The following is a 56,358-nucleotide window of genomic DNA, read 5'->3' as shown; positions in this document are numbered from 1 at the left end:
GCACGGTCACCAGCGCGATTCCAAGATCGCGCAGCGTCGACATGATCAACGCGCGATCGGCAAACGCCCACCACGCCTCGAGCTTGATGTCCCGATCAACGCCTGAGGCGACGATTGTCGCAGTCTCGGGGATGCGAAAGCGCTCGGCGAGCTCAGCGCGGGTGCGAACATGCGGCTGACCAGTTCGCATGTGGAAGAGCTCATACAAGGGAACGGCGACAACCGATTCATTCAGGACCGCTTTGCGGCTGTATTTATGGCCGATGAGCGGGATGACGGACGGCAACTCTGGCACCGCGAGAGCGTCAACTCGGGGCGTCGTCCCTAGCTCGAAGCCGCCGATCTCAAGGTAACGTTCGAAGAACTCGTCGGGCTTGTTGCGGCAAATGGAATCACAGGCGGCACGATCCTCGCACGAGCAAAAATCGTTGCAATCGAACACGCCAGCATCGGTGTGAAGGCCTCCGCAGGTCTTGAAGTCCGGACAGCCGCCGCAGCCAAGCGACGGCGCATAGAGCGCGGCGTCGTCGCGCAACCGATGGGAGGGCTTGAAGTCGCGTGTGGGTTCCTGCGGGGCGCGGCGGGTCATTTGAGTTTGATCTCCGCAGTCGCTTCTAGGATCCCGACGCGCTCGACGACGGCTGAAGCCATGCCCTGTCGCGCATCAACGGCGGCCCGCACGGAGGGCGGTGCATTGGTGATACTGGCGACCTGCCGGAGCCCGTCGAACACGACCAGATCGGCCCCCTTCGACTGGATCAGCACCGTGGCGCCCTGACATGCCGCTCCCTTCGCGATGAGCCTCGCCGTGAGCGTGCGGCTCTCCTCCGACATGCTGACATCCATCAAGGTTGGCGCCCTGATGCGGTCGATGCCTCTCGCCCAACGCTTGGTGTAGGGCTTGCCGCTGGCATTGCGGATGAAGTCGATTCCCATCACGCGACCTCCAAGACAGGTGCAAAGGTTTTGGTTTTCCCCGACCGGCGTTCGATCAGAAGACCGCGCGCGGCCAGATTGGATAGGCGGTTGTTCCAAGCCGTCGGCGCCAGGCTCTCTTGGCTCTGCGCCGCAAGGCTCGGCGCGCTCGCCGTACCCAGGCGCGCGACGAGATCGAAAGTCGAGCGGTGTGCCTTGTCGAGCTCGCCCAGAATCTTGGGATCGCGCACCTCGCCCGTCGCCGTCAGGTGGCAGATCCACATCGCATCCTTGCGATGCCGCAGAAAAAATTCGAGCTCTTCGGTCACTTCCGGAGAGGCGTTGGCGATGACCGGGTAGAGTCCGGGCAAGGTGGCGCGGGCATGATCGCGGAAAGCGACCACGCCCTCGCGCAGGAAGGAGGCGGTCGCAACGGTGACGCCATCGAAGTCCAAATAGGCAGGCTCCGGCTCGGCAGGCGGACGCGCAGCGGCGACCAGCTTTCCGAGAAGCTGACGGCCGGCTTGCACGCCGCTGAGCACCGGCTGGCCACCGGCCAGATCAAGGATCGACAACTTCACTTTTCCATCCTCATTGAATTCAGTGAGGATGGAGAGGGTGCCGTTTGTTGTCAAGGGTCGCCGATTTTATCCCCCAATTTCCGCAATGCCGGGCGAGGGGGAGCTGGATGGGCCGAATTAGGATATTGTGAATCCCGCGACCCCTCTAGAAAATTGTAAGCTTCGTGCTACATAATCGACCAATCTGTAGCACGAAGGTGGCAAATGCCAACCCCGCACAATCCTCCCGCCGCCGTTCGGCGGGCCCTGCGCAAGCTCGGCGCCGACATCCACGACGCCCGCCGGCGTAGGCGGCTGCCGATGGCGGTTGTGGCCGAGCGCGCGTTCACGTCCCGCTCGACCCTGCAAAGAATCGAGGCCGGCGACACCAACGTCAGCATTGGCATCTATGCCGGCGTCCTTCAGGCGCTCGGTCTTCTCGACGGTCTGGGCAAGATCGCCGACATCAGCAACGACAGCGTCGGCCAGGCGCTGTCCACCGCCGAACTGCCCAAGCATGTCCACCTCAAACGCAAGACCGGAGCCTCACGCGATGGCTGACTTCGAGGTCCATATCGATCTGGGCGGCCGCACGCGTCCTATTGGTCTGGCGAGGAGCAATCGGGTTCGCGGCGCGGAGACCATCCTTTTCGAGTATGACAGCTCCTGGCTTGAGGACGCTGACCGGTTCTCGCTGGAGCCTGCCCTTGCCCTGACGCGCGGCACCTTCGCTCCCCCTGCCGGACTGACGACCTTCGGCTCCATCGGCGACTCCGCGCCTGATACCTGGGGCCGCCGCCTCATGCAGCGCGCCGAACGCCGCCTCGCCGACCGCGAAGGTCGCGCCGTTCGCACACTTGCGGAAAGCGATTATCTTCTCGGCGTCGCCGACGAGACACGGCTTGGGGCACTCAGATTCCGTTGGGTCGGCGAAAAAAACTTCCAGGCGCCGATCCGCGCCGGCCTGCCGGCCCTGATCGAACTCGGCCGGCTGCTCCAGATCACCGAGCGCATTCTCCGGGACGAGGAAACGGACGAAGACCTTCAGCTCATCTTCGCGCCCGGCTCCTCGCTCGGCGGCGCGCGGCCGAAGGCGTCGGTCATCGACCAGCATGGCAACCTCTCCATCGCCAAGTTTCCGAAGGAAACGGACGACTACAGCATGGAGACCTGGGAGGAGATTGCGCTGCGGCTGGCGGGGCAGGCCGGCATCGCCACTCCGCAACACGAACTCGTCGAAGTGGCGGGGAAGGCGGTCATGCTATCGCGTCGCTTCGATCGCGACGGTGCGACCCGCATCCCCTTTCTATCGGCGATGGCGATGATGGGCGCCAAGGACGGCGACCGTGGCAGCTATCCTGAGATTGTCGACGCTCTCGCGCAGCATGGCGCGCAGGGAAAAACCGACGCCCATGCCCTCTATCGGCGCGTCGTCTTCAACGTGCTGATTTCCAATGTCGACGACCATCTGCGCAATCACGGCTTCTTCTGGCTGGGAAAGGCCGGATGGTCGCTCTCTCCGGCCTATGACCTCAATCCCGTGCCGACTGACGTGAAGGCGCGCGTGCTGACCACGAACATCGATCTGGACGAAGGGACCTGCTCGCTCGACCTGCTTGAGGCCGCGTCGGAGTATTTCGGGCTTTCTCTGCCGCAGGCCCGCACGATAATAAAAGAGGTCGCAGCAGTCACCAACACATGGCGCAATGTCGCCAAGGCCGTCGGCGCCCGGACCGCCGAGATCAACCGCATGGCTAGCGCCTTCGAGCACGACGATCTCAAGCGAGCGCTGGCGCTTTGACGCGGACATTCCTCCATAGCTTCGATCCTGCGGCGGCAAGCCCCATCGCCGGCCCGACCGTCAATCTTGAAGTCTCGGAAATCGAGGATGCCGGCATTCGGAGGTGCTGCAGACGCCAGGCGCCGCCTATGGCGCGTGGTCCATTCTCGATGCCCTGCTGGCGCCCACCGGCGCGGGAACGCCTTTCGTCTTCAGGGAACCGCTCGGACAAGCACGGGAGGTCAAAGTAGCTCTTTCCGGTCTGTTTGGACGCTTCGTCGCACGCGCTTACCTGGAGCGTTACTTCAACCTCTCGATCTTCGCTCATCTCGGCAGTCGGATCATCGACCTAGATCGCCGCCGAAGGATCAAGGTCAAGCGCCTTTCCCGCGGCGATTTGCCCGACTGGATCGCTTGCGCCTCCGACCTGTCCTCCCTGTCGGTCGCCGAAGCGAAAGGCTGTCATGATGTTGGGGGGCCGGCAAAAGCGCTCGCCCGCGCTTGGACGCAAGCTGGGCGAATAGACGTTACCGCACAAGACCGCAAAGTGACCGTGAAGCGCATCGCGATCGCGACACGCTGGGGAATGGCTGCGGCCGGACCTGCCGACGCCTATCTCTCAGTCCGCGATCCCGTCGACGAAGGCGATCCCATCGACCCAACCGAAAAGGACACGCTCTTTGTCAGGCTCCTTCGTCTGCATATCGCCAACCTCATCAAGCCACTCGGCCACGCCGAACTAGCAGGCGCTCTCCAGCGCCTCACTCATCAGCCATTTGCGCGAAGGCTCCCGGACGACCTCAACCGCGCCCGGGCACTGCTGGATGCAGCCCCCGTAGGAGAGCTGGAGAAAGCGGGATCCGTGGGCGGGCTGATCGGCGGGATCGTCACCCGCGCAGGCCCAGTCGACGCAGATGTCGCTCCCACGGACCAGGAGGCACTTGCTCGCCTCGACCTCCGGCCGGTCTTCGTCGGGATCGACCGTGATCTCATTCGCGCAGCGATCGATGCCGAGCCGCAAGCCGTGCGCAGCCGCATCGCCGATACAGTGAGCCCGGACGAGTTTGCCAGATCTGACCGTGCCGGCGGCTGGATCATTCCGCTCGGCGAAGAACGACGCATCATTCGCAGCACATGAAGCAGCAGCAGTCCGCTGAATCCAATTTAGGCCGCGTCATGTCCATCGACCGGGTTGCAGCACATTGCCCAGCCTATAGAGTTTGAAAGCAAGTCAGCATGATATATGACCTGTTCCTTCACCGTTATCCGCAGCAAATCTATTGGGCTGACCGCCCTACCCCTGCGATCCACCAGCTTTTCGTTCAAGCTGCTCACATCATCTTCGACGACCTTGTGAAGCCGCTACACCTGGACGGGGACTTCTTCAGGCGCGTGCACGATGCGCTCGCGCGGGAGACCGGCCGCGGGCGTCTCTACGACGCGCAATCCTGGGACGCGGTCTGTGGGGAATTCCTGACCGAGACCTATGATCTCTGGAAGGATCGTCACGGGACCGCCGACACATTCTTGAAGACGCGTCTCAGCTTGATCGAATTGCTGTTTCGTTCGGCAGAGGAGCGCGCTCGCGAAATCAATTCGACCGTGCCCGAGGCGTTGCGCGTTGTCGCACGCGCCGTTGACGAGTTGAATAGCCGCCTCCGCCATGCCCGCATGGAGCTGCACTATCACAACGGGCTACTGCAATCCGCGCGAGACGAGCTCACAGAAACGCGCACTGCGGAACCCTGCTGGGCGGTACTGCACGACGCGAAATGGGCGAATGTCGATCAAGAGTTAAAGGAAGCAATCGAGCACGCCGACGACCAGCGCAAAGATGCAGCTTTCCACGCGGCCAAGGCGCTCGAAAGCACAATTAAGATCATATCTGACGACAAAGGCTCGTCGACCGGCCGCGAGCGCGGCGCCGCCAACTATATCGACAATCTCGTCAGCCAACAGAACTGACGGTTCATCGCTCCGTGGGAGGGCGACATGCTCAAGGCGTTCTTCATCCATGTGCGCAATCCACACGGTCATGGCGCGGGCAGCCAACCGCCGCCCGCCTTGACGTCGCACCAAACGGAATGGGCCATCGAGACGGCAATGGCATGGATCAAGAATCTGGTTCGTCGTTCCTGACAACAGCACACACGACACATAGTAATCAGAGATGCCCCCGCAACGAAGGAGCCCTAGAATAACCTAGAAGATTTTCTCGCCCAATTTAGAGTCTTTATCTTCATCCAACGTCCGATTTGTATCCGAATGCCGCCGATTGTCTCATCGACCAGGATATGGCGCTTCTCGAAAAACAGATTTCACGTACGCTGGACGTCGCGGCCAGTCCAAAGGCCTTCCCTATTCGCAAGTGCCCATTCCCCATGCCGAAGCGTAGAATCGACAAGTCCGCCCGCGCGAAAGCACGCCCCGATCCCGCTCAATGGAACGAGGATGAAGTGATGACCCTCGTCGAGGCTGCTATCGTATTCTTTCCGACCGGCCCTTTGACTTTATCTTCACTACGCAGAGCCGCGGCCGCCGGGACTCTTGAAATTGCCAAAGTGGCAGGTAAGGATTTGACCACACCTCGCGCCATCCGCAAATTGGTCAAGCCATCATGCCGGGCCGCAAAGCCAAGCCCCCACGCCTCTGGTTCAGAGAGGGCGATGAAACCTGGATCATCCTCGATCGTGGCCGGCAAATCCGCACAGGTTGCGGCCGCGACGACATTGACGGCGCTGCGAAGGCGCTCGAAGCCTACATCGGCGGGAAGCACACAACGACCGTCGGCGCGACCGACCCCAGCGTCCTCGCCATTGCCGACGTGCTGACTGCCTATGAGATTTCTAAGAGGCCGAAGGACAAGAGCGACGATCGCGCCTGGGCGCAGCATGACCTTCTGCTGATCCGGCTGCTCGACCTCAACAATTTCTTCGGTGACAAGACCGTGAGCGCGCTCAAGGCGCAGCTCTGTCGCGACTTCGTCGACTGGTCGACAGGCGCACCTAGCGACAACAACAAGACCGCTGGCGTTGCGCCGCGCGAGTGCATGGTGTCCGACCAGACCGCGCGCCGGCGCCTGGAAGATCTCCGCGCCGCGATCAATGCCTATCACGCCGAGCATACGCTGAGCTTCGTGCCCAAGGTGACGTTGCCGTTCAAGACCGAGGGCCGGCAGCGCTGGCTCACGCGTAACGAAGCCGCGCGGCTGCTCGGGGCCGCGCTCGGCTATCTCTGGGATGGAGAGAAGAAGACATGGAAGCGTACGAACGGCCGACTGGTCCGCCGCGAGCGCTGGATTATCAATCGCCGCCGGCCGGCCGCGCGCTTCATCCTAGTCGGCCTCTACTCGGCCAGGCGCGAGGAGACGATCCGCCGGACGCAATGGCTGGCGACTACGACGCATCCGTGGATGAACCTGGACGCGATGATCTATCAGGGCCGCGGCACCGAGGAGCGCAAGACCAAGAAGCGCCGACCTCCCGCGAAGATCGCAAACCGGCTGCGGCCGCACCTGGTGCGCTGGCGCAAGATCGATGCACACCGATCAGCCGAGCTGCGTGCCGCCGGCATCATGAAGACAGGCGAAGAGATCCGCTTCGTCGTTACGCGCATGAACGACGGGCGTCCGCTCGCCGGGAAGATCCGTTCAGCCTGGGAAGGCATTCTCGAGGATGCCGGGCTCGGTGAGGACGTCGTGCGTCACTCGCTGCGCCACACGGCCGCGACCTGGCTGATGCAGCAGGGCACCGACCGCTGGCAGGCCGCCGGCTGGCTTGGGATGACGCTGGAGCAGCTCGAGAACGGCTACGGGCATCACCACCCGGACTTCCAGGAAGAGGCGGCGGAGGCGTTTGGTGGGCGGCGGTGAAATCGACGCGCACTGTGTGGTGGCGGGCGAAAACACCACTCGCTGATCGCGTCCCACGGAACGGGGGGCGCGCGGAGGCCGTTTAGTGCAAGGCGGTAGCAGGTTAGATCTCGTTTGAGATCTCATTGTAATCTGCTAACGCCGCATTATAGCGCTCGACAGCGGCTTGCTCGGCTGGCGTGCCTCTTGCCCGCTTCAGCGCTTCCTTAGCCTCGATGAGTTTTTCAAGGCAACTTTTCCACCGTGACCAGAGCGGATGATCTTCGACCGCCATCAACCACCCTTCCGGTTAGCCACGTCAGTCAGGAAGTAGAGCGACCAAAGAACCGTAACCGACAGGAACGACATCGAAAGAGCTAGCGCGAGAGAACCCGCAGCACGCAGGGCGAACTGCACATGAGGGACGGCCGCCGTCCAAGCAAGCACAGCGTCGCGCAGTAGCCCGGCGGCCACAACGCTGATCAAGACGACGAGACCGAGGAAGCTCAGATAGCCGAGCAAGAAGCACAGGAACTGACGCATCGTCAGCGGATCGTTGTCGAGCCAAAGCTCTGCACCGATCGGGCGCCGATCGAGGTTCGGTCCAGGCGCCCCCATCGAAACAGCAGCTAGCGCGCCGATCATAAACGGCACCGCCATCACCAGAAGATCGCGAGTGAAGCGCAACAATCCATTGTCGCCGAACAGTGCCGGCCGCGGATCGATCGCGAGATAGATGGCCCAGCCGACAACGCCGACCACAATCGGGATTATCAGGTCATCCGTCCGCTTTTCGGGGTGACGAATCTGGAGGTAGCGCAAAGGCGCGGGCAGACGCAGGCGGGACTGATGCCCGCCGTGGTCCACTTCCAGTATCTTTATTTGCCGCGCTGCCATAGCTGATCCTTGTCAAGGAATGTGGCCATTTGGTCGGCGATTTCATCGTCAATTTCAGAATACCACTCTCGCGGCTCATGCTCCAAGGACATGAGTTCCTTTTGGCACATTACCAGATCCGTCGCTCCCGCGAGAGCCTGGTGGATCTTGCCAGTTACTGCCGTTCCGCCATTGACCTGCCGATAGGTCAGAAGTCATATGGGCCAGCTCTCGACCACCGGCTGTCGCAAAGGAAAGCGATCTGCCAACGTCAGCAAGAAGCTCGAGGCGTGGGCTGTACTTGTACACCTTGATGCTTGCTTTGCCTTTGCGATCGGGCAGATGAACCTCGTAAGTCAGCTCGTCGTTATGGGCCCAACGACGAAGCTGCCTGCACAAAAAGGTCTCGATCATTCCGCGATTGATGGTGTGCGCGACCTCGATCGCGCACCGATAGTCGCCATCGTCATGCTGCTTGATGGGGAGCCGCACAACGACGTGGCAAGACACCCCTCCACGCTCGTTCTTCCCACCAGAGATGTTGCGGCCCTTCAAGCTGCTGGTGTCGACGACAGAGAAGCTCTTTTTGCTCTGGTCGACAAATTCCAACAGCAGCTTGGCGTACCTATGCGCGCCGCTGGTCGCGATCTTGATCTGACGCAACCAGATGAAGTTGTGGCCGACGCAGCGAGCTATCCTCTCGTCTTCTGTCTCCTCGTCATCCTTCTCGGTGTCGCCGGCGCCAAAGAACTCGATGGCGGATCCTGCCTCGTTCCGCTCCTGCAGCACGTTGAACAGCTCGACGCCAGCCACCGTTGGTGGCTTAAATGCAACAGGGGCTCTGGAAATCGAGATACTCGCCAACCGGTTCAAAATAACGAAGCGCTGAAATTCTTCCGCCAATGTCTGCCTCCCGGACGGGCACCGTTGTGCCGGAGCCCCGACTGGATGACACAACTTATCGGGTGCTCAAATGTCCGAAACACGCAATTCACGAGAAGTACATCGAGACAAAAGGCGCAATTCATTGCGCCTTTCATTGCGCAAAACGGTGCCCGAACCTATAAGTGCTTGAAATTATGGTCGGAGTGGCAGGATTCGAACCTGCGACCCCTGCGTCCCGAACGCAGTGCTCTACCGGGCTGAGCCACACTCCGACAAGAAGGCGGCTTATAGCGTCGGGTTTGGCGCACTGCAAGCGGCCGAGATGAGGAATTTTGTCCCTGTGAAAACGGGTCTTGAAACGCTGATTTTACCGGCTGGCGAGGCCGCCGCCGAGGCCGCCGCCCGGACGCTCGCGGCCGGCGGGCTGGTCGCGTTTCCGACCGAGACGGTCTACGGGCTCGGCGCGGACGCCGCCAATGCCACGGCTGTCGCCCATATCTACAGCGCCAAGGGGCGGCCCGCCTTCAATCCGCTGATCGCGCATGTCGCGGACATCGCCGCTGCACGCCGGATCGGCCGGTTCGACGCGCGCGCCTTGAAGCTTGCGGAGGCGTTCTGGCCGGGGCCGCTGACCCTGGTGGTGCCGAAGACGGACGACTGCCCGGTGGCGGAGCTCGCCACCGCGGGCCTCGACACCGTCGCGATCCGCATTCCTGCCCACCCGGTGGCGCAGGCGATCCTGCGCGCCTTTGGCGGGGCGGTGGTGGCGCCGTCCGCCAACATCTCCGGCCATGTCTCGCCGACGCTGGCGGCCCATGTCGAGAGCGATCTTGCGGGGCGGATCGATTTGATCGTCGATGGTGGTCCGGTCGACGTCGGCGTCGAATCGACGATCGTCGGCTGCTTCGAGACGCCGATGCTGCTTCGCCCCGGCGGGCTGTCGCGCGAGCGAATCGAGGCGGTGCTCGGTGCTCCCCTGACGCGGCCGCCCGTGGAGGCTGGCAGCGACGACGGCCAGCCGCTGGCGCCGGGCATGCTGGCCTCGCACTACGCGCCGCGCGCCAATGTGCGGCTCAACGCGCGCGACGTGGTGCCGGGCGAAGCGCTGCTAGCGTTCGGCCCCGAGCGCCTGCCCGGCCTTGACGCTGCGTCGGCCGTCATGAATTTGTCGCCCGCCGGTGATCTCGATGAAGCGGCCGCCAATCTGTTCGGCTATCTTCGTAGCCTGGATGCGAGAGGGCCGCGGGCGATCGCGGTAATGCCGATTCCCGAAGTGGATCTGGGCGAGGCAATCAATGACCGGCTGCGCCGGGCGGCCGTGGCGCGCTAGCGCATGATCCGGAAAAGTGTGAAGCGGTTTTCCGATAAGATCATGCGCAAAAGATAAGAAGCGGAATGAAAGAAGACGAGATGAACATCAACAAATCTGCCACGCCTCCGCTTGCGCCCGAGCTGATCGAACAATTCCGCAAGATCGTCGGCGAACGCCACGCGATCACCGATGCCGCCGACATCGAGGCCTACGTCACCGAGGAGCGCAACCTGTTCCACGGCCGCTCGCCGCTGGTGCTGCGCCCGGGCTCGACCGCGGAAGTCGCGGCGATCTGCAAGCTCGCCTCGGAGCACAGAATCGCGCTGGTGCCGCAGGGCGGCAACACCGGCCTCGTCGGCGGGCAGACGCCGCACAATGGCGAGGTGGTGGTGTCGCTGCGGCGGCTCGACAAGATCCGCGAGGTCGACACCGCCTCCAACACCATGACCTGCGAGGCTGGCGTGGTGCTGCAGATCGCGCAGCAGAAGGCCTCAGACGTGGACCGGCTGTTTCCGCTGTCGCTGGGCGCCGAAGGCAGCTGCACCATCGGCGGCAATCTCTCCACCAATGCCGGCGGCACCGCCGCGCTCGCCTATGGCGTCGCGCGCGAGATGGCGCTGGGGCTCGAGGTCGTGCTCGCCGACGGGCGCGTGCTCAACGTGCTGTCCAAGCTGAAGAAGGACAACACCGGCTACAATCTGCACAACCTCTTCATCGGCGCGGAAGGCACGCTCGGCATCATCACGGCAGCGACACTCAAACTGTTTCCGAAGCCGCGGGCGGTCGAGACTGCCTTCGTCGGGCTGAAGTCGCCCGAAGCGGCCTTGAAGCTGCTGACGATCGCGCAGGGCGAAGCCGCCAATGCGCTGACGAGCTTTGAATTGCTGTCGGAGATGGCGGTCGATTTCTCGGTGCGCCACGGCATCGACGTGCGCGATCCGCTTAGCGAGAAGCATCCCTGGTACGTGCTGATGGAATTATCCACGGCCAGCGACGACGCCCGCACGCCGCTGGAGACGATCCTGACCCGCGCCATGGAGGAGATCGTCGACGACGCCGTGATCGCGGCCAGCCTCGCCCAGCGCAACAATTTCTGGAAGCTGCGCGAGGAAATGTCGGCGGCGCAGAAGCCGGAGGGCGGCTCGATCAAGCACGACATCTCCGTGCCCGTCGCCGCCGTGCCCGCCTTTATCGAGGAAGCCAACGCCGCGGTGGTGAAGCTGATCCCGGGCGCGCGGCCGGTGCCGTTCGGCCATCTCGGCGACGGCAATCTGCACTACAATGTCAGCCAGCCGATAGGCGCCAATACGGCCGACTACCTGGCGCGCTGGCACGAGATGAACGCCGTGGTGTTCGAGATCGTGCTGCGCATGGGCGGCTCGATCTCGGCCGAGCACGGCATCGGCGTGCTCAAGCGCGACGAACTGCCCGAGGTGAAGGACAAGACCGCGATCGAGCTGATGCGACAGATCAAGGCGATGCTCGATCCGCTCGGCATCATGAATCCCGGGAAGGTGCTGTGAGCGTATCCATCTCCCCTGCTCTCACGATCGACGCGATCGGGGATGCCGATGTTGAGCCCGTTGTCGCGCTGTGGCAGCGCTGCGGCCTGACGCGGCCCTGGAACGATCCGCATGCCGACATCGCGCTGGCGCGGCGGCGGGAGAATTCGACGGTGCTGATCGGCCGCGACAATGGCGCGATCGTCGCGTCCGTCATGGTCGGCCATGACGGCCATCGCGGCTGGGTCTATTACGTCGCTGTCGATCCTGACAGCCGGAAGCGCGGTTACGGCCGCGTCATCATGGCCGCGGCCGAGGACTGGCTGCGGAGCGCCGGCATCGCAAAGCTCCAGCTGCTGGTCCGCCGCGAGAACGCGCAGGCCAATGCGTTTTATGACTCGCTGGGCTTCGAGCTATCGACCTCGGTGATGTTCCAGAAGTGGCTCGACGGCCGCGCTTCGACTCCCTAGCTCCCGGAAAACAGCCATGACCATTTCCGACCGCGTCCGCATCAAGGACGTCCGCGTGCTCTCGGACAATTGGACGCCCCTGAAGACCACCACGTTCGAGTACCGCCGCGCCAATGGCGCGTGGCAGACGCAGCACCGCGAGACCTATGAGCGCGACAACGCCGCCGCCGTACTGCCTTACAACCTTGCCCGGCGCACCGTGATCCTGGTGCGCCAGTTCCGCCTGCCCGCGTTCATCCGCGGCTACGACGACCTCCGGATCGAGGCCGCCGCCGGCGTGCTGGACGATGCGTCTCCCGAGGTGCGCATCCGCGCCGAAGCGGAGGAGGAGACCGGCTATCGCCTGCATCACGTCCACAAGGTGTTCGAGGCCTTCATGAGCCCCGGCGCGGTGACGGAGAAGCTGCATTTCTTCGTCGCCGAATACGAGCCGGAAATGCGGGTGAGCGACGGCGGCGGCCTCGAGCACGAGGGCGAGGATATCGAGGTGCTGGAGCTCGGCATCGACGAGGCCCTGGCGATGATCGCCGACGGCCGCATCATCGACGCCAAGGCGATCATGCTGCTGCAATACGTGGCGCTGCATATTTTCATGTGAGCTGTCTTCCTTCTCCCCTTGCGGGAGAAGGTGGCGCGAAGCGCCGGATGAGGGGTATGCTTCCGCGAACTCCCGAGGGAGTTGGACTCGCGGAGAGATACCCCTCACCCGTCTCGCCGCTTCGCGGCGAGCCACCCTCTCCCGCAGGGGGGAGAGGGGGGAAGAGAGCGCCCGCTCTATCAGCGTTGCAATTCTGTCCTGCGCCGCCGCTCTCCCCGTTGAGCAACCCCAAAACTATCTCTAGTCTGGCCCCAACCAAGAACCAGGAGACGCGCCCCATGTCCGCTCCGCGCGACGACGAATTCGGCTTTGCGCCCGACTACGATTCTCCCGTCCCCTACATGCAGCGCACGCGCGATTATTACGCGGCGATCGGCTACACCACGCCATACCGCTGGGCGCATTACACCGAGGCGCCGTTCCAGCCGCTGAAGAAGCCGCTGGCGAAGTCGCGCGTCACCATCATCACGACCGCGGCGCCCTACGATCCCGCCAAGGGCGATCAGGGGCCGGGCGCGGCGTATAACGGCAGCGCGAAGTTCTACCAGGTCTATGACGGCGACACCTCGCAGCAGCACGACCTGCGCATCTCCCACATCGGCTACGACCGCAAGCACACCTCGGCCACCGACAGCGGCACCTGGTTTCCGCTGCCGCAGCTGTTGAAGGCGTCCGCCGCCGGGCGCATCGGTGACGTGGCGCCGCGCTTCTTCGGCGCACCGACCAACCGCAGCCATCGCGTCACGCTCGACACCGACGCGCCGGAGATTCTGTCGCGTTGCCTCGCCGACAAGGTCGATGTCGCCGTGCTGGTGCCCAACTGCCCGGTGTGCCACCAGACCACGGCGCTGGTGGCGCGGCACCTCGAGCGGAACGGCATTCCGACCGTGATCATGGGCTGCGCCAAGGACATCATCGAGCATGCCGCCGTGCCGCGCTTTCTGTTCTCGGACTTCCCGCTCGGCAATTCCGCGGGTAAGCCGCATGACGTCGCTTCGCAGGCGCAGACGCTGGAGCTCGCGCTGAAGCTTCTGGAGACCGCGAGCGGCCCGCAGACGACGATGCAGTCGCCGCTGCGCTGGAGCGAGGACGCCTCCTGGAAGCTCGACTACAACAACGTCGCCCAGCTCTCCCCTGAAGAGCTGGCGCGACGCCGCGCCGAATTCGACAAGCAGAAGGAGATCGCGCGCGGCAACCGCGCCGCCTGACGTCCTCCGATAACAACAATCAAGGGAGAGCGACGTGACGCGACCGTTCGAGGGCGTGAAGATCCTGGATTTCACGCAAGTGCTGGCCGGCCCCTATGCGAGCTATCAGCTTGCGCTGCTCGGCGCGGACGTCATCAAGGTCGAGCGGCGCGAGGGCGAGGACATGCGCCGCACCCCGCTTTCTCGCGAATGGGCCGAGCGCGGGCTGGCGCCGGCGTTCCAGGCCATCAACGGCAACAAGCGCAGCCTGACGCTGGATTTGCAGAAGCCCGATGCCATCGCGATCGTGAAGAAGCTTGTTAGCCAGGTCGACGTCGTGATGGAGAATTTCCGCCCGGGCGTGATGGACAAGCTCGGCATCGGCTATGAGGCGCTCTCCGCGATCAATCCAAAACTGATCTATTGCGCGGTCTCCGGCTTCGGCCAGACCGGCCCGGATCGCCTGCGCCCTGGCTATGACGGCAAGATGCAGGCGCTCTCGGGCATCATGGCGATCACCGGCCATCCCGAGACCGGGCCGACGCGCGCGGGCTTTGCGGTGTGCGACGTGCTCTCGGGCGCCACCGCCGCCTTCGGCGTGTCGAGCGCGCTGTACCAGCGCGACCGCACCGGCAAGGGGCAGCTCATCGACGTCTCCATGCTGGAGGCAACGCTGGCGTTTCTCTCAGGGCAGATCGCGGACTGGTCGGTCGCCGGCCATCGCCAGCAGCTTTCCGGCAACCAGGCGGTGAGCCGCAGGACCACGGCGAATTTGTTCAAGTGCGGTGACGGCCACATCCTGCTTGCCGTCAACAACGAGAAGCAGTACCGCGCGCTGATGTCCACGCTCGGACGCGAGGATACGCTGAGCGATCCGCGCTTTGCCGACTGGTTCTCCCGCAACGAGAACGAGGGTGCCCTGCGCGCCATCATCGAGGAGGCGCTGGCGAAACGGCCGGCCCGTGAATGGGAGACGATTTTGGAAGACGCCGGCGCGCCCTGCGCCAGCATCTGGAAGGTCGAGGAGGTGATCGACCATCCCCAAGTGAAGGCCCGCGGTGCGATCCAGGAGCTGGATACACCCTACGGCCGTCTGCGCTTTGCCGGCAGCGGCTTCAAGCTCGCCCATGGCGGCGGACGGCTGGACCGGATGGCACCGGAGCTGGGGGCTGATACGGATGCAGTGCTGGGTGAACTCGGGTTCGATGCGGCGGAGATCGCGGCGCTGAGGGCAAGGGAGGTTGTCTGAACCTCCGCTGCTGTAGACTGGGCAAAGGCGCAACGCGCCGTGCCCACCAATCTATCCGTTTCCTCGGTGAGCGATCGTGGGCACGCTTCGCTTTGCCCACCTACGGCAGCGCGCCTAGAACAACGAGCCCTGCCCGTCATCGGACGACGCAGCAGCGACCTTCCTCGTGACCTTCTTCGGCTTCGGCGCCTCCGCCTCCATCTCCTCTGCACTGATCGGCAACAACAACTGCTCGTCGTCATTGGCGACGCGGTTGACGCGGGTGGAGACCGCGTGCCAGGCGAATTCGCCGATGCGCGGGGGCCTCATCAGCGGCAGGATCGCGTCGACCTCGTCGCCGCGGCTATCGAGCCAGCGCTCGAAATCGCGCGGGCTGATGGTGACGGGCACACGGTCGTGCAGCGCGGCGAGATCCTCGCTGGCCGCCGCCGTGACGATCGCGACCGTGTCGAGTTCCTCGCCGTTCGGCCCGACCCAGGTCTCGAACACCGCGGCAAAGCCAAGCGGTTCGCCGTCGGCGCGGTGGATGAAGAACGGCTGCTTGCGGCCGCCTTCCGACTTCCATTCATAGTAGCCGTCGGCGGGGATCAGGCCGCGCCGCCGGCGAATCGCTTTTTTGAACGCGGGCTTCTCCAGCACCGTCTCGGAGCGGGCATTGATCAGCAGCGTAAATCCGCGGGGGTCCTTGACCCAGGACGGCAGCAGCCCCCAGCGCATCAGGCGGAAATGGCGGGCACCATTCTCGACCAATACGACCGGAATCGGCTGCGTCGGAGCGACATTGTACCGGGGCGGAAAATTCGGCTGCTCGACATAGCCGAACAGTTGCCGCAAAGCCGCGGGGGCCGAAGTTATGACGAAGCGTCCACACATCCTTGGGGGCCTATATAGGGTCCGTTCAGGTCCTTTTAACCCCGAACGTTAACACTGCGGCAGATGAGCTCAACGGCCACCCAACCCGCGCGGACGCATGTACAGACGGGCCCCGAGGCTGCGGCCTGGGCCGAACGGCTGCGCGTGGCCAACATCAACCCGCGGACCGGGCTTGCCACTGACTATCTCAACCATTTCAATGAAGCCGTGATGCTGCTTGAAATGGTCCCTGACATGCCGGAATGCGCCGAAGATTTTTTGACCTGGTCGCCGCTGTCCTATGCCGAGCATTTCACCGCGTCCAATTTCAAGGCACGGGATCTGGCCATCGAGGCCTATGAGAAGGCCGATCCCAACGTGCGCGCCCAGTTCGACCACATCACGGACACCATGACCTCGATTCTGACCGCGGTCGGCTCGGCCATGCGCGAGGTCGACAAGGATACGACCCGGGTCCGCCTCGCCGAGCAGGCCACCCTCTGGGTCAAGCCGCTGATCGCCGCCTGCGGCGGCATCATCAATGGCGGCGCGGAGGCCGACGTCGACACCATCATGGCGAACTAGCGCCGTGCCGGCGGTCGTCCAGCCCAGCCATCCCCAGATCGCCGTCAGTGCCGCGATTTTCCGCGACGGCAAGGTGCTTCTGACCCGCCGCGCGCGCTCGCCCGCAAAAGGGTTCTATTCGCTGCCGGGCGGCCGGGTCGAGTTCGGCGAATCGCTGCACCAGGCGCTCAAGCGCGAGGTCGACGAGGAGACCGGGCTCGAGATCGAGATCATCGGGCTAGCCGGCTGGCGCGAGGTGCTGCCGGCTGCCCCCGGCGCCGGCCACTATCTGATCATGTCGTTTGCCGCCCGCTGGGCGGCCCGGGAGCCGGTCCTGAACGACGAGCTCGACGACTACCGCTGGATCGCCCCGGACGCCCTGGCGAGCCTCAGCGACCTCAAGCTGACCGGGGGGCTGGAGGAGGTCATCCAGTCCGCCCACCGGCTGCTTGGAGCCTGACGCCCGCCTTGCGCCGGCCGTCCCGAGGGGGCATACAGCCGCCGATGTCGACGCGATTTCTGGCCATTTTCGCCCTGATTGTCGCCTTCACGTCCGTGCCCGCGAGGGCCCAGGACGTGGCGGCGCCGTTCGACGGCGAATTGCAGCGGCTGGCCGAGATCCTGGGCGGGCTGCACTATCTGCGCGGCATCTGCGGGTCCAACGAGGGCAACAAATGGCGCAGCGAGATGCAGGCGCTGATCGACGCCGAAACCCCCTCCGGCGAGCGCCGCACCCGCATGATCGCCGGCTTCAACCGCGGCTATAACGGCTTCCAGCAGACCTACCGCAGTTGCACGCCGGCCGCGACGGTGGCGATCCGCCGCTATATCGAGGAAGGCTCGAAGATCTCGCGCGATCTCACCGCGCGCTACGCGAACTAGCTTCCCCCGTCATTCCGGGGCGCGCGCAGCGCGAACCCGGAATCCATTGTGCGGCAGTCTCTGCGGCCCGATGGATTCCGGGCTCGCGACTTCGTCGCGCCCCGGAATGACGAGTCGCGGCTGGAACCCTGTCATCGAGTTTGTTCACAGCCGTTAACCGTTCCTAAAGATGTGGCCTAGCGGGCGTTAATACGCGTGCTACACCTCTCGTGCAGCGCATCGCCGTGGACGCGCCTCCAGCCTTGTCGAGTTTCATGAGCCAGCCGATTTCCTACGCCCCCGCCCGCGCGCCGCTGCCCGATCACGAGCAGAAGCAGGCCGCACTGAGCTATCTCAACGAGGCCTGGGCCGAAGCGCGCCATGACGGCGTCGACGGCGATTGCCTGGCGCAGGCGAGCCTGTTTGCGGCCTTCGCCGAGCTCGTCGGCACCTATGGCGAGGACGCGGTGGCAAAATTCGTCGAGGGTTTTCCGGGCCGCATTCGCAACGGCGAATTCTCCGTCGACATCTCCAGGCAGTAAGCCCTGCCAGGACGCTTCGCCTAGTCCGTCTCGATCGGCAGCGACGGGTCTCGCGCCCACTCGCCCATCGAGCCGTCGTACAGCGTCAGCTTGTCGTAGCCGAGCTGCGTCAGCAGCAAGAGGTCGATCGTCGCCGAGATGCCGCCGCCGCAATACGCGATCACATTCTTGTCGCGCGTGACGCCCTGGGCGACGAACTTCGCTTCCGCATCCGCAAGGCTCGTCAGCGTCTTGTCGGCATTGACGAGCGTTGCGGCTGATACGTTGACGCTGCCGGGCACGCGGCCCGGCCGGCCGTAACGGCTCGGCTCAAGGCCGCGATGAAACTGCGGCCCGAGTGCGTTGACGATGACCGTTGAGGGATCCCCGATCATTGCCTTCACGATGTCCTTGTCGACGAAAAAGCCCGCGCGCGGCGCGGCCTTGAAGGTCGTCGCAGGATAGCCCTTCGGTGCACCGGTTTCAATCGACCGCCCCTCGTCCTTCCATTTGTCGAACCCGCCGTCGAGCACCTGCGCGTCGACGCCGAGGGAGCGCAGCATCCACCAGAACCGCGTCGACCACATCGTGGTGCCGATGCTGTAGAGACCGATGGTCTTGCCCGCATCGAGGCCGTGGCGGCCGAAGGCGGCCTCCAGCTGCGCAACATCAGGCATCATGAAGAGCGGTCGCGCGGTGTTGTCGGAGAACTCGCCTTGCAGGTCGAGGAAATCGGCACCGGGAATGTGGCCGGCCGCGAACGTCTTGTCGCCGGGCACCGCGCGATACGGCACGTCGCTGCCGGGCGGGACAGGCTCGTTGTAGGTCGTGCAGTCGTAGAGGCGGAGGTTGGGGTCGCCGAGGATGGCGGCGAGTTGCTCGGTGGTGATGAGGGGTGTCGATTCGGACATTGTCACCTCGCGCTGCAAAGCTGTAGCCCGGGTGAGCGTAGCGAAACCCGGGAACCTCGCAAAGTGAAAACCCGCATGTCGCTGCGCTCATGCGGGCTACGGCCCCTCGACTCGTCATTGCGAGCGAAGCGAAGCAATCCAGACTGCCGCCGCGGAGGGATTCTGGATTGCTTCGCTACGCTCGCAATGACGAGTGGGGAGACACTATGCGTCCCCACGACACATCACGTTACTGCTTCAGCGTCTCCAAAAACCGTACCGGCTCGCCTTGCGAGGGCGTGACCAGTTCGCCCTGCCACATCACGCGGCGGCCGCGGATGAAGGTGCCGACGGGCCAGCCGGTGACGCGCAACCCGTCGTAAGGCGTCCAGCCGGCCTTGGATGCGACCCATTTGTTGGTGATGGTCTCGCTGCGCTTGAGGTCGACGATGGTGAAGTCGGCGTCGTAGCCCGCGGCGATGCGGCCCTTGCAGGCCATGTTGTAGAGGCGTGCGGGGCCGGCGCTGGTGAGGTCGACGAAGCGGGCGAGCGACAGGCGGCCCGCATTGACGTGGTCGAGGATCAGCGGCACCAGCGTCTGCACGCCGGTCATGCCGGAGGGCGAGGCTGGGTAGGTCTTCTGCTTCTCCTCCAGCGTATGCGGGGCGTGGTCGGAGCCGAGCACGTCGATGATGCCCTGCTCGATGCCGCGCCAGATGCCGGCGCGGTGATCGGCGCCGCGCACCGGCGGGTTCATCTGCGCCAGCGTGCCGAGCCGCTCGTAGCATTCGGGCGCGACCAGCGTGAGATGATGCGGCGTCGCCTCGCAGGAGGCGACATCCTTGTGATCGCGCAGGAATTCGATCTCTTCCTTGGTCGAGATGTGCAGCACGTGGATGCGCTTGCCGGTCTCGTGCGCGAGCTTGACCAGGCGCTGCGTCGCCATCAGCGCCGCGGTCTCGTCGCGCCAGACCGGATGCGAGCGGGCGTCGCCCTCGATGCGCAGCGGCTTGCGCTCGTTGAGGCGGTATTCGTCCTCGGCATGGAACGCCGCACGGCGGCGGATCACCTGGAAGATGCGGCGCAGGCTCTCGTCGTCCTCGACCAGCAGCGCGCCGGTGGACGAGCCGATGAATACTTTTACGCCGGCGCAGCCCGGCGCGCGCTCCAGCACCGGCAGATCCTGCACGTTCTCGCGGGTGCCGCCGATGAAGAAGGCGAAATCGCAATGCATGCGATGATGGGCGCGCTTCACCTTGTCGGTGAAGGTGGCCTCCGTCACCGTCAATGGAGACGTGTTCGGCATCTCGAACACGGCGGTGACGCCGCCCATCACGGCGCTGCGCGAGCCGGTCTCGAGGTCTTCCTTCTGGTCCAGCCCGGGCTCGCGGAAATGCACCTGCGTGTCCATCACGCCGGGCAGGATGTGCAGGCCCTTGCAGTCGATCACCTCAGCGGCTGAGCCTTGCGACAGTGGGCCCAGTTCGGCGATGCGGCCGTTCGCGATGCCGATGTCGCGCTGGCCCTCTCCATCCTGGTTGACGACGGTGCCGCCTTTGAGGATCACATCGAAACGCTGGGTCATGGGGCCTCTCTCATCCCCAAGCGCAGGGCTCGAGGTCTTGTCGTTTATGCCTTGCGGGCTTACGTTCCGGAGCAACATGTCGCAAGAGATTTTCGCATGAAATCAGCGTTTCTTCCCGACCGGGGCGTGATCAAAATCGCGGGCGAGGATGCGCGCAACTTCCTCAACGGCCTGATCACGACCGACGTCGACAGGCTGGAGCCGGGCCTGGGGCGATTCGGCGCGCTGCTGACGCCGCAGGGCAAGATCATCGCCGATTTCCTGATCACGGAGGTGCCCGCCGGCCATGGCGGCGGGTTCCTGATCGATTGCCCGAAAGCGCTGGCGGACACCCTCGCCACCAAGCTGAAATTCTACAAGCTGCGCGCCAAGGTCACGGTGGAAAGCCTCGATCTCGGCGTGCTCGCGGCCTGGGGCGGCCAGCTGGCGGCGCAACCGGACCTTGCCTTCGCCGATCCGCGGAATGCCGAGCTCGGCACGCGCATCCTGATCCCCGAGGATCTCAAGCAGAAGCTGTCCGATCTCATCGGCGCCGAGCTGGTCGATGCGGCCGAGTACGAGGCGCACCGCATCGCGCTCGGCGTGCCGCGCGGCGGGCTCGATTTCATGTACAGCGATGCGTTCCCGCACGAGACCAACATGGACCGGCTCGCCGGCGTCGATTTCGACAAGGGCTGCTATGTCGGCCAGGAGGTCGTCTCGCGCATGCAGCATCGCGGCACCGCGCGCACGCGCAGCGTGAAGGTACTGCTCGATGACATCTCACCGGAAGTCGGCGTCAGCGTCATGGCCGGTGACAAGTCGGTCGGCACCATGGGCTCGTCGGCGCAAGGCAAGGGCATTGCGCTGGTGCGCATCGACCGTGTCGCCGACGCGCTCGATGCCGGCCAGCCGCTCACCGCCGGTGGCCTAGCGTTGAGGCTTGCGGAGCCGGACGTCGTTCGCATTCCAGCCAAGCAGCCCACCGCATGAGCCGCGCTCCCCGCCTGCATCCCGACGGCCTGACCCGCTGCCCCTGGCCCGGCGAGGATCCGCTCTATGTCGCCTATCACGACACCGAATGGGGCGTGCCCGAATATGACGATCGCGCGCTCTATGAAAAGCTGATCCTCGACGGTTTTCAGGCCGGCCTGTCCTGGATCACGATCTTGCGCAAGCGCGACAATTTCCGCAAAGCCTTCGACGATTTCCAGCCGGAGAAGATCGCGCGCTACAATGCCAAGAAAGTCCACGCGCTGATGAACGATGCCGGCATCGTGCGCAACCGCGCCAAGATCGACGGCGCGATCCTGAGCGCAAAGTCCTATCTCGACATCATGGAGAAGGGCCCGGGCTTCTCGAAGCTGCTGTGGGACTTCATGGGCGGCAAGCCCAAGGTCAACCACTTCAAGACCACCGCGAGCGTGCCGGCCTCGACGCCGCTGTCGGTGCAGATCTCCAAGGAGCTTGCCTCGCGCGGCTTCAAGTTCGTCGGGCCGACCATCGTCTACGCCTTCATGCAGGCGACCGGCATGGTCAACGACCATCTCGTCGATTGCCATTGCCACGCGACCTGCGGCAAGACGCAGCGCAAGCCGCGCCTTAGGGACAAATGACCGCGAAGAAGACGGCACGCGGCGCAGAGTCCCGCGCCTGGCAGCGCATGCTGTCGGGACGGCGGCTCGACCTGCTCGATCCCTCTCCGCTCGATGTCGAGATCGCCGACATCGCACATGGGCTGGCGCGCGTCGCGCGCTGGAACGGGCAGACCATTGGCGCGCACATCTTCTCGGTCGCGCAGCACACGCTACTGGTGGAAACCGTGCTGCGGCACGACATGCCGCGCGTGGACCAGCGCATGCGCCTTGCCGCGCTGCTGCACGATGCGCCCGAATATGTCATCGGCGACATGATCTCGCCGTTCAAGGCGGTGCTCGACGGCCATTACAAGGCGGTCGAGAAACGCCTGCTCGGTGCCATTCACATCCGCTTCGGCCTGCCGCCGGTGCTGGCGGACGAGATCACCCTGGCCATCAAGGCCGCCGATCGCGGTGCAGCCTATCTCGAGGCAACCGAGCTCGCCGGCTTCAGCGAGAGCGAGGCGCGGCGCCTGTTCGGCAAGGATCCGGGCCTCTCCGACAGCGTCCGGCGCGACTATCTCACGCCCTGGACCGCGGCGCGGGCGGAGAAGCAGTTTCTGGAGCGGTTCAACGCGGTGTTTGCATAGGTCCTGTAGGGTGGGCAAAGGCGCTCTTGCGCCGTGCCCACCATCTCTTCGCGTTTGCGACAAAAGTGGTGGGCACGGTTCCGCCTTCGCTCTTCGAGCTACGGCGGACATGTCGCTTTGCCCACCCTACGGCACCGGCTATAATCAGCGGCAAAAAGGTCCGCCATGATCCACGTCTGTTCCCTCGCCGCGCTTCCCGAAACCGTCCGCCTCACCAGGGCCAGCCACGTGCTGACCGTGATGGCCAATGTCGAGCAGGTGGCGCGTCCGGTATCGGTGCTGCCGGCCAACCATCTCAAGGTGTCGATGGACGACATCACCGAGGAGATGGACGGCTTTGTCGCACCGTCGGAGACACATATCGAGCAGGTGCTGAATTTCGTGCGGGGCTGGGACCGCAGCGCGCCGCTGGTGGTGCATTGCTATGCCGGCATCAGCCGCTCCACCGCGAGCGCCTTCGCCGCCGTCTGCGCGCTCAATCCGCATCGCGACGAGATCGAGATCGCCAGGAAGATCCGCGCCGCCTCGCCGATCGCCTCGCCGAACCGGCGCATCGTCGGCCTCGCCGACCGCGCGCTCGGGCGCAACGGCCGCATGCTGCGCGCGCTCGACGAGATGGGCCCGGGCGCAATGATGGTCGAGGGCCGCCCCTTCGTGATCGAGCTCGAATGACACACGCGATCTCAGCCGCATGAGCGAGACGCTGCTGACGCCGATCGAGATCGGCCTGACCGCCGCGATCGTCGCGATCGAGGACCATGAGCCGCTGATCCTCACCGCGCTCAGCAGCGACGGGCTGGCGGGCCTGCCGTTCGGCCCGTTCGATGCGCTGAGTCATCGCACCTTCGAGATCGGCCTGCGCGCCTGGGTCGAGGAGCAGGCGGGCCTGCGGCTCGGCTATGTCGAGCAGCTCTACACCTTTGGCGATCGCGGCCGTCATGCCGAGGCCGGCGACACCGGCGCGCATATGGTGTCGATCGGCTATCTCGCGCTCACACGCGCCGCGGGCGGCGAGCTCGCAGCAAACGGCGCAAGCTTCGAGCCGTGGTACCGCTTCCTGCCCTGGGAGGACTGGCGCGAGGAGCCGCCCGCGATCATCGCCCGCGACATCATCCCCGCGCTGACGGCGTGGGCGGAGCAGGAGACGCCGGAGACGACGCGCGCGTTGCCGCGCAAGGATCGCGTGCGGTTCTATTTCGGCCTCGACGGCGCGCCCTGGGACGAGGAGCGCGTGCTCGACCGCTACGAATTGCTGTACGAGGCCGGGCTGATCGAGGAGGCGCGGCGCGACGGCCGTCCTGCGGCATTAGCGCGCAAGGCGCTGCCGGCGCTCGGGACCTCGATGCGGTTCGATCACCGCCGAATTCTCGCCACGGGAATCGCGCGGCTGCGCGCAAAGCTGAAGTATCGTCCTGTGGTGTTTGAACTTTTGCCCGCCGAGTTCACACTTACGGAATTGCAGCATACGGTGGAGGCGATCTCCGGCCGGCATCTGCACAAGCAGAATTTCCGCCGCCTGGTCGAAACCGAAGCCCTGGTCGAACCGACCGGCGTGATGTCGACACAGACGGGCGGACGGCCGGCAGCGCTCTACCGCTTCCGCCGCGAGGTGCTCCAGGAGCGGCCCGCGCCGGGCTTGCGCGTTCGCTCCCGGCGCTAGAGCATGATCCGGACCCGGAGGGCCGCGTTAGCGCAAAGTGCGTTGCGGCTTTCCGGTAAGATCATGCGCAAGAACTAAGACCCTGATATCAGTGGTACCGGCCCCCTGCCCGCCGGTTGCCTGGAGGCTTCATGTTCGACGGCCCGTTCGACGTCTTTGCGCTGATCATTGCGATCATCGCCTTCCTGATCGCGATCAAGGCGTCCAGCCAGGCGACCGAGCAGCGCCGCCGGCTGAACCTGCTCGAAGAGAAGTTTTATGCGCAGCGGCCTGTGCAACCGCCGCCGCTGATGCCCGCGCAGGTGCAGGCTGAAGCGCCCGCAGCGCCCGCCGCCGAGCCGCCGCCGCTTGCGCCGGAAGCCGAGCCGGCGCCGCCTCCGCTCGTCACCGCAGAGGTTTCGCCACCCCCGCTCGAACCGAGCACGGGCGCCGAGGTGCCGCCTCCAGTGCCGGAGGCTGCGCCCGCGCCCGGGTTCGAGGAACGCCTCGGCACGCGCTGGGTGGTGTGGATCGGCGGCCTTGCGCTGGCGCTGGGCGGCTTCTTCATGGTGCGCTATTCGATCGAGGCCGGCCTGGTCGGCCCCGGCGTGCGCGTGTTCCTCGGCGGCCTGTTCGCAGCCGCGCTGCTGGGTGCCGGCGAATGGACGCGGCGCAAGGAGAGCATCTCCACCATCCAGGCGCTGCCGATCGCCAACATTCCCGCGATCCTCACCGCGGCCGGCACGGCGGTGGCGTTTGCCACCATCTACGCGGCCTATGCGCTCTATGGCTTCCTCGTGCCCGCAACCGCCTTCGTGCTGCTCGGCATCGTTGCCATGGGCACGCTCGCCGCAGCGTTGCTGCACGGGCCTGCGCTCGCAGGGCTTGGCGTGGTCGGCGCCTTCGCGACGCCGATCCTCGTCTCCAGCGGCAAGCCAGACTATTGGGCGCTCTACATCTATCTCGCCATCGTCACCGCCGCGAGTTTCGGCCTTGCCCGTATCCGGCTGTGGCGCTGGCTTGCGGTCACGACGATCGCCTTCGCGGTGCTCTGGATCTTCCCGGGTCTCGATACCGAACAGGTGCAGGTCGCGCCGCATGCCTTCCATGTCATCGCCGGCTTCGTGCTCGCTGCGCTGCTCGTGGTCTGCGGCTTCATGTTCGGCCCGACCATCGAGGAGGGCGAGATCGAGCCGGTCTCGTCGGGCGCGCTCGGCGCCTATCTGTTCGCTGCGATGCTGGTCGTGTTGTCGAGCGCGCATGCCGATCTCGCGCTGATCGCCTTCACGCTCATCGTCGGCGGGACGCTGTTCGTCGCCTGGCGTGCGCCGGCGGCGACCGGCGCGCTGGGCGCGGCTGCGGCAACCGTGTTCATCGTGTTCGCCGAATGGGCAGTGCGCGCCAATCCTGATATGCTGGTGCTGCCGGGCGGCCCGATCTTCGGCATCGGACCGACCGCGATCGACAGCTCGGTGACGCTGCATCTGGTGACGGCCGCGATCTTCGCCGCCGGCTTCGGCGTCGCGGGCTTTTTCGCGCAGGGCCGCTCGAATTCGGCGATCATTCCCGTGGTGTGGTCGGCGGCGGGCGTCGCGACGCCGATCGCGATCCTTGTCGCGCTCTATGCGCGCATCGCCCATCTCGACCGCTCAATCCCGTTCGCGATCCTCGCCGTCCTGCTCGCCGCCGCCTTTGGCGCCGCGACCGAAGTCCTCACGCGTCGCGAAGAACGACCGGGCGTTGCAACCTCGATCGCATTGTTCGCGACCGGCACGCTTGGCGCGCTGGCGCTGGCACTGACCTTTGCGCTGGAGAAGGGCTGGCTCACCATCGCGCTTGCGCTGATGTCGCTCGGCACCGCCTGGATCTCGTTGCAGCGGCCGATTCCGGTGCTGCGCCGGTTAGCTGCGATCTTCGCCGCGATCGTCACCGCGCGCATCATCTATGATCCGCGCATCGTCGGCGATGCCGTCGGCACCACGCCGATCTTCAACTGGCTGCTGTGGGGCTACGGCCTGCCCGCCGCCTCGTTCTGGGGCGCGAGCATCTTCCTGCGCCGCCGCGCCGACGATACGCCATTGCGCATTGTCGAGGCGGCCGCGATCCTGTTCACCGCGCTGCTCGCCTTCGTGGAGATCCGTCATTTCGCCACCGGCGGCCAGATGACCTCGGCGCCCTCGCTGCTCGAATGCGCGCTGCAGGTCTGCGTGACGCTCGCCATGGCGATCGGGCTGGAGCGCTTGCGGCTGCGCAACCGCAGCATCGTCTACAATGTCGGCGCGGTCGTGCTGACGGCGATCGCCGGGCTCATCAGCGTGTTCGGCCTCCTGATCCTGGAGAACCCGCTGATCTGGCACATCGACGTCGGCGGCGCGGTGTTCAACCTGCTGCTGCTCGGCTATGCGCTGCCGGCGGTGCTGATGCTGCTACTGTCCTATGCGGTGGTCGGCGAGCGCGGCAAGATCTACGCCAACACCATTGCCGGCGCCGCACTGGTGTTCGCGCTCGCCTATATCACGCTGGAGATCCGCCGCTTCTATCACGGCCCGATCCTCTCCAGCGGCCCGACGACGGGCGCCGAGCAATACACCTATTCGATCGGCTGGCTCGCCTTCGGCGTGGTGCTGCTCGGGGTCGGCATTCTCGTCAACTCGGAACGGGCGCGGCTGGCTTCCGCCGCCGTCATCGCGCTGACGATCCTGAAGGCGTTCGTCATCGACATGTCGACGCTGACAGGCGTCTACCGCGCGCTGTCGTTTATGTGCCTCGGCATCGTGCTGGTCGCGATCGGCTGGCTCTACCAGCGCATCCTGTTCCGGCGACAGGCCCCGCCGCCGCCTGCTCCGCAGGCGGGCAGCTAAAACGTCGGGCGAGGTACTTCACCTCTCCCCAGCGGGAGAGGTGAAGTAAGAGCGGGCGCTAGGCCGCGCGGACCGATTCCAGGAACTGCGCGACCTCGACCTTCAGGCGCGTGCTGTCGGTTGCCAGCGATTTCGCGGCCGACAGCACCTCGACCGAGGCCTCGCCGGTCTCGATCGCACCGCGCTGCACGTTGGTGATGTTGGAGGAAACCTCCTGCGTGCCGAGCGAGGCCTGCTGGACGTTGCGCGATATCTCCTGGGTCGCCGCGCCCTGCTGCTCGACGGCGGCGGCAATCGCCGCCGACACTTCGGACAGCCGCTCGATGGTGCCGCCGATCTCCTGGATCGCGCTGACGGATTCTTCCGTCGCGGCCTGGATGCCCGACACCTGCGCCCCGATCTCGCCGGTCGCCTTCGCGGTCTGCTCCGCCAGTGCCTTGACCTCGGACGCGACGACGGCAAAGCCGCGGCCGGCTTCGCCCGCCCGGGCCGCCTCGATGGTCGCATTCAGCGCCAAAAGGTTGGTCTGGCCCGCAATGGTGTTGATGAGCTCGACGACGTCGCCGATGCGGGAGGCCGCCTGCGACAGCGCGTTGACGCGCTCGTTGGTCCGCGCCGCTTGCTCGACCGCCTCCGCCGCCATCCGCGCCGAATCCTGCACGCGGCGGCTGATCTCGGTGATGGAGGACGACAGCTCCTCGGAGGCGGAGGCGACCGCCTGGACGTTGGTGGAAGCTTCTTCGGATGCCGCCGCGACGACGGTGGCGAGCTCCTTGCCGCGCTGCGCGGTGCCCGTCAGCGTCGACGCCGACGCCTCGAGCTCGGTCGAGGCCGAGGAAACGGTGCCGACGACTTCGCCGATCATCGCCTCGAACTTGCGCGTGATGGCATCGACCCGGCGGCCGCGTTCGATCTTGGCCTCGGCATCGAGCCGGGCCGCCTCGTCCGCCGCCCGCTTGGCGATCAGCGCTTCCTTGAAGATCTGCAGCGCATCCGCCATCGATCCGATCTCGGTCTTCTCGCCGCGATGCGGCACCTCGGCCGAGAGGTCGCCCTCGCCGAGCGACTGCATCGGCTTGATGATCGAAGCAATGCCTCGCGAAACGTCGCGCACGAGGTAATAGGCCGCGCCGATCGCGATCACGACCGAGAACACGATGATGCCGACCAGAACGCGGAAGATCAGCGCATAGCTGTCGGCCGCCTGCTTCGTCTCGAGCTCGGCGCCGCTGTTGTTGAGCTCGATACCCTTCTGCAGCAGCGGATCGGCCGCCTGGGCCATCTTCGCCACCTTGGTCTGCAGCATCTCATTGGCGTCGGTCGGGAAACGGCCGATGCTCTTGCGCGACAGTGCCATCACCTCCTGCACGCCGTTCAGGTATTCGGCCCACGCCCTGCTCCACTGCGCATAGAGCGAGCGCTCCTCGGGCGAATTGATCAAGGGCTCGTAGATCTTGCGTGTCTTCTCGATGCGCTCGCGCAGCGAGGCCAGCCGCTTCTCGGCCGCGTCCTTGCCCTCGGCGCTCTCCTGCATCAGGTGCAGGCGGAGCGCGACGCGCAGCTCGTTGATGTCGGCGCGGAGCGAGCCGAGCGCACGCACGCTCGGCAGCCAGGTTTCCGCGATCTCGACCGTATGGGCATTGATGTTCTGCATGGTGCCGATCGCCGTCACGCCGACGCCGGCGAGCGAGAGCACGAGGACCGACAACACGGTCAGAAGCTTGAAGACGATCGACAACTTCGACATCACGAGAAATCCCGGTGAGACCTAGCAACGTACGAATGACCCGCGCCGCAACCGTCGCGACGCGACGACAGGGCGAAAGTCAGTTCATCAATGCTGGCTGGTTCTTATCGCTCAGATTGCGCTCATAGTTGCAAACAGGCGTTAACAGGGAGCTACGTAGAACTACGAACGACCACAGCCGCCTGCCATTTTACCTGCAACCAACTGTTGCAGCCCGCAAGCATACTTCATGCTGCGATGCGAACGCACCAGCGCCTGACGCTGCAGCAGCGACCAAGGTGATGGAGAGCCGGCTGCTCTCAGGCGGCGCGCACGGTGCCCAGGAACTTGCTGACCTCGAGCTTGAGGCGGTTGCTGTCGCCCGACAGCATCTGCGCGGCGGACAGCACCTGCGAGGACGCCGAGCCGGTCTCGCTGGCGCCGCGCTGCACGTCGGTGATGTTGGACGAGACCTGATGGGTGCCTGCCGCCGCCTGCTGCACGTTGCGGGAAATTTCCTGCGTCGCCGCGCCCTGTTCCTCAACGGCAGCCGCGATCGTCGAGGAAATCTCGGACAGCTTTTCGATGGTGTCGCTGATGTCCCTGATGGCGCCGACCGATTCCTGCGTCGCGGCCTGAATGCCGCCGATCTGCTGGCCGATCTCGCCGGTTGCCTTCGCCGTCTGCTCGGCGAGCGCCTTGACCTCGGATGCGACGACCGCAAAGCCCTTGCCGGCCTCGCCGGCGCGCGCCGCCTCGATCGTGGCGTTGAGCGCCAGCAGGTTGGTCTGGCCCGCGATGGTGTTGATCAGCTCGACGACGTCGCCGATACGCGTCGCCGCCCTGGACAGTTCGCTGACGCGCTCGGTCGTGGTGCGCGCCTGGCTCACTGCCTCGCTCGCCACTCGTGCAGATTCCTGCACCTGGCGGCTGATCTCCGTGATCGAGGACGAGAGTTCTTCCGTTGCCGAGGCCACCGACTGCACGTTGGTGGACGCCTCTTCGGAGGCGGCGGCCACCATGGTGGTGAGCTGCTGGCCGCGCTCCGCGGTCGATGTCAGCGTCGATGCCGAGGCTTCCAGCTCGGTCGCAGCCGATGACACGGTATCGACGATCTCGCCGATCGCGGCCTCGAAACCGTCGGCAAGCTTGTGCATCTCCGCCTTGCGCTGCGCCGCTGCCGCCTGGTCCTGCCTGACCTTCGCCTCGGTTTCCTCGCGCGCCTTCTGTTCCGACAGGATCTTGAACTTCTCGACGGCCGCGGCGACGCCACCGACCTCGTCCTTGCGGCCGAGGCCGGGCAGCACCACGGAGAAATCGCCGCCGGCGAGCTTGTCCATCGCAACGGTCAGCGCGCGGATCGGCCGCGCGATGGCGAAGAAGGACATCAGCCAGGAGCCGATGAGTATGAGCATCGTACAGATGCCGACCACGATGCCGAGACGTTCGCTCGCGGACATCTCCTGCGCCGCGGCGGCAAGTTCTTCCTCGCTCTTGTGCTTGGCAAAGTCCGCGATCTCGCCCGTGATCGTATCGAGCTGGGCAGCAATCGGTAGGGTCACCTCACGCGCCAGGCGCACAACTTCTTCGGAGAGCTTGGCAGCGCCGGCGGCGTCCGTCTTCGCGAGGGCAATGACCTCACCGCGAATGGCGGCGTTCTGCTGCGCGCCCTTGAGATAGTCCGCTGACAGACTTTTCAGCTTCTGTATCCGCGCGCGATTTTCCTCGGAGTGGGACAGCTTGAGCATGGAATCGGCGATGTCGTTCAGCGCTCTTGATCGGTCGAGTAGACTCTCGCCCGCCTTTTGCAGCTCGGCGGCGTTGCCGGCGAGCCTGATATCGCGGACGGCGAGTTGCATGCTGCGCGCCGCGAGCTTGGCTTCCACCGCGTCACGAGCCAGCTCGAGCTGCACGACCGCGGCCTTGTTGGAGCCCCGCACATTGCCGTTGCCGACGAGCTGACTTGCGATGATGCAAAGGACCAGGAGGATGCCGAGTGCCGACGCGATCGCCAGCTTTGTTCCGATCCGCAAATTCCGAACGAGGCTCGACATTGGAGTTTCCCCAAAGAAATGCGCAGCCGAGTCATTGTCGGCGGCCCTGGCGTTGATCGCTCTTGCTTAAAAGTTGAGCGCCAGCCATTCCAAATTGGTTAACAATGGCCCCCGTGCAAATACGGGGCTAGCGCGAAAACTCCTTGAAATTCAGCACGTTACGCGAGCTCGACTGGTTAATCACACGCAGAGATGGGAACGTCAGGCAGCCCGCACGATCTCGAGAAATTTCCCGACCTCCAACTTCAGGCGGTTGCTGTCGCCGGACAGCATCTGCGCCGCGGACAGCACCTGCGAGGATGCTGAGCCGGTCTCGCTGGCGCCGCGCTGCACGTCGGTGATGTTGGACGAGACCTGCTGCGTGCCATGCGCGGCTTGCTGCACGTTGCGGGAGATTTCCTGCGTTGCCGCGCCCTGCTCTTCCACCGCAGCCGCGATCGTCGAGGAAATCTCGGACAGCTTTTCGATGGTGTCGCTGATGTCCCGGATGGCGCCGACCGATTCCTGCGTCGCGGCCTGTATGCCGGAGATCTGCTGGCCGATCTCGCCAGTCGCCTTCGCGGTCTGCTCGGCGAGCGCCTTGACCTCGGATGCGACGACGGCGAACCCCTTGCCGGCCTCGCCGGCACGTGCGGCTTCGATCGTGGCATTGAGCGCCAACAGGTTGGTCTGGCCTGCGATGGTGTTGATCAGCTCGACGACGTCGCCGATCCGCGTCGCAGCCTTGGACAATTCGCTGACGCGCTCGGTCGTGGTGCGCGCCTGCCCGACCGCCTCGCTCGCCACGCGCGCGGATTCCTGCACCTGCCGGCTGATCTCCGTGATCGAGGAGGACAGCTCTTCCGTAGCCGAGGCCACCGACTGCACGTTGGTCGAGGCTTCCTCCGAGGCTGCCGCAACCACGGTCGTGAGCTGCTGCGTGCGCTCGGCGGTCGAGGTGAGCGTGGTGGCGGACGCCTCGAGCTCGGTCGAGGCCGATGACACCGTCCCCACGATCTCGCCGACGGCGCCCTCGAAACTGTCGGCAAGCCTGCGCATCTCCGATTTGCGTTGCTCGGCTGCGATCTGATCCTGCCGCATCTTGGCTTCGGCTTCCTCGCGCGCCTTCTGCTCGGACACGAGCTTGAATTTCTCGACGGCGCCCGCAACCTCGCCGACCTCGTCCTTGCGGCCGAGGCCCGGCAGAATCACCGAGAAATCACCTCCGGCAAGCTTCTCCATCGCCGACGTCAGCGCGCGCATGGGCCGCGCGATGCTGAAGACGGAGAAGATGCACGCGCCGATCAGAACCAGCGCGACCAGCACGCCCGTGACGAGCGACACCCGGGCAACGGACGCGGCCTCGGCTTCCGCCTCCGCACGCGCCTCGGCGCTGCTCTGCTTGGCAAAATTCGTGATCTCGTTGGTCAGTTCCGAAATCTCTTCGTTGATCGGCGCCAGCATCTCCTTGCGGATGCGGTTGACCTCGGCCGCGAGCCTGGCGTGCTCCGCCGCTGCTTCGCCGTCCTTTTTGCCGTCGAGCGCGAGCTCCTGCTTGCGGATGGCTTCGATCTGCTGCTCGCCCTTGCTGAAATTGCCGATCAGCACGGTCAGGCGATCGATCCGCTTGTGGTTCTCCGGCGAGTGCGACAGCTTCGCCATCTCTCCCGAGAATTTCAGGGCGGCCGTCTGGCGATCGCCGAAATAGGTGACGGCCTTCTGCATCTCGGCCAGCGAGGATGAGGTCAGGATGTCGCGAATGCCGATCTGCATCCCGCGGACCGAGGCCTTCGCCTCCGCGGCGTTTTGCGCGATCGCCTGCTGGCCCGATGCGGCGTTGCTGAGCCTCTGAACTTCGGTGCCACCGCTCATCTGGAGGAAGAGCATGAGCGCGACGAGGGCGATGGTCAGCGCGGAGGTGACGGCGAGCTTGGTGCCAATTCGCAGGTTCTGAATGAACGACATTGAAGCATTCCCGGGATACGCATTGCCGCGCCGATGCGCGTGAACAGCCCGGGAGGCTAGCCGCGAGGTTCCTCATTAACGTTAAGTGAGAAGGCCTGCGGCCTGGGTAGAAATACTGAAAACGCCGCTCAAACCGTGGGACTTGCACACTTTTTGCGTGCAGTGAATTTGCACTTCGCGGATTTGCGGACAATGCGTCCGTTAACGGACCGCTCGTTTGCGATCCTCGTCAGCTGACCGTCTCGCCGACGATGCTGATACGGAACACCGGCTCCTTGTTCTCGTCGAGCAGCTCCATGCTCCACTTCGCATTCGGCTTCATGCTGCGCGCGATCCCGCCGAGCAGATTGGCGCAGACCTCGGTCATCTCGGTCCACGCGGCCGCGCGATCGTCGAACTCGTACGGCTGGTCGGCGGCACCGGAGTAGCGACCGGTACTGATGCGGAAGAAGTACAGCGACATCGTTGCACCCTTGTGTAGGGCCGCGTCCCCCGGCCGTACGCAAACTGGAACGCGAACAACTACCAACGCATGAAAGCCGCCGTCCGTATGACTACGGCGCGGCGGCTTCGTGTTCGATGGAAATATGCAACGACAAGGCACGGATCGCCCCGCGCCGCCAGCTCACTGGGTGGAGCGACGCAGCTCCAGCGGGCCCTCGTTCTTCGCAGGCTCCGACCTGACTTCGGACTTCACCGGCTCGAGCCGGCCGCTCTCGACACGCGGCGTCTCGACGCGCGCGGCGACCTCGGTGTTCGGCGCGCCGACCGAGCCGGTGTGCTCCGGGGAGCGCAGCGAACGCGGACGCGCCACCGCGCGCGCCATCAGCATCTGGTTGCCGCCCTGGTGATGGAAGTCGCAATAGGCGAAGCCCATGCCCGATACCGAGCCGCGGAAGCTGCGCTCGTCGGTCTTTTCCAGGTTGAAGCAGGGCTCGAACGGAATGCCCTTGATCGAGGCGCAGACGTTCTGGCCGCGGATCTGGAGCGTATTGCCGGGCAGGCGGAGATGTTTCACCGGGCCTGAACCCGAGAACTGCACGGCGCCGGCAGCACCGAGGTCGTCCAGGATGCGGCCCGCGCCGCGGGTGCCGTCGAAACAAGTGAAGGCGAATACCTTGCCGGCGACGAAGCGGCGCGCCTCGTCGGCATTCATGCTTCCTGCAATGGCCGGCGCAAACGTCGCTGCCGCCGTGACAGCCCCCAACACAATACGCGCAAGCATGCTCAACTCCGAACTCAACCCCCGCAGCGGGCGATGCCCTATCTCTTTACCCGCTGCTTACCATACGAACCAAGGCAACATTGGAGCAGCTTGGTTGGTAAAGTCTAAACGCCATTAGACAATTTTAACCACGATACGGCCCCGGACCTGACCGGCAAGGATTTTCGCGCCCAACTCCGAAACCTCGTCGAGCGAAATTTCATGAGTTATTTCAGATAGTTTTGTCCGATCCAAATCGGACGCGAGGCGTTGCCAGGCCGCCTTCCTCGGTTCGATCGGGCACATCACGGAATCGATGCCGAGAAGGCACACTCCGCGCAAAATAAACGGCGCGACGGAAGACGGCAGGTCCATACCGGCGGCCAGGCCGCAGGCGGCGATTGCGCCACCGTACTTCGTCATCGACAGGAGATTCGCCAGCGTGGTCGAGCCGACGCTGTCGACGCCGCCCGCCCAGCGCTCCTTGGCGAGGGGCTTTGCCGGCACCGACAATTCATTGCGATCGATGACCTCGGCGGCACCGAGGTGCTTGAGGTAGTCGGCTTCCGCCGCGCGGCCGGTCGAGGCGATGACGTGGTAGCCGAGCTTGGACAGCACGGCGATGGCGACCGAGCCGACGCCGCCGGCTGCGCCCGTGACCACCACGGGACCGCTCTTCGGCGACAGACCGTGCTTCTCCAGCGCCAGCACCGAGAGCATCGCGGTGAAGCCGGCGGTCCCGATCGCCATGGCGTCGCGCGCCGACAGGCCCTGCGGCAGGGCGACCAGCCAGTCGCCCTTCACCCGCGCCTTCTCGGCATAGGCGCCGAGATGGGTCTCGCCCATGCCCCAGCCGGTGCAGACGACCTTGTCACCCGCCTTCCACTGCGGATGCGAGGACGCTTCGACCGTGCCGGCAAAGTCGATGCCGGCGATCATCGGGAAGCGGCGCACCACCGGCGCCTTGCCGGTGAGCGCAAGGCCGTCCTTGTAGTTCAGCGTCGACCATTCGACGCGGACGGTGACGTCGCCCTCCATCAGCTCGGCTTCGTCGAACTGCGCGAGCTGCGCGGTGGTGCCCTTGTCCGCCTTGTCGACCCGGATCGCCTTGAATGTGGCCACGACTGCACTCCCTGACTTTGTTTGTCGGGGATGTTTAGCCGATCAGGCCGGCTGCGCAACCGCCCGCTGAACGGGTTTCTCGACGATCGGAAGGTTGATCAGCGCCGAGAGCACGCCGAACAGGATCGAGAGCCACCAGATCGGCGTGTAGGAACCGAACTTTTCGAACACGATGCCGCCGAGCCAGACGCCGAGGAAGCCGCCGACCTGATGGCTGACGAAGGCGAAGCCATAGAGCGTCGCAAGCCAGCGCGTGCCGAACATCAGCGCCACCAGCGCCGAGGTCGGCGGCACCGTCGACAGCCAGGTCAGGCCGGAGATAGCGCCGAACGCGATCGCCGAGAACGGTGTGATCGGGAACGAGATGAAGGCAAGCGTCGCAAGCGCACGCGTGAAATAGATGGTCGAGAGGATGTAGCGCTTGGGCAGATAGTTCTGGAGGTAGCCGACGCTGAGCGAGCCGATGATGTTGAACAGGCCGATCGCCGCGATCACCCAGCCGCCGGTTTGCGTCGAGATGCCGCGATCGACCAGGAAGGCCGGCAGATGCACGGTGATGAAGGCGAGCTGGAAGCCGCAGGTGAAGAAGCCGAGCACCAGCAGCACATAGGAGCGGTGGCCGAAGGCTTCCGCAAGCGCCTTGGTGAAGGTCTGCTCATCCGCGGGCGCTACGTTGGCGGTGCTTGCAACCGGCGGCGTCGAGAGCGCCAGCGACAGCGGGATGATCAGCAGCATCAGGAAGCCGAACACGGTGAGCGCCTGCTGCCAGCCGAAATTGTCGATGAGTGCGACGCCAATGGGCGCGAACAGGAATTGTCCGAACGAGCCCGCCGCGGTGCCAGCGCCGAGCGCAAGCCCGCGCTTCTCGGCCGGCAGGAGCTTGCTGAACGCCGACAGCACCAGGTTGAACGAGCAGCCGGCAAGACCAAAGCCGACCATCACGCCTGCGCCGACATTCAGTGACAGCGGCGTCGAGGAATAGCGCATCAGGAGCAGGCCGCCGGCATAGAGCAGAGCGCCGACGCACATCACCCGAAACAGGCCGAAGCGATCAGCGACAGCGCCGGCGAAGGGCTGGCCCAGTCCCCACAACAGATTCTGCACGGCGATCGCGAGGCCGAACACGTCGCGGCCCCACGCGAACTCGTGGCTCATCGGCTGCACGAAGAAGCCGAGCGCCGAGCGCGGGCCGAAACCCAGCATGCCGATGGCACAGCCGCAGAGAATGATGATCGCCGGTGTGCGCCAGTTGGAGGAACGTGTGGCCGGACCGAGCTCGCCCATCGATGTCGACATGGTGTGTTCCTTGTCTGTTGTTGGCGGTCCGGAATAGGCAGCCGCGAGCCAGCTCGTTTAATGCATTTGCATGAAAATCCCAAGTCAAAAGCGGTTGCATTCCACGAAGGGCTGTCGCGGGAGCATTGCATTTCAATGAGGCCTCCCCTGACGCGATCTGACGGGAATGTGTGCGGCAGGGCCTAGCGATCCTCCGCGGCGCGTGGTATCTTTTGATTTACTCATACTGAGCATATCTAAGTGACATGAAGTCCGCTCCGGCCCTCGGGCCGGATTACTCAGGCCCACAATATACTCAGTATGAGTATAAATGACACGAAAGGGAGGCTTCGATGCCGATCACTGAAATTTACGGCCCTGATGATTTTGCCGCCCGGCCTCAAGGCAAGGTCATCACCTCGCCCCACGCCGCGCCGGCGCGAACGGTTTCCGCGCTGCCGACGCCTTCGCTGGAATGGACGGAAGACGTCGAGCGCGCTACCGCGCCGCTCTATGAACGCGTGAAGCACGTGATCCCGCCGATCGAGTGGCCGCTAATGGCGCCGACGATTCACGCGATCAGCGAGCTGAAGCGCGCACGGAACGCGGTGATCCTCGCGCACAATTACCAGGCGCCGGAGATCTTCCACTGCGTCGCCGATATCGGCGGCGACTCGCTGCAGCTCGCGGTCGAGGCCACCAAGGTGAAGGCCGGCATCATCGTCCAGTGCGGCGTGCACTTCATGGCGGAGACCTCGAAGCTGCTCAACCCGGAGAAGACGGTGCTGATCCCGGATTCGCTCGCCGGCTGCTCGCTCGCCGCCAGCATCACCGGCGCCGACGTGCGGCTACTCCGCGAAAAATTTCCCGGCGTGCCCGTCGTCGCCTATGTCAACACGTCGGCGGAGGTGAAGGCCGAGGTCGACATCTGCTGCACCTCATCGAATGCGGTGCAGGTGGTCGAGAGCCTGAATGCCCCGACCGTGATCTTCCTGCCCGACCGTTACCTCGCGACCTACGTCGCCTCCAAGACCGACGTAAAAATCATCGCCTGGAAGGGCGCCTGCGAGGTGCATGAGCGCTTCAAGGGCGAGGAGCTGCGCGCCTATCGCGAGGCCGATCCGTCGGTGCAGATCATCGCGCATCCCGAATGTCCGCCGGACGTGCTGGCGGAGGCCGACTTCACCGGCTCGACCGCGCACATGATCAACTGGGTGCGCAACAAGCGGCCGCGACGACTGGTGATGATCACGGAATGCTCGATGGCCGACAATGTCCGCGCCGAGCTGCCTGATGTGGAGATGCTCCGCCCCTGCAATCTCTGCCCGCACATGAAGCGCATCACGCTCGCGAACATTTTGCAGAGCCTGCTGACGCTCGGCGAGGAAGTCACAATCGATCCTGAGCTGGCGGTGCGGGCAAGGCGATCAGTGGAGCGGATGATCAATCTGAAGAATTAGCAACACAAGTCGCAACAAACACAGCCGTCGTCCCGGACAAGCGCGCCTCAAGTGCGCGCAGATCCGGGACCCATAACCACAGGAAGATGTTTGGCGAAGAACGACGTTGAACAGATTCGCGCAACAACTTCCGCCGCGGCGTATGGGTCCCGGCCCCCCGCGCGCAATTGCGCGCTAGGCCGGGACGACGATGAGGAGAAAGCCATGACAAACAACATTCACAACCTCACCCGCTCGACCGACGACGTCGTCATCGTCGGCGGCGGCCTCGCCGGACTGTTTTGCGCGCTGAAGCTGGCACCGCGACCGGTGACGCTGATCTCGGCGGCACCGCTCGGACAGGGCGCGTCGTCCGCGTGGGCCCAAGGCGGCATCGCGGCGGCGGTGGCCGAAGGCGACACGCCGGAAGCACATGCCGCGGATACGATCGCGGTCGGCGGCGGCCTCGTCGACGAAGCCGTCGCTCTCGGCATTGCGCGCGAGGCGGCGCCGCGCATCCATGACCTTCTCACTTACGGCGTGCCGTTCGACCGCGACCTCGAGGGACGGCTGGCCGTGGGGCGGGAAGCTGCGCATTCGGCCCGGCGCATCGTGCATGTGCGCGGCGATGGAGCGGGCGCTGCGATCATCGCGGCCTTGACCGAGGCGGTACGCCGCACGCCCTCGATCCGCGTCGTCGAAGGTCTGGTCGCGGAGTCGCTGCTGACCGAGGACGGCGCCGTCACCGGCCTGCAGCTGCGCGAAGCCGGCAATCCCTCTGCACGGCCGGTCATGCTCGCCTCGCGTGCGGTGGTGCTGGCGACCGGCGGCATCGGCCATCTCTATGCCGTCACCACCAACCCGCTCGAGGCCAGCGGCTCGGGCCTTGCGATCGCAGCCCGCGCTGGCGCCGTGATCGCCGACCCTGAATTCATGCAGTTCCATCCCACCGCCATCATGGTCGGCCGCGATCCGGCGCCGCTCGCGACCGAAGCGCTGCGCGGCGAAGGCGCGACGCTGATCAACAGCCATGGCGAACGCTTCATGTCGGCGCGCCATCCGCTCGCCGAGCTCGCGCCGCGCGACATCGTAGCCCGCGGCATGTTCGCCGAGATCGCGGCCGGGCGCGGCGCCTTCCTCGATGCACGGGAGGCGCTGGGCACACGCTTCGCCGAAAAGTTTCCGACCGTGCATGCGAGCTGCATCGCCGCCGGGATCGATCCCGCGAGGCAAGCCATCCCGATCGCACCGGCCGCGCATTACCACATGGGCGGCATCGCCGTGGACGCGCGCGGCCGCAGCTCGATCGACGGGCTCTGGGCCGGCGGCGAAGTGTCGTCCACGGGCGCGCATGGCGCCAACCGCCTCGCCTCCAATTCGCTGCTGGAGGCGGTGGTCTATGCCGAGCGCATCGCCGACGACATCGCCGGCCGCACGGTGCCCTCGCCTGCCCGCCTTCCCGATACATTGACGACGCCACGCGGCGGCACGCCGGATGCAGCGGGCGTGAAACGGCTGCGCGCAATGATGAGCACGCATGTCGGCGTGATCCGCGATGACGACGGGCTTTCGGAAGCCGTGCGCCAGTTCGCCACGCTCGAACGCGAGGCTGGAAACATCGCTGTTCGCAACATGGCGATCTCGGCCCTGCTCGTTGCCGCTTCCGCCTGGATGCGGCGCGAGAGCCGCGGCGCGCATTTCCGTTCCGATCATCCGGCCGACATCCCCGCGCTGGCGCAGAGAACGATGACCACGCTCGCCGCAGCGCGCGAGGTCGCGGAGAGCCTGAGCGAGCGCCCGCTGCCGCGCATAGCGCAACCCCTGATCGCCTGAAGGAGCCTCCATGATCATCCCGACCTCGCTGCTCTATCCCGATGCCTTCCTCTCGCCGCTCGCGATCGGGGAGGCCGTCAATCGCGCCCTCGACGAAGACCTCGGCCGCGCCGGCGACATTACCTCGCTGGCGACGATCCCGGAGGCAACCGGGGCGCAGGCCATCCTGGCCGCGCGCCAGTCCGGCGTGATCGCCGGCCTGCCGCTGGCGCTGGCCACGCTACAAAAGCTCTCGGCCGACATCGAGGTGCGCGCGCATGTCCGCGACGCCGCACGCGTTACCCGCGGACAGCAGGTGCTGACGATCACAGGTCCGGCGCGCGCCATTCTCACCGCGGAGCGGACCGCGCTGAACTTTGTCGGCCGGCTGTCGGGCATAGCCACGCTCACGGCGGACTATGTCGCGCGCACCGAAGGCACCATGATGCGCATCTGCTGCACGCGAAAGACCACGCCGGGATTGCGCGCGCTGGAGAAATACGCGGTGCGCTGCGGCGGCGGCTTCAACCATCGCTTCGGCCTCGACGATGCGATCCTCATCAAGGACAATCACATCGCAGTTGCCGGCGGCATCCGTCCCGTGCTGGAACGCGCCCGCGCTCATGCCGGCCATCTCGTCAAGATCGAGATCGAGGTGGATACGCTGCTCCAGTTGCGCGAGGTGCTCGACACCGGGCTCGCCGACGCCGTGCTGCTCGACAATATGGACCTTGCGACCTTGCGCGAGGCGGTCAGGATCAACGAGGGCCGTCTCAAGCTGGAGGCGTCAGGCGGCGTCACGCTGGACTCGATTGCGGCAATCGCGGCGACCGGTGTCGACTACGCATCCTCCGGCGCCCTGACGCATTCGGCGCCGAATTTCGACTGCGCGTTGGACATCGAGGCTTAATGCGGTCTACTCCCTCTCCCCGTTCTTACGGGGCCGCGACGAGCTTCGCTCGCGCTGAGAGGATTGGGGTGAGGGGCTCTCTCCCCACGTGAGATCGCCGAGAGACCTGTACCCCCTCACCCGACGCGCTTCGCGCGTCGACCTCTCCCCGCAAGCGGGGAGAAGTGAAGACAGACTACCTCCGCTCGCTCACACCCATCTCCGCCGAGCTCTTGGCTTCCTGCGCGAGTTCGGCCGAAAGCGCGGCGGTCTGCGCGGGCGTGCCCCAGCTCGGTTCCTCGCTGCCGTCGCCCCAGTTGCGCGGCCGATAGAAGGTGTGCACGCCGGTCTTGTACATCTTCTTCATCTCGGCGACCCAGGACGGGCGCACCCAATAGGCGTGGTAGTGCGTCGACTTGCCGACCTCGGGCAGCCAGATCTGGCCGTCGAGCATCGCCTTCGAGATCTTCTTGGCGCGCTCCCACATCTCGGGCTCGCGGATCACGTCGGGATTGTTGTCGCAGGCAAAGGTGAACTGGCAGGCGAAATGGCGGTACTTGTTCTGGTAGACCACGCCGCACACGGTGTCGGGATATTTGCCGGAGAAGACGCGGTTCATCACCACCTGCGCCACCGCCATCTGTCCGCGCACGGCCTCGCCGCGGGATTCGAAATAGACGGCTTCGGCGAGGCACTTTTCCGACTTCGCACGCGACTTGTCGTCGAGCGCGAGCCGCTCCGCCGGCGACCTGGCGCGCTGGTTGTCGGCGTTGACCTCGCCCTTCGGCGCGACGCTCTCGCCGCTCTCGATGTCCTTGGCGATCTCCGCCGTCGGCGGGGTCAGCGAGGCCGTGACCTTCATGTCGGGATCGGGCATCACGATCAGCGGCTCGGCGCCGGGCTGCCAGCTCTCGATGCTCTCGAGATTGCCGCCGAGCGAGGAACTGCCAAAGAACAGGCTCGAGGTCTTGACGCTGAACGGATCGCGCACGGGTGTCGTCGGCGCGGTGGTCCGCTTCAGGGCCTCCAGCGGCTGCACTGCGAATGAGCGCGCGACGTCGCTGGCCTGCGGTGGATTGGAATATTGCGGCAATGGCGGCGCGCGCAGCGCTTCCGCAAGCTCCGGGTCGAGCGCGGCCGCGGACTCCGGCGACATCGCCTGCGGCAATGCAGCGGTCTTGGCGCCGAACACCGAGCTGTTCGACGTCGCGGGATCTTCCTGCGCTGGCATCGCGGCGGGCGGCGCGGTCTCGGGAACCGGCGTGGGCGCAGCGGTTGCGAGGCGATCACCCTTCAGCGAGCGATCGACCTTGGGAAAATCTGCGGCCTGGTAGCGCGGCGGCGCCTGCAGCGCCGGATTGCGGCTGATCGCGCCGGTTACGTCGCGGCCATCGATGCTTGCGAGGCGAACCATCGCGCTCTGCGGAACCGACGTGCCGATGGGGCGGGAAAAACTGTAGGTGGCGAGCTGGATCGAGGACGCCGCGGAGAACACCTGCTTCTGCCAACGCTCGGCGACGCCGGGCTGACGCGCCAGCAGGGAGGCAATGTCCTGATAGCCGGTCTCTCTCGGCATCAATGCGAAGATGCAGAGACCGATGCCGAAGGACGCGAACCGCGCGCCCTTCGGATGGTTACGCAACACTGACATCGATACGCTCACGCTACGCTTACGCCAGAAAAATCGAACCGCAGTACGTCCGTGCAATTCGATCTTTATCGTAAGTATCGAATTTAGGTTGCCGCGGCGTTAATCGGCGTTGCGCGCGCGGCACACTCAAGCGATTGCAGGTGTTTTCACGGGGCGACGATGCGTATTGGTAAATGCGGCCTCACGTGAAACGGTAAACATCTGGTCAACGCGAATGGTGAAGGAACTCTTGATGGAGCGTATCGTTACGGGACGCGTGATGAGTTCCTGGTGTTCGCGCGCGGTGCTTCCACAACACCGCTGTCATGCCCCGGCTTGACCGGGGCATCCAGTACGCCGCGGCCTCTCGACTCAATCACAGCTGTCTCGGAGTACTGGATCGCCCGGCCAAGCCGGGCGATGACAGCGAGGGCGTGGCCTGGATTGCTTCGCTGCGCTCGCAATGACGGTGTGGAGACAGTGTTGCCTCAAATGAAAAGAGGCGGGGTTTGACCCCGCCTCTCTCAACTCGATTCCGCGCTTCGCCTTACGCCTGGCTCGCGATCTCCTTGCCGAGCGCGGCTTGCGCCGCCGCTAGGCGTGCGATCGGCACGCGGTAGGGTGAGCAGGAGACGTAGTCGAGGCCGATATTGTGGCAGAAGGCGACGGAGGCGGGATCGCCGCCGTGCTCGCCGCAGATGCCGACCTTGAGCTTCGGCCGCGTCTTGCGGCCGCGCGCGACGCCGATCTTGACCAGCTCGCCGACGCCTTCCTGGTCGAGCGCAATGAAGGGATCGACCGAAAGAATGCCCTTCGCCACGTACGGACCGAGGAAGCTCGCCGCGTCGTCGCGGCTGATGCCGTAGGTCGTCTGCGTGAGGTCGTTGGTGCCGAACGAGAAGAACTCGGCCGACTGCGCGATCTCCCCCGCGAGCAGACAGGCGCGCGGCAGCTCGATCATGGTGCCGACCTGATAGGCGAGCTTGGTGTTGGTGTCGCGCATCACCGCCTGCGCGGTGGAGTCGATGCGCGCCTTGACGAGATCGAGCTCGGCCTTGGTCGCGATCAGCGGCACCATCACCTCGAGGCCGACGGCCTTGCCGGTGCGCTTCTGCGCCTCGACCGCCGCCTCGAAGATCGCGCGCGCCTGCATCTCGGCGATCTCCGGATAGGCGATCGCGATGCGGCAGCCGCGGAAGCCGAGCATCGGATTGAACTCCGAAAGCTCGCGGGCGCGGTCGGCGAGGCGCCGCGGATCGGTGTTCATGGCGCGCGCCACTTCCTCGACCTCGGCGTGGGTGTGCGGCAGGAACTCGTGCAGCGGCGGGTCAAGCAGGCGGATCGTGACGGGCAGGCCCTTCATGATCTCGAACAGCTCGACGAAGTCGGCGCGCTGCATCGGCAGCAGCTTTGCGAGCGCGGCACGGCGCGACTGCTCGTCCTCGGAGAGGATCATCTCGCGCACCGTGCGGATGCGCGTCTCCTCGAAGAACATGTGCTCGGTGCGGCAGAGGCCGATGCCCTCGGCGCCGAACTTGATCGCGGTGCGCGCATCGTCCGGCGTGTCGCCGTTGACGCGGACACCGATCTTGCGGACCTGATCGGCCCAGTTCATCAGCGTGCCGAACTCGCCGGACAGCTCCGGCTCGATCATCGGCATGCGGCCGGCCAGCACCTGGCCGAGCGAGCCGTCGATGGTGATGACGTCGCCGGTCTTGAAGGTGCGCGAGCCGATGCTCATGGTGCCGCGGCCGTAGTCGACGCGGATGGTGCCGCAGCCGGAGACGCAGGGCTTGCCCATGCCGCGCGCGACCACCGCCGCGTGCGAGGTCATGCCGCCGCGGGTGGTCAGGATGCCTTCGGCGGCGTGCATGCCGTGGATGTCTTCCGGGCTGGTCTCGATGCGGACCAGAATGACCTTGCGCCCGTCGCCCTGAAGCTTGGCCGCCTCATCCGAGGAGAACACGATCTCGCCGGAGGCAGCGCCCGGGGATGCCGGCAGGCCCGTGGCGATCACGTCGCGCTTGGCGTTGGGATCGATGGTCGGATGCAGCAGTTGATCCAGCGAAGCCGGATCGATCCGCGTCACCGCTTCCTTCTTCGAGATCAGGCCTTCATTGGCGAGCTCGACCGCGATGCGCAGCGCCGCTTTCGCGGTGCGCTTGCCGCCGCGGGTCTGGAGCATCCAGAGCTTGCCCTGCTCGACCGTGAACTCCATGTCCTGCATGTCGCGGTAGTGCTTCTCGAGCAGCGTGTAGATCCGCGTCAGTTCCTTGAAGGCCTCCGGCATCGCCGATTCCATCGACGCCTTGTCGGAGCCCGACTCTTTCCGCGCCTCTTCGGTGATGTCCTGCGGCGTGCGGATGCCCGCCACCACGTCCTCGCCCTGCGCGTTGATCAGGAACTCGCCGTAGAGCTTGCTCTCGCCGGTCGAGGGGTTGCGGGTGAAGGCAACGCCGGTCGCCGACGTCTCGCCCATGTTGCCGAACACCATGGCCTGCACGTTGACCGCGGTGCCCCAGGATTCCGGAATGTCGTGCAGCTTGCGGTAGGTCACCGCGCGCGCGTTCATCCAGGATGAGAACACCGCGCCGATCGCGCCCCAGAGCTGGTCATGCGGATCCTGCGGGAAATCCTTCCCCGTCTCGCGCGCGACCGCGTCCTTGTACTTGCCGACCAGTTCGACCCAGTCGTCGGCGGACAGGTCGGTGTCGAGCGTGTAGCCCTGGCTGTCCTTGAAGCTGTCGAGGATTTCCTCGAAGTGATGATGCTCGAAGCCGAGCACCACGTCGGAATACATGGTGATGAAGCGGCGATAGCTGTCATAGGCGAAGCGGCGGTCGCCCGACAACTCCGACAGCGCTTCCACGGTCTGGTCGTTGAGGCCGAGGTTCAGCACCGTGTCCATCATGCCCGGCATCGAGGCGCGCGCGCCGGAGCGCACGGAGACGAGCAGCGGGTTCTTGGTGTCGCCGAACACCTTGCCGGTCAACTTGCCGACATGGTCGAGCGCCCTCTCAACCTGTGCCTGCAATTCCCTGGGATAGGACTTGTCGTGCGCGTAGAAGTAGGTGCAGACCGAGGTCGGGATGGTGAAGCCGGGGGGCACCGGCAGGCCGAGATTCGCCATCTCGGCGAGGTTGGCGCCCTTGCCTCCGAGCAGGTCGCGCATCTCGGTCCGGCCCTCGGCCTTGCCGTCGCCGAATGTGTACACCCATTTGCCGGCCTTGGCCGCGGCTGGCGCCGCCTTGGCTGGTGCGGCCTTCTTCGGTGCGACCTTGGCGGCAACCTTCGGCGCAGCCGGCTTGGCCACGGGTTTGGCCACCGGCTTCGGGGCGCTCTTCAGGGCGCTCTTGGGAAGCGCCTTGCGGGCCGCCGGCGCGGCTTTCGCCTTGGGGGAGGACTTTGATTTCGCTGGGATTTTCTTAGGCTTCGAGGCGGCTTTGGCCATAGCTTGCACACAACCTGCGAGAGGAATGGGAATTCGCGGGCCTTACACCACTTTGGAGGGGCCCGCGCAAGTCGGACAGTTCCGGAAAATGAACCCCTAGAGATGGAGCCACTTCAGGAGCCCGAGCCCGATCGCACCGTTGATGATGAGAAAGATCGCGACGATCAGGTTGAGCAGCCGCGGCATGATCAGGATGAGCACGCCCGCAATCAACGACAGGATCGGCGAAATGTGGGCGACGGTGATGTGCATGTACAATCTTTCTGTGGAGGTGGGGGCGAATCGCGGGCGGATCATAGCGATCCCGGTTCCGCGAGTAGAGACGCACAAGGCGCGAGCCAAGTTCCCCCCTTCGCGAAAACTGCCTGAAATTGCCGCGAATGCGGCAGGCATTTTCCCGGAACATTGCCAAGACGCATGCATTGGCAACGAGTCGCGCCACTGGCGCTTCCGAAAAATCACGTCGAAGGAGTTTTGCATGCGGAACAGAATTCTTGCTCTTGCAACGCTCGCGGCCGCGATCGGCTCGCCCCTGGCGGCGCAGGCGCAAAGCACGGTCGGGCGCGCACCTGTCGTGGTCGACAGCGGCCCGACGATTGCGGTCGAACAGCGGCCGGCCTTCCGCGACTATGTCGTCGAGCAACGTGTGCCGGCCTTTCGTATCCCGGATCGCGTGGTGGTTGGTGCTACCTTACCCGAAAGCGGCATCACCTATTATGACGTGCCGCAACGTTTCGGCGCCACCACCTATCGCTACACCGTCGTGAACGGCGAGACCGTGCTGGTCGAGCCGCGCTCGCGCCGCGTCGTCGAGGTGCTGGACTAGATTGTTGTCCGGACGCGTTTTCGTCACGCGAACCGGTATCTGCCTCGCTTGAAAACGCCGCTGATCGACTCGATGTCCGGCGCGCCACTTCAATCAGGCTGGCGCGAGCAGTGTTAAATCGGACATCAGGCCCTGCCCGGTCTCCCCCCGCCGGGCGGGGCTCTTTTGTCTCCAGTCACAGCCGTCATTCCGGGACACGCCGAAGGCGTGGGCCCGGAATCCATAACCACGATCGGGAGTATGGATTCCGGGTTCGCGCCAAATGGCGCGCCCCGGAATGACAATGGTGTTTGACGCGCGAGCGCACCTCAATCCTGGATCTTCGAGAAGTCCGCCACCGCACGCGTGGCGCTGCGGATCTCGTTCAGCAGCTTCAGGCGATTCTCGCGCACCTTCGGATCGTCGTCGTTGACGCGGACCTTGTCGAAGAACGCATCGACGGCGCTCCGTAGCGTTGAAAGTGACTCCATTGCCGATTCAAAATCTTCAGCCGCCACGTGTGTTTTCGCATCGGCGACCGTACTTTGGATAGTTCGCCAGAGATGACGCTCGATCTCCTCCATCATCAATGCGGGATCGGGCGCACCGTCGTAAGCGCGCTTGTCCTTTTTCTCCTCGATCGAGAGAATATTGCTCGCACGTTTGGTGCCTGCCAGCAGATTCCTGCCATCGTCACTATCGAGGAATTTGCCGAGCGCCTCGACGCGGCGGACGATCATCAGGAGGTCGTCCTGGCCGCCAAGCGCGAACACGGCGTCGACGAGATCGTGCCGCGCGCCTTGCTCACGGAGCTGAGCTTTGAGCCGATCAGCAAAGAAAGGTATCAACGTTGCTTCAACAAAAGCTGCTGCGCCGTTCCAGAGGCGCGCATCATACTTTCGGGCGGAATAGAACTGAACGAGACCTTCCGACCACAACTCATCGCTATCCAACGCAAACACATTTGGAATAGCGTCCATACGACTAACTCTCTCTCTCAACTCAGCAAATGCCTTGTGGGCAGCCGCTTCCTCTTCATCTTCTACGGCCACGCCCAGCTCACCGACACCAGCGAGTTCGCCGAATTCGTCAACGAAGCCGTCGAAATTTAAATAGGCCTTGTATGGCAACTCGTGCCAAGGCCCTCCCGTAACGTCTACCCGCCCGCTCTCATCCTCTCGTTCTCCAATAATTTCCATGTAGCCTGCACGCGGGTAGCCGCTGGGAGGACGAAATCCCCAAATCAGGTATGCTAGGCTGGCAATGGGCAGCAGCGATGTAATTTTGATCCTCAATGAATTTTGAAGGATCAATCGGATCACGCCAAGCGCGGCTCGCCGAAGAGCATACGGGTCTTTGCTTCCCGTCGGCTTCTCATCAATGATCCAGAAGCCAACTAAGGTGTCGATCTTGTCAGCGAGAGCAACCGCCACGCTGACCGGATCGCTCGGCACGCGATCAGCAGGCCCTTGCGGCTTATAGTGTTCCTCACACGCCGCGGCGACAGAGGGGTCTTCGCCCTGGGCAAGCGCGTAGTACTTGCCCGTGAGGCCTTGCACTTCCGGAAATTCTCCAACGACCTCGGTCAACAAATCGGCCTTAGCCAGCCGAGCCGCTCGCCGTGACTTCGCGACATCGGCGCCGACCAGCGGCGCGATCTCGGCCGCCAGGCGTTCGATACGCTCGATCCGCTCAGCCTGAGATCCGAGTGCTTTGTGGAACACGATCTGCTCGAACTTCGGCAGCCGGTCCTCGAGCTTGGTCTTCAGGTCCGTCTCGTAGAAGAACTTCGCATCGCTCAGGCGTGCGCGGATGACACGCTCGTTGCCGGCGACGATGGTCGCACCACCATCGGTCGCCTCGATATTGGCGACCAGGATGAACTTGTTGGCGAGCTCCCCCGTCTTCGGGTCGCTCACCACAAAGCACTTCTGGTTGTTGCGGATGGTGGCGCGGATCACTTCGCCGGGCGTTGCCAGGAATTCCTGTTCGAACGAGCCCATCAGCACGACCGGCCATTCGACGAGGCCGGCGACCTCGTCGAGCAGGTTCTGGTCCTCGACGAGCTCAAAGCCCTGCGCAAAGGCAAGCTGCTTGGCGTCGGTGAGGATCGCGTCCTTGCGGCGCTCGGGGTCGAGCACAACCTTGGCGTCGAGCAATTTTGCTTCGTAGTCCTCGAACCGGCGCACGTTGATCGCCGCCGGCGCGAGAAAGCGGTGGCCGTAGGTGGTCTGGCCGCTCTCGATACCGTCCACCGAAAACTTCACGACATCGGGCTCTTCCGTCTCGAGGCCGAAGGTCGCGGTAATCGCGTGCAGCGGACGCACCCAGTTCAGCGAGCCGGGTTTGCCGGAACGCGCGCCCCAGCGCATCGATTTCGGCCAGGGGAAGGTGCGGATGATGACGGGCAGGATTTCCGCGAGCACGTCGATCGCGTCGCGGCCGGGCTTTTCGATCAAGCCGATGTAGAAATCACCCTTGGGGTCGCGCTGGATCTTGGCCTCGTCCAGCGATTTCAATCCCGTCGCCTTCAGAAAGCCCTGCACGGCCGCATCGGGCGCGCCGACTTTCGGGCCGCGGCGCTCGGTCTTCAGGTCGGGCTGGCGCGCAGGAATGCCGTGCACGGTGAGCGCAAGGCGGCGCGGCGTCGCGAAGGCTTTTGCGCCCTCGTAGACCAGGCCTTCGGCAACCAGCTTGTCGGTGACCATGCGGCGCAAATCGTCGGCCGCCTTGGCCTGCATGCGCGCGGGGATTTCTTCCGAGAACAGTTCAAGCAAAAGATCGGGCATCAGGCCGCTCCGCCCGCTTCAGTATGGATCCAGGCCTCGCCGCAAGCTTTTGCCAGCTCGCGCACGCGAAGAATGTAGCTCTGCCGCTCGGTCACGGAGATCACGCCGCGGGCGTCGAGCAGGTTGAAGACGTGGCTTGCCTTGATGCACTGGTCATAGGCCGGCAGCGCCATCAGGTGCTGCTTGCTGTTGCCTCCTTCGCGCCAGCCGGCATCGAGATATTTTTGGCAGGCCGCTTCCGCCATCTTGAACTGCTCGAACAGCATCGCAGTGTCGGCAACTTCGAAATTGTGCCGCGAATATTCGCGCTCGGCCTGCAGGAAAACGTCGCCATAGGTGACCTTGGCGTCGCCCTCGCGGCCGTTGAAGTTGAGGTCGTAGACGCGGTCGACGCCCTGCACATACATCGCGAGCCGCTCGAGCCCGTAGGTGAGCTCGCCCGCGACCGGCGCGCATTCGAAGCCGGCGACCTGCTGGAAATAGGTGAACTGGCTGACCTCCATGCCGTCGCACCAGCACTCCCACCCTAAACCCCAGGCGCCGAGCGTCGGGCTCTCCCAATCGTCCTCGACGAAGCGGATGTCGTGCACGGCGGAATCGATGCCGATCGCCGCGAGCGACTTCAGGTACAGCTCCTGAAGGTTCGGCGGCGACGGCTTCATGATCACCTGGAACTGGTAATAGTGCTGCATCCGGTTCGGATTCTCGCCGTAGCGGCCGTCCTTGGGCCGGCGCGAGGGCTGCACATAGGCGGCGTTCCAGGGTTTTGGCCCGAGCGCGCGCAGCGTGGTCGCCGGATGGAAGGTGCCCGCGCCCATCTCCATGTCGTAGGGCTGCAGGATCACGCAGCCCTGCTCGGCCCAGAACCGCTGGAGCGCGAGGATGAAGCCCTGGAACGAGCGTTCCGGGCGCATATGGGCGGGCAATGAGGCGTCCATCGTCAGATCAGGCTCTCGCGGGGGGTTTTGAATCGCGCGGGACCGTATCGACGGCGGGGGTGGGAATCAAGGCAAAGGGGGCAAAATGGCTGTCATTCCGGGGCGATGCGAAGCATCGAACCCGGAATGACAGGAATTGGAGAGCGGTAGGGTGGGCAAAGCGAAGCATGCCCACCACTGTCACCGCGAAAGCGGAAGGGGATGGTGGGCACGGCGCAAGAGCGCCTTTGCCCACCCAACGGCACCGGTTAACCCGGCCGGTAAGCTCCGGTCACGGGGTCGCGCTTCAGTGTCTGGATCTCCCCCATATGGGCGGCCTCGGCGACGCGCGACAGGCGCATCTCCTCCAGCTCCTGGTTGATCCGGACGGCGGTCTTGTAGGCCCAGCGGACCACGGCAAGCCCGCCCAGGACGCCCGCGAAAGCGACGAACGGCGGCATCTGTCGATCCTTGTCTAGTGCTCAGCCCCCATATGCATTGTCGCGCAGTCGGGGCTACGCCGCAATTGGCTCGCGCCGGACCAAATGGCGCGGGAGGGCGCCGCCTAGAACCCGAATTTCGCCCAAATCGCCCGCGTCTCGACCGCCGAGATCAACTCGTCCGGCAGTCCGGCCATTGATTCCAGGGCCGAAAGCTGGCCCGCGCCGGGCGCTTTCCGCCCCAGAAGGCCGGAGAGCAGGCCGGTCGGCTGGGCGATCACGGGGGTGAGAACCTTCTCGCCATAGCGGGCACGAAGAGTTGAGCGGAGATCGCCGATGCCGTCGGCGAGCCCGAGCGCGACCGAGCTCTCGCCGGCCCAGTATTCGCCCGTGAACAAGGTGTCGTCGGCGCCCTTCAGCCGCGCGCCGCGGCTCTCCTTCACCAGCGAAATGAAGATCTGGTGGATCTCGCGCTGGATCGCCTTCAGCTTGGCGACGTCATCAGGGTTTTCGGGGAGGAACGGGTCGAGCATCGCCTTGTGCGTGCCGGCGGTGTAGAGCCGCCGCTCGACGCCGAGCCGCTTGATCGCGTCCTGGAAGCCGAAGCTGCCGCCGACCACGCCGATCGAGCCGAGGATCGAGGACGGATCGCAGAAGATCTCGTCGCCCGCACAGGCAATCATGTAGCCGCCGGAAGCCGCGACGTCCTCGACGAACACCAGCACGGGCAGCTTCTTCTCCGCCGCGAGCTGCTTGATGCGCAGGTAGATCTGGCGCGACTGCACCGGCGAGCCGCCGGGCGAGTTGATCACCAGCGCCACCGCCTTGGCATTCCGCATCGAGAAGGCCCGCTCCAGCACCCGCGCGACGCCCGCGAGCGACATGCCCGGACGCAGCGGCGTCACCGCGCCGATCACGCCCGACAGCCGCACCACCGGCACCACCGCCGCGCCGGGGCGGAAGCGCGCCGGCAGATATTGCATGAGCTTGTCGGCCAGGCCGGAACTCCCACGATCGTTCAATTGTTCGGCCATGCCCTTACCTCTGATTAACCATTTCTTATCACGCGAGTGTCATTGAAAGTGCCTGGAACGTGTTTTGCAGAATCCCCGTTGGGAAGCTGCAATAGGCAGCGGAGGAAACGCCATGAAGATCTATCTGCTGATGCTGCTGATCGGTGCGCTTTTCACGGCGATTCGCTTTACGTCCCCGCGAGAACAGCAGACGGAATCGCTTCCGCAGTAAGCCGTCACGGCTCCGCCAGCGGCAACACCGCCCTCCCCTCCAGAACATCCCTCACCTCTTTTTTAGGCACGTTTGACTCTTCGTTAAGCATCAGGCCCGGCAGCAATCGCGTCGGAGCCCGGCCGCCTTTGACCGCGCGAACCAGCACGCGGATCGCGGGCTTTCCCGCTTCGCCATGAACCGGCAGGATTGCGAGGCTGCCGAAGCCACGTGACAGCGCTGCCATAACGTCGGCTAGACCGTCCGCGCGCCAGATCAGAGTCAGCACGCCGTTCGATCGGAGGATACGCCGCGCTGCATGCACCCACGCATGCAGCGTCTCCTCGCTCGCGACATGCGCGGTGCGGCGGGACGGGTCCGGCGAGCCGCGATGCCGCGCCGGATCGTTGAAGGGGGGATTCATCAGCACCACGTCGACACTGTCGGGCACCAGCCCATGTGCCGCGAACGCCTGCGCATCCGCCGTGACGTCGAGCACGATCGCCTCGGCGGCGATCGCATTCGCCGCCGCATTGGCGCGCGCCAGCCCCGCCAGCTCCGGATCGATCTCGACCATGCTCAATCTGATGCCGGCGATGCGCCGGGCGAGCGCGAGTCCCGCCGTGCCGATACCGGCCCCGAGATCGACCACCCGATCGCCTCCCGTGGCCTCCGTCGCCGCCGCCAGCAGGATCGCGTCATGCCCGGCGCGATGGCCGGACCGCTTCTGCTTCAGGAGCAATTGCCCGCCGAGAAGGGCGTCCTCGGTGATGTCTGATGCGGCCTCAATCATCGCCGCGCAGTTCGTGGCTGAGGCCGGCGTCGGTCAGGAGCTGCCGGGCCTCGAGGGCGTCGTCCTCGTGGACGAGGATCCGCCGCGGCAGGATGCCGAGCGAGCCCTCGATGATGCTCATGTTCTGGTCCAGCACCAGATGATGGATATTGGCGCCATCGAGCAGCGCGCCGATCGCCGACACCAGCACCATATCGTTGGTCCGAACCAGTTCACGCAAAACACGGGTCTCCTGCCCAAAGGGGGTGAAAGCGGCAAATGTCAATGGTTCCGCAGGCCTTGCCGCATCCGCCGCCAGTTTCTATTGTATTTCCATCAGAATAGCCCTTCCGGGGCAAATATTGGAGACCGGCGTGGCCGTCATCGTACCTTTCGAAACTCCCGGCGCGTCGATCGAAGAGCTGGTTGCCCTTGTCGCCCCTGACATGGAGCGCGTCAACGCCACGATCCTGTCGCGGACCGGTTCGGACGTGACCATGATCCCGGAAGTGGCCAACCATCTGATCTCCTCCGGGGGAAAGCGCCTGCGGCCGATGCTGACGCTCGCCATGGCCAACCTCGCCGGCTACACCGGCGACGGCCACATCAAGCTCGCCGCGTCCGTCGAGTTCATGCACACCGCAACCCTGCTCCACGACGACGTCGTGGACGAGAGCGAGATGCGCCGCGGCAAGCTGTCGGCGCGCATGCTCTGGGGCAATGAGGCGAGCGTGCTGGTCGGCGACTTCCTGCTGGGACAGGCCTTCCGCATGATGGTCGAGGTCGGCTCGCTGCGCGCGCTCGACATCCTCTCCGCGGCCGCCGCCACCATCGCCGAGGGCGAGGTGATGCAGCTGGCGGCCGCCAAGAACACGGCGACCACCGAGGACGAATATCTTGCCGTGATCCGCGGCAAGACGGCCGAATTGTTCGCAGCCGCCTGCGAGGTCGGCCCCGTGATCGCCAACCGCCCGAAGGCGGAGCAGACCGCGTGCCGCTCGGTCGGCATGAATCTCGGCATCGCCTTCCAGCTCGTCGACGACGTGCTCGACTATGGCGGCAAGAGCGCCAAGCTCGGCAAGAACACCGGCGACGATTTCCGCGAGGGCAAGATCACGCTGCCCGTCGTGCTGGCCTTCCGCCGCGGCAACGACACCGAGCGCGCCTTCTGGATCAAGGCGCTCGAGCGCGGCGAGATCGGCGACAGCGATCTCGACCACGCCATCGGCCTGATGAACAAGCACCGCGCGCTCGAGGACACGCTGAGCCGCGCTCAGCACTACGGCGCCATGGCCGTCGATGCGCTGGCCCTGTTCCCGCCCTCGCCGATGAAGAGCGCGCTGGAGCAGGTCGTGGCGTTCTGCCTGGCGCGGTCGCATTAGGGGCGGCGCCTCGGCTTAATCGCTTTCCCGCGCATCCGTTAGCCCCGTCATCCTGAGGCGCGAGTGGCGCGATGCGTTGCATCGCGCCGGGAGCCTCGAAGGATGCACGGCCGAGATGCACAAGGGCCGGCGCCCTTCGAGGCTCGCCCGGCGCCGCAATTGCGTCGCCGCACGAGCACCTCAGGGTGACGGTGATAGATAGGTGCGCGCTGCACGACCATCGTCATTGCGAGCGCAGCAAAGCAATCCAGTCCGCCACCGCGGAAGGATGCTGGATTGCTTCGCTGCGCTCGCAATGACGGAGCAAGACGCGCAGGCACCATTCGCCAACACGCATTCAACTTTCAGCGACGGCCAAGGCTCGTAGCTCGCCCGAGCGGAGCCGAGATACTGCCTGCCCAGTGACTTGCATTTTGCAAGTAACTCCCCTAACTTTCCCGCCATGCAGCCGAAATCCCCCTCCATCCTCGAATGCCCCGTCGGCCGCGCCGTGGAGACGGTCGGTGAATGGTGGAGCATTCTGATCCTGCGGGATGCATTCCAGGGGGCGACGAAGTTCGACGAGTTTTCGCAAAGCCTCGGGATTGCACCGAACATCCTGTCGCGGCGGCTCGCCCATCTCACCGAGAGCGGCATGTTCGTCCGCCGCCGCTATCAAGAGCGGCCGCCGCGCTACGAATATGTGCTGACGGACAAGGCGCGGGATTTCTTCCCCGTGGTCGCGGCGCTGCTGGCCTGGGGCAACAAGCATCTCGCCCCGAAAGGCGAAGCCATCCTGCTGGCGAGCCGTGACGATGTCCGCCCGCTCGAACCCGTCGTGGTCGACGCCGCCAGCATGCAGCCGATCACGCTCGCCAATGCCGTGGTCATCGCAGGTCCGCGCGCCAGCCGTGGCATGCGCAAGCGGCTTGCTTCACTCAAGGCCATGAACCCGGCCGTCGTGCCGGCTGGAGACTGACATGCGTCGTATCGTCGTGACGGGAATGGGCGCGGTGTCGCCGCTGGCCTGTGGTGTCGAACTGTCCTGGCGCCGGCTGCTCGCCGGTCAAAGCGGGCTGCGGCCTCTGCCCGAATGGGCGCAGGCGCTTCCCGCACGCATCGCCGGACTCGTGCCCGACAAGGCCGACGATGCCGAGGGCGGCTTCGATCCCGCACAGGCTGCCGCGCCAAAAGACCAGCGCAAGATGGACCGCTTCATCCTGTTCGCGCTGCTCGCCACCGCAGAAGCAGTCGCGCAGGCCAGATGGACGCCGCAGGATGCAGCCGCGCTGGAACGCACAGCGACGATCATCGCCTCCGGCGTCGGCGGCTTCCCTGCAATGGCGGAAGCCGTGCGCATCACCGAGCAGCGCGGCGTGCGCCGGCTGTCGCCATTCACGATCCCCTCGTTCCTCGCCAATCTCGCCGCCGGCCACGTCTCGATCAAATACGGCTACAAGGGACCGCTGGGCACGCCCGTCACGGCGTGCGCGGCCGGCGTGCAGGCGATCGGCGATGCCGCGCGCATGATCCGCGCCGGCGAAGCCGATGTCGCGATCTGCGGCGGGGCTGAAGCCTGCATCGACATCGTCAGCCTCGGCGGCTTTGCGGCGGCGCGCGCACTATCGAGCTCCTTCAACGACGAGCCCGCGCGCGCCTCGCGCCCGTTCGACCGCGACCGCGACGGATTTGTGATGGGCGAAGGCGCCGGCATTTTGGTGATCGAGGAGCTGGAGCATGCGCTTGCCCGCGGCGCGACGCCGATCGCGGAGGTCGTCGGCTACGGTACGACGGCGGACGCCTACCACATGACGTCGGGTCCACCCGATGGCGACGGCGCCCGCCGCGCCATGGAGATCGCGCTGCGGCAGGCCAAGCTTGCACCCGCGGATCTGCAGCACCTCAACGCGCATGCGACGTCGACACCGGCCGGCGACGAGAGCGAGCTTGGCGCGATCGCCGCGCTGTTCGGCCGCAACCGCGGCATTGCCGTGAGCGCGACGAAATCGGCCACCGGCCATCTGCTCGGCGCCGCCGGCGGCCTGGAAGCAATCTTCGCCGTGCTCGCCTTGCGCGACCAGGTGGCGCCGCCGACGCTTAATCTCGAAAACCCCGACGCGAACGCCGACGGCATCGACATCGTCTCGGGCCGCGCGCGGCCGATGTCGATGCTCAACGCCATCTCCAACGGGTTCGGCTTCGGCGGGGTGAATGCCAGCGTGATCTTCCGCCGGATCGGCTGAACGAGAGGCCTTGCATTCGCGGCACGCTGCGCTACGAAAACAGGATGAGCGAAACCAATTTCTGGCTGTTCCTGGCCGCAGCATTCCTCATTGCGGCA

The 56,358-nt window shown here is 65.1% G+C and carries 55 protein-coding genes and 1 tRNA gene (2 of these 56 running past the window's edge); 30 read left to right on the top strand and 26 right to left on the bottom strand.

Annotation, left to right across the window (positions count from 1 at the left end; translation table 11 throughout):
• The 3 genes in view from GGD63_RS18340 to GGD63_RS18330 are tightly spaced (each overlapping or abutting the next) and all read right to left on the bottom strand, a layout consistent with a single transcriptional unit that may run on beyond the window.
• Positions 1–589 carry the beginning of a DUF4417 domain-containing protein gene (locus tag GGD63_RS18340; protein ID WP_183244429.1) on the bottom strand. The gene continues 689 nt to the left of window position 1, outside the view, so only the first 589 of its 1,278 coding nucleotides appear in the window; the start codon lies at positions 587–589; its stop codon lies beyond the left edge, outside the window.
• A complete protein-coding gene (locus GGD63_RS18335) occupies positions 586–939 on the bottom strand; it encodes a hypothetical protein (RefSeq protein ID WP_183244427.1) in 354 nt (117 codons plus the stop codon). Before GGD63_RS18335 ends, GGD63_RS18340 begins: the two co-directional genes overlap by 4 nt.
• Positions 936–1,550: a hypothetical protein gene (locus GGD63_RS18330; protein WP_246785539.1), complete on the bottom strand. Its 615-nt coding sequence runs from the start codon at positions 1,548–1,550 to the stop codon at positions 936–938. Before GGD63_RS18330 ends, GGD63_RS18335 begins: the two co-directional genes overlap by 4 nt.
• 150 nt (positions 1,551–1,700) lie before the next feature.
• On the opposite strand from GGD63_RS18330, the gene GGD63_RS18325 reads away from it, so the two are divergent.
• From GGD63_RS18325 to GGD63_RS18300, 6 genes are all read left to right on the top strand, one after another.
• Positions 1,701–2,036: a helix-turn-helix domain-containing protein gene (locus tag GGD63_RS18325; protein WP_183244425.1), complete on the top strand. Its 336-nt coding sequence runs from the start codon at positions 1,701–1,703 to the stop codon at positions 2,034–2,036.
• Positions 2,029–3,276, top strand: a complete 1,248-nt coding sequence (locus GGD63_RS18320; RefSeq protein ID WP_183244423.1) for a type II toxin-antitoxin system HipA family toxin — start codon at positions 2,029–2,031, stop codon at positions 3,274–3,276. Before GGD63_RS18325 ends, GGD63_RS18320 begins: the two co-directional genes overlap by 8 nt.
• Positions 3,277–3,379: 103 nt before the next feature.
• Positions 3,380–4,393 carry a hypothetical protein gene (locus tag GGD63_RS18315; RefSeq protein WP_312013320.1) on the top strand — a complete coding sequence of 338 codons (1,014 nt, stop codon included), beginning with the start codon at positions 3,380–3,382 and terminating at the stop codon, positions 4,391–4,393.
• A gap of 98 nt (positions 4,394–4,491) precedes the next feature.
• Complete coding sequence (locus tag GGD63_RS18310) at positions 4,492–5,220, top strand: AbiJ-NTD4 domain-containing protein (RefSeq protein WP_183244421.1); 729 nt, start codon at positions 4,492–4,494, stop codon at positions 5,218–5,220.
• A 27-nt stretch (positions 5,221–5,247) separates the two neighbouring features.
• Entirely contained in the window at positions 5,248–5,394 is a 147-nt protein-coding gene (locus GGD63_RS18305) for a hypothetical protein (protein WP_183244419.1), read from the top strand.
• A gap of 478 nt (positions 5,395–5,872) precedes the next feature.
• A complete protein-coding gene (locus GGD63_RS18300; protein WP_183244418.1) occupies positions 5,873–7,126 on the top strand; it encodes a hypothetical protein in 1,254 nt (417 codons plus the stop codon).
• 103 nt (positions 7,127–7,229) lie between these two features.
• Here the strand turns inward: GGD63_RS18300 and GGD63_RS18295 are convergent, their stop codons facing one another.
• The 4 genes from GGD63_RS18295 to GGD63_RS18280 all read right to left on the bottom strand — a co-directional run bounded on the left by GGD63_RS18295 (position 7,230) and on the right by GGD63_RS18280 (position 9,138).
• On the bottom strand, positions 7,230–7,400 hold the full coding sequence (locus GGD63_RS18295) for a hypothetical protein (RefSeq protein ID WP_183244416.1): 171 nt from the start codon (positions 7,398–7,400) through the stop codon (positions 7,230–7,232).
• Positions 7,400–8,002, bottom strand: a complete 603-nt coding sequence (locus GGD63_RS18290) for a hypothetical protein (RefSeq protein WP_183244414.1) — start codon at positions 8,000–8,002, stop codon at positions 7,400–7,402. The genes GGD63_RS18295 and GGD63_RS18290 overlap by 1 nt, the downstream gene beginning before the upstream one ends.
• A gap of 75 nt (positions 8,003–8,077) precedes the next feature.
• On the bottom strand, positions 8,078–8,884 hold the full coding sequence (locus GGD63_RS18285) for a hypothetical protein (protein ID WP_183244412.1): 807 nt from the start codon (positions 8,882–8,884) through the stop codon (positions 8,078–8,080).
• A 177-nt stretch (positions 8,885–9,061) separates the two neighbouring features.
• Positions 9,062–9,138, bottom strand: a tRNA-Pro gene (locus GGD63_RS18280).
• Positions 9,139–9,206: 68 nt separating this feature from the next.
• Between GGD63_RS18280 and GGD63_RS18275 the strand changes: the two genes are divergently transcribed.
• From GGD63_RS18275 to GGD63_RS18250, 6 genes are all read left to right on the top strand, one after another.
• Positions 9,207–10,196: an L-threonylcarbamoyladenylate synthase gene (locus GGD63_RS18275; protein ID WP_183244410.1), complete on the top strand. Its 990-nt coding sequence runs from the start codon at positions 9,207–9,209 to the stop codon at positions 10,194–10,196.
• A gap of 80 nt (positions 10,197–10,276) precedes the next feature.
• On the top strand, positions 10,277–11,701 hold the full coding sequence (locus tag GGD63_RS18270) for an FAD-binding oxidoreductase (RefSeq protein WP_183244726.1): 1,425 nt from the start codon (positions 10,277–10,279) through the stop codon (positions 11,699–11,701).
• Between the two features lie 8 nt (positions 11,702–11,709).
• On the top strand, positions 11,710–12,150 hold the full coding sequence (locus GGD63_RS18265; RefSeq protein WP_183244725.1) for a GNAT family acetyltransferase: 441 nt from the start codon (positions 11,710–11,712) through the stop codon (positions 12,148–12,150).
• A gap of 16 nt (positions 12,151–12,166) precedes the next feature.
• Positions 12,167–12,748 carry a GDP-mannose pyrophosphatase gene (locus tag GGD63_RS18260; RefSeq protein WP_183244408.1) on the top strand — a complete coding sequence of 194 codons (582 nt, stop codon included), beginning with the start codon at positions 12,167–12,169 and terminating at the stop codon, positions 12,746–12,748.
• Between the two features lie 278 nt (positions 12,749–13,026).
• On the top strand, positions 13,027–13,956 hold the full coding sequence (locus tag GGD63_RS18255; protein WP_183244406.1) for a glycine reductase: 930 nt from the start codon (positions 13,027–13,029) through the stop codon (positions 13,954–13,956).
• A gap of 34 nt (positions 13,957–13,990) precedes the next feature.
• The gene (locus GGD63_RS18250; RefSeq protein ID WP_183244404.1) at positions 13,991–15,184 is read left to right on the top strand and encodes a CaiB/BaiF CoA-transferase family protein; all 1,194 of its coding nucleotides are present in this window, start codon (positions 13,991–13,993) and stop codon (positions 15,182–15,184) included.
• Between the two features lie 114 nt (positions 15,185–15,298).
• On the opposite strand, the gene GGD63_RS18245 is transcribed toward GGD63_RS18250, so the two are convergent.
• Positions 15,299–16,057 carry an SOS response-associated peptidase gene (locus GGD63_RS18245; protein WP_183244402.1) on the bottom strand — a complete coding sequence of 253 codons (759 nt, stop codon included), beginning with the start codon at positions 16,055–16,057 and terminating at the stop codon, positions 15,299–15,301.
• Positions 16,058–16,120: 63 nt separating this feature from the next.
• Between GGD63_RS18245 and GGD63_RS18240 the strand changes: the two genes are divergently transcribed.
• The 4 genes from GGD63_RS18240 (at position 16,121) to GGD63_RS18225 (ending at position 18,003) form a co-directional block, all read left to right on the top strand.
• The gene (locus GGD63_RS18240; protein ID WP_183244400.1) at positions 16,121–16,621 is read left to right on the top strand and encodes a hypothetical protein; all 501 of its coding nucleotides are present in this window, start codon (positions 16,121–16,123) and stop codon (positions 16,619–16,621) included.
• Positions 16,622–16,625: 4 nt separating this feature from the next.
• A complete protein-coding gene (locus tag GGD63_RS18235; protein WP_183244398.1) occupies positions 16,626–17,060 on the top strand; it encodes an NUDIX hydrolase in 435 nt (144 codons plus the stop codon).
• Positions 17,061–17,104: 44 nt separating this feature from the next.
• Positions 17,105–17,482 carry a TIGR02301 family protein gene (locus tag GGD63_RS18230; protein ID WP_183244396.1) on the top strand — a complete coding sequence of 126 codons (378 nt, stop codon included), beginning with the start codon at positions 17,105–17,107 and terminating at the stop codon, positions 17,480–17,482.
• Between the two features lie 254 nt (positions 17,483–17,736).
• Positions 17,737–18,003, top strand: a complete 267-nt coding sequence (locus GGD63_RS18225) for a hypothetical protein (RefSeq protein WP_008135624.1) — start codon at positions 17,737–17,739, stop codon at positions 18,001–18,003.
• A 20-nt stretch (positions 18,004–18,023) separates the two neighbouring features.
• Here GGD63_RS18225 and GGD63_RS18220 read toward each other — a convergent pair whose 3' ends face one another.
• Entirely contained in the window at positions 18,024–18,893 is an 870-nt protein-coding gene (locus tag GGD63_RS18220) for a sulfurtransferase (protein ID WP_183244394.1), read from the bottom strand.
• A 229-nt stretch (positions 18,894–19,122) separates the two neighbouring features.
• Positions 19,123–20,457, bottom strand: a complete 1,335-nt coding sequence (locus GGD63_RS18215; RefSeq protein WP_183244392.1) for a dihydroorotase — start codon at positions 20,455–20,457, stop codon at positions 19,123–19,125.
• Between the two features lie 96 nt (positions 20,458–20,553).
• On the opposite strand from GGD63_RS18215, the gene GGD63_RS18210 reads away from it, so the two are divergent.
• The 6 genes from GGD63_RS18210 to GGD63_RS18185 all read left to right on the top strand — a co-directional run bounded on the left by GGD63_RS18210 (position 20,554) and on the right by GGD63_RS18185 (position 27,163).
• Positions 20,554–21,429, top strand: coding sequence for a folate-binding protein YgfZ (locus GGD63_RS18210; protein ID WP_183244390.1), 876 nt, complete (start codon positions 20,554–20,556; stop codon positions 21,427–21,429).
• Entirely contained in the window at positions 21,426–22,052 is a 627-nt protein-coding gene (locus GGD63_RS18205) for a DNA-3-methyladenine glycosylase I (RefSeq protein ID WP_183244388.1), read from the top strand. Before GGD63_RS18210 ends, GGD63_RS18205 begins: the two co-directional genes overlap by 4 nt.
• The gene (locus GGD63_RS18200) at positions 22,049–22,663 is read left to right on the top strand and encodes a YfbR-like 5'-deoxynucleotidase (RefSeq protein WP_183244386.1); all 615 of its coding nucleotides are present in this window, start codon (positions 22,049–22,051) and stop codon (positions 22,661–22,663) included. The genes GGD63_RS18205 and GGD63_RS18200 overlap by 4 nt, the downstream gene beginning before the upstream one ends.
• Positions 22,664–22,828: 165 nt before the next feature.
• Complete coding sequence (locus GGD63_RS18195; protein ID WP_183244384.1) at positions 22,829–23,335, top strand: tyrosine phosphatase family protein; 507 nt, start codon at positions 22,829–22,831, stop codon at positions 23,333–23,335.
• A 19-nt stretch (positions 23,336–23,354) separates the two neighbouring features.
• The gene (locus GGD63_RS18190) at positions 23,355–24,323 is read left to right on the top strand and encodes an NrtR DNA-binding winged helix domain-containing protein (protein WP_183244382.1); all 969 of its coding nucleotides are present in this window, start codon (positions 23,355–23,357) and stop codon (positions 24,321–24,323) included.
• Positions 24,324–24,454: 131 nt separating this feature from the next.
• Entirely contained in the window at positions 24,455–27,163 is a 2,709-nt protein-coding gene (locus tag GGD63_RS18185; RefSeq protein WP_183244380.1) for a DUF2339 domain-containing protein, read from the top strand.
• A gap of 58 nt (positions 27,164–27,221) precedes the next feature.
• Here the strand turns inward: GGD63_RS18185 and GGD63_RS18180 are convergent, their stop codons facing one another.
• The 7 genes from GGD63_RS18180 to GGD63_RS18150 all read right to left on the bottom strand — a co-directional run bounded on the left by GGD63_RS18180 (position 27,222) and on the right by GGD63_RS18150 (position 36,509).
• Positions 27,222–28,910: a methyl-accepting chemotaxis protein gene (locus GGD63_RS18180; protein WP_183244378.1), complete on the bottom strand. Its 1,689-nt coding sequence runs from the start codon at positions 28,908–28,910 to the stop codon at positions 27,222–27,224.
• A 299-nt stretch (positions 28,911–29,209) separates the two neighbouring features.
• Positions 29,210–30,943: a methyl-accepting chemotaxis protein gene (locus GGD63_RS18175; protein WP_183244376.1), complete on the bottom strand. Its 1,734-nt coding sequence runs from the start codon at positions 30,941–30,943 to the stop codon at positions 29,210–29,212.
• Positions 30,944–31,144: 201 nt separating this feature from the next.
• Positions 31,145–32,887: a methyl-accepting chemotaxis protein gene (locus GGD63_RS18170; RefSeq protein WP_183244374.1), complete on the bottom strand. Its 1,743-nt coding sequence runs from the start codon at positions 32,885–32,887 to the stop codon at positions 31,145–31,147.
• A 229-nt stretch (positions 32,888–33,116) separates the two neighbouring features.
• Positions 33,117–33,350, bottom strand: coding sequence for a DUF6894 family protein (locus tag GGD63_RS18165; RefSeq protein WP_018648776.1), 234 nt, complete (start codon positions 33,348–33,350; stop codon positions 33,117–33,119).
• A gap of 162 nt (positions 33,351–33,512) precedes the next feature.
• Positions 33,513–34,112 (bottom strand): hypothetical protein, encoded by a 600-nt coding sequence (locus GGD63_RS18160; protein ID WP_183244372.1) that lies wholly within the window; start codon positions 34,110–34,112, stop codon positions 33,513–33,515.
• Between the two features lie 114 nt (positions 34,113–34,226).
• On the bottom strand, positions 34,227–35,213 hold the full coding sequence (locus tag GGD63_RS18155) for an MDR family oxidoreductase (RefSeq protein WP_183244370.1): 987 nt from the start codon (positions 35,211–35,213) through the stop codon (positions 34,227–34,229).
• A 42-nt stretch (positions 35,214–35,255) separates the two neighbouring features.
• Positions 35,256–36,509 (bottom strand): MFS transporter, encoded by a 1,254-nt coding sequence (locus tag GGD63_RS18150; RefSeq protein ID WP_183244368.1) that lies wholly within the window; start codon positions 36,507–36,509, stop codon positions 35,256–35,258.
• 332 nt (positions 36,510–36,841) lie between these two features.
• On the opposite strand from GGD63_RS18150, the gene nadA reads away from it, so the two are divergent.
• The 3 genes from nadA (at position 36,842) to nadC (ending at position 40,649) form a co-directional block, all read left to right on the top strand.
• Positions 36,842–37,948, top strand: a complete 1,107-nt coding sequence (gene nadA, locus GGD63_RS18145) for a quinolinate synthase NadA (protein ID WP_183244366.1) — start codon at positions 36,842–36,844, stop codon at positions 37,946–37,948.
• Between the two features lie 204 nt (positions 37,949–38,152).
• Complete coding sequence (locus GGD63_RS18140) at positions 38,153–39,760, top strand: L-aspartate oxidase (RefSeq protein WP_183244364.1); 1,608 nt, start codon at positions 38,153–38,155, stop codon at positions 39,758–39,760.
• Positions 39,761–39,770: 10 nt separating this feature from the next.
• Positions 39,771–40,649, top strand: coding sequence for a carboxylating nicotinate-nucleotide diphosphorylase (nadC, locus tag GGD63_RS18135; protein ID WP_183244362.1), 879 nt, complete (start codon positions 39,771–39,773; stop codon positions 40,647–40,649).
• 175 nt (positions 40,650–40,824) lie between these two features.
• Here nadC and GGD63_RS18130 read toward each other — a convergent pair whose 3' ends face one another.
• From GGD63_RS18130 to GGD63_RS18120, 3 genes are all read right to left on the bottom strand, one after another.
• Positions 40,825–42,279: a cell wall hydrolase gene (locus GGD63_RS18130; RefSeq protein ID WP_183244360.1), complete on the bottom strand. Its 1,455-nt coding sequence runs from the start codon at positions 42,277–42,279 to the stop codon at positions 40,825–40,827.
• A 526-nt stretch (positions 42,280–42,805) separates the two neighbouring features.
• Complete coding sequence (gene ppdK, locus GGD63_RS18125) at positions 42,806–45,709, bottom strand: pyruvate, phosphate dikinase (protein ID WP_183244358.1); 2,904 nt, start codon at positions 45,707–45,709, stop codon at positions 42,806–42,808.
• Between the two features lie 96 nt (positions 45,710–45,805).
• Positions 45,806–45,961, bottom strand: coding sequence for a DUF3096 domain-containing protein (locus tag GGD63_RS18120; protein ID WP_074077234.1), 156 nt, complete (start codon positions 45,959–45,961; stop codon positions 45,806–45,808).
• A gap of 226 nt (positions 45,962–46,187) precedes the next feature.
• Between GGD63_RS18120 and GGD63_RS18115 the strand changes: the two genes are divergently transcribed.
• Positions 46,188–46,535 carry a DUF1236 domain-containing protein gene (locus GGD63_RS18115; RefSeq protein ID WP_183244356.1) on the top strand — a complete coding sequence of 116 codons (348 nt, stop codon included), beginning with the start codon at positions 46,188–46,190 and terminating at the stop codon, positions 46,533–46,535.
• Positions 46,536–46,843: 308 nt separating this feature from the next.
• Here GGD63_RS18115 and glyS read toward each other — a convergent pair whose 3' ends face one another.
• The 6 genes from glyS to GGD63_RS18085 form a co-directional block, all read right to left on the bottom strand.
• Entirely contained in the window at positions 46,844–49,303 is a 2,460-nt protein-coding gene (glyS, locus tag GGD63_RS18110) for a glycine--tRNA ligase subunit beta (RefSeq protein WP_183244354.1), read from the bottom strand.
• The gene (locus tag GGD63_RS18105; RefSeq protein ID WP_183244352.1) at positions 49,303–50,241 is read right to left on the bottom strand and encodes a glycine--tRNA ligase subunit alpha; all 939 of its coding nucleotides are present in this window, start codon (positions 50,239–50,241) and stop codon (positions 49,303–49,305) included. Before GGD63_RS18105 ends, glyS begins: the two co-directional genes overlap by 1 nt.
• A gap of 248 nt (positions 50,242–50,489) precedes the next feature.
• Complete coding sequence (locus GGD63_RS18100; protein ID WP_018648788.1) at positions 50,490–50,681, bottom strand: hypothetical protein; 192 nt, start codon at positions 50,679–50,681, stop codon at positions 50,490–50,492.
• Between the two features lie 104 nt (positions 50,682–50,785).
• Entirely contained in the window at positions 50,786–51,694 is a 909-nt protein-coding gene (locus GGD63_RS18095; RefSeq protein WP_183244350.1) for a S49 family peptidase, read from the bottom strand.
• A gap of 215 nt (positions 51,695–51,909) precedes the next feature.
• Entirely contained in the window at positions 51,910–52,677 is a 768-nt protein-coding gene (locus tag GGD63_RS18090) for a tRNA1(Val) (adenine(37)-N6)-methyltransferase (protein ID WP_183244348.1), read from the bottom strand.
• Positions 52,670–52,897 (bottom strand): DUF2007 domain-containing protein, encoded by a 228-nt coding sequence (locus GGD63_RS18085; RefSeq protein WP_183244346.1) that lies wholly within the window; start codon positions 52,895–52,897, stop codon positions 52,670–52,672. The genes GGD63_RS18090 and GGD63_RS18085 overlap by 8 nt, the downstream gene beginning before the upstream one ends.
• 133 nt (positions 52,898–53,030) lie before the next feature.
• On the opposite strand from GGD63_RS18085, the gene GGD63_RS18080 reads away from it, so the two are divergent.
• The 4 genes from GGD63_RS18080 to GGD63_RS18065 form a co-directional block, all read left to right on the top strand.
• The gene (locus GGD63_RS18080) at positions 53,031–54,038 is read left to right on the top strand and encodes a polyprenyl synthetase family protein (RefSeq protein WP_183244344.1); all 1,008 of its coding nucleotides are present in this window, start codon (positions 53,031–53,033) and stop codon (positions 54,036–54,038) included.
• A 442-nt stretch (positions 54,039–54,480) separates the two neighbouring features.
• Complete coding sequence (locus GGD63_RS18075; RefSeq protein WP_183244342.1) at positions 54,481–54,996, top strand: helix-turn-helix domain-containing protein; 516 nt, start codon at positions 54,481–54,483, stop codon at positions 54,994–54,996.
• A gap of 1 nt (position 54,997) precedes the next feature.
• Positions 54,998–56,260: a beta-ketoacyl-ACP synthase II gene (fabF, locus tag GGD63_RS18070; RefSeq protein ID WP_183244340.1), complete on the top strand. Its 1,263-nt coding sequence runs from the start codon at positions 54,998–55,000 to the stop codon at positions 56,258–56,260.
• 44 nt (positions 56,261–56,304) lie between these two features.
• Positions 56,305–56,358 carry the beginning of a LysE family translocator gene (locus GGD63_RS18065; RefSeq protein WP_183244338.1) on the top strand. It continues 579 nt past the right edge of the window, so the window shows 54 of its 633 coding nt (coding positions 1–54); the start codon lies at positions 56,305–56,307; its stop codon lies beyond the right edge, outside the window.

The sequence above is a fragment of the Bradyrhizobium sp. cir1 genome (genome assembly GCF_014198245.1).
Taxonomy (GTDB): domain Bacteria; phylum Pseudomonadota; class Alphaproteobacteria; order Rhizobiales; family Xanthobacteraceae; genus Bradyrhizobium.
Note: the sequence above shows the minus strand (reverse complement) of the source record. Positions and strands in the feature narration are given on the sequence as shown.

Excerpts from the sequence above, each read along its gene's own strand:
- GGD63_RS18325 (WP_183244425.1), top strand. The coding sequence starts at position 1,701 with ATGCCAACCCCGCACAATCCTCCCGCCGCCGTTCGGCGGGCCCTGCGC.
- GGD63_RS18320 (WP_183244423.1), top strand. The coding sequence starts at position 2,029 with ATGGCTGACTTCGAGGTCCATATCGATCTGGGCGGCCGCACGCGTCCT.
- GGD63_RS18310 (WP_183244421.1), top strand. The coding sequence starts at position 4,492 with ATGATATATGACCTGTTCCTTCACCGTTATCCGCAGCAAATCTATTGG.
- GGD63_RS18305 (WP_183244419.1), top strand. The coding sequence starts at position 5,248 with ATGCTCAAGGCGTTCTTCATCCATGTGCGCAATCCACACGGTCATGGC.
- GGD63_RS18300 (WP_183244418.1), top strand. The coding sequence starts at position 5,873 with ATGCCGGGCCGCAAAGCCAAGCCCCCACGCCTCTGGTTCAGAGAGGGC.
- GGD63_RS18295 (WP_183244416.1), bottom strand. The coding sequence starts at position 7,400 with ATGGCGGTCGAAGATCATCCGCTCTGGTCACGGTGGAAAAGTTGCCTT.
- GGD63_RS18290 (WP_183244414.1), bottom strand. The coding sequence starts at position 8,002 with ATGGCAGCGCGGCAAATAAAGATACTGGAAGTGGACCACGGCGGGCAT.
- GGD63_RS18270 (WP_183244726.1), top strand. The coding sequence starts at position 10,277 with ATGAACATCAACAAATCTGCCACGCCTCCGCTTGCGCCCGAGCTGATC.
- GGD63_RS18260 (WP_183244408.1), top strand. The coding sequence starts at position 12,167 with ATGACCATTTCCGACCGCGTCCGCATCAAGGACGTCCGCGTGCTCTCG.
- GGD63_RS18255 (WP_183244406.1), top strand. The coding sequence starts at position 13,027 with ATGTCCGCTCCGCGCGACGACGAATTCGGCTTTGCGCCCGACTACGAT.
- GGD63_RS18245 (WP_183244402.1), bottom strand. The coding sequence starts at position 16,057 with ATGTGTGGACGCTTCGTCATAACTTCGGCCCCCGCGGCTTTGCGGCAA.
- GGD63_RS18240 (WP_183244400.1), top strand. The coding sequence starts at position 16,121 with ATGAGCTCAACGGCCACCCAACCCGCGCGGACGCATGTACAGACGGGC.
- GGD63_RS18230 (WP_183244396.1), top strand. The coding sequence starts at position 17,105 with ATGTCGACGCGATTTCTGGCCATTTTCGCCCTGATTGTCGCCTTCACG.
- GGD63_RS18225 (WP_008135624.1), top strand. The coding sequence starts at position 17,737 with ATGAGCCAGCCGATTTCCTACGCCCCCGCCCGCGCGCCGCTGCCCGAT.
- GGD63_RS18220 (WP_183244394.1), bottom strand. The coding sequence starts at position 18,893 with ATGTCCGAATCGACACCCCTCATCACCACCGAGCAACTCGCCGCCATC.
- GGD63_RS18215 (WP_183244392.1), bottom strand. The coding sequence starts at position 20,457 with ATGACCCAGCGTTTCGATGTGATCCTCAAAGGCGGCACCGTCGTCAAC.
- GGD63_RS18210 (WP_183244390.1), top strand. The coding sequence starts at position 20,554 with ATGAAATCAGCGTTTCTTCCCGACCGGGGCGTGATCAAAATCGCGGGC.
- GGD63_RS18205 (WP_183244388.1), top strand. The coding sequence starts at position 21,426 with ATGAGCCGCGCTCCCCGCCTGCATCCCGACGGCCTGACCCGCTGCCCC.
- GGD63_RS18200 (WP_183244386.1), top strand. The coding sequence starts at position 22,049 with ATGACCGCGAAGAAGACGGCACGCGGCGCAGAGTCCCGCGCCTGGCAG.
- GGD63_RS18195 (WP_183244384.1), top strand. The coding sequence starts at position 22,829 with ATGATCCACGTCTGTTCCCTCGCCGCGCTTCCCGAAACCGTCCGCCTC.
- GGD63_RS18190 (WP_183244382.1), top strand. The coding sequence starts at position 23,355 with ATGAGCGAGACGCTGCTGACGCCGATCGAGATCGGCCTGACCGCCGCG.
- GGD63_RS18185 (WP_183244380.1), top strand. The coding sequence starts at position 24,455 with ATGTTCGACGGCCCGTTCGACGTCTTTGCGCTGATCATTGCGATCATC.
- GGD63_RS18180 (WP_183244378.1), bottom strand. The coding sequence starts at position 28,910 with ATGTCGAAGTTGTCGATCGTCTTCAAGCTTCTGACCGTGTTGTCGGTC.
- GGD63_RS18175 (WP_183244376.1), bottom strand. The coding sequence starts at position 30,943 with ATGTCGAGCCTCGTTCGGAATTTGCGGATCGGAACAAAGCTGGCGATC.
- GGD63_RS18170 (WP_183244374.1), bottom strand. The coding sequence starts at position 32,887 with ATGTCGTTCATTCAGAACCTGCGAATTGGCACCAAGCTCGCCGTCACC.
- GGD63_RS18165 (WP_018648776.1), bottom strand. The coding sequence starts at position 33,350 with ATGTCGCTGTACTTCTTCCGCATCAGTACCGGTCGCTACTCCGGTGCC.
- GGD63_RS18160 (WP_183244372.1), bottom strand. The coding sequence starts at position 34,112 with ATGCTTGCGCGTATTGTGTTGGGGGCTGTCACGGCGGCAGCGACGTTT.
- GGD63_RS18150 (WP_183244368.1), bottom strand. The coding sequence starts at position 36,509 with ATGTCGACATCGATGGGCGAGCTCGGTCCGGCCACACGTTCCTCCAAC.
- nadA (WP_183244366.1), top strand. The coding sequence starts at position 36,842 with ATGCCGATCACTGAAATTTACGGCCCTGATGATTTTGCCGCCCGGCCT.
- GGD63_RS18140 (WP_183244364.1), top strand. The coding sequence starts at position 38,153 with ATGACAAACAACATTCACAACCTCACCCGCTCGACCGACGACGTCGTC.
- nadC (WP_183244362.1), top strand. The coding sequence starts at position 39,771 with ATGATCATCCCGACCTCGCTGCTCTATCCCGATGCCTTCCTCTCGCCG.
- GGD63_RS18130 (WP_183244360.1), bottom strand. The coding sequence starts at position 42,279 with ATGTCAGTGTTGCGTAACCATCCGAAGGGCGCGCGGTTCGCGTCCTTC.
- ppdK (WP_183244358.1), bottom strand. The coding sequence starts at position 45,709 with ATGGCCAAAGCCGCCTCGAAGCCTAAGAAAATCCCAGCGAAATCAAAG.
- GGD63_RS18120 (WP_074077234.1), bottom strand. The coding sequence starts at position 45,961 with ATGCACATCACCGTCGCCCACATTTCGCCGATCCTGTCGTTGATTGCG.
- GGD63_RS18115 (WP_183244356.1), top strand. The coding sequence starts at position 46,188 with ATGCGGAACAGAATTCTTGCTCTTGCAACGCTCGCGGCCGCGATCGGC.
- glyS (WP_183244354.1), bottom strand. The coding sequence starts at position 49,303 with ATGCCCGATCTTTTGCTTGAACTGTTCTCGGAAGAAATCCCCGCGCGC.
- GGD63_RS18105 (WP_183244352.1), bottom strand. The coding sequence starts at position 50,241 with ATGGACGCCTCATTGCCCGCCCATATGCGCCCGGAACGCTCGTTCCAG.
- GGD63_RS18100 (WP_018648788.1), bottom strand. The coding sequence starts at position 50,681 with ATGCCGCCGTTCGTCGCTTTCGCGGGCGTCCTGGGCGGGCTTGCCGTG.
- GGD63_RS18095 (WP_183244350.1), bottom strand. The coding sequence starts at position 51,694 with ATGGCCGAACAATTGAACGATCGTGGGAGTTCCGGCCTGGCCGACAAG.
- GGD63_RS18090 (WP_183244348.1), bottom strand. The coding sequence starts at position 52,677 with ATGATTGAGGCCGCATCAGACATCACCGAGGACGCCCTTCTCGGCGGG.
- GGD63_RS18075 (WP_183244342.1), top strand. The coding sequence starts at position 54,481 with ATGCAGCCGAAATCCCCCTCCATCCTCGAATGCCCCGTCGGCCGCGCC.
- fabF (WP_183244340.1), top strand. The coding sequence starts at position 54,998 with ATGCGTCGTATCGTCGTGACGGGAATGGGCGCGGTGTCGCCGCTGGCC.